Origin of the sequence: Flavobacterium sp. CYK-55, from assembly GCF_018413465.1 — a bacterium.
GTDB lineage: Bacteria > Bacteroidota > Bacteroidia > Flavobacteriales > Flavobacteriaceae > Flavobacterium.
In genome coordinates this window covers 57,672-115,342 of sequence record NZ_JAHCDK010000008.1, presented here as the reverse complement: position 1 = coordinate 115,342, position 57,671 = coordinate 57,672, and the positions used below count along the sequence as shown (strand labels likewise).

Sequence of the window (57,671 nt, the reverse complement as noted above, 5' to 3'; positions counted from 1 at the left end):
TTTTTCGGATCGACTCAAAGATATGCCGTTGACCATTGGTTATTTGAACCGATTTAGAACCGCCAAACAAAAAACCGAAACGCTGCAACAACTTGCCGAAGGCAAACTCGACATCTTGATTGGCACGCATCAAATGGTCAATAAAAATGTACAGTTTAAAGATTTGGGATTGCTCATTGTAGATGAAGAGCAAAAGTTTGGTGTTAATGTCAAAGACAAACTCAAAACCATTGCGGCCAATGTGGATACGTTGACTTTGACGGCCACGCCGATTCCGAGAACGCTACAATTTTCGCTGATGGCTGCGCGTGATTTATCGGTTATTTCAACGCCGCCGCCAAATCGTTACCCAATTGAAACCAGTGTGGTGGGTTTTAATGAAGAGCTGATTCGCGATGCTATATCGTATGAAATTCAACGCAACGGCCAAGTCTTTTTTATCAACAACCGCATTGAAAACATCAAAGAAGTCGCCGGTATGATTCAGCGTTTGGTGCCCGATGCGCGTATAGGCGTGGGCCATGGACAAATGGACGGCAGTAAACTTGAAGAACTCATGCTCGCCTTTATGACCGGAGAATTTGATGTTTTGGTATCCACCACCATTATTGAAAGCGGTCTGGACGTGCCGAATGCCAATACCATTTTTATCAATAACGCCAATAACTTCGGGCTTTCTGATTTGCATCAGATGCGCGGTCGTGTGGGCCGAAGCAACAAAAAGGCCTTCTGCTATTTCATCTGTCCGCCGTTCTCGGTCATGACTGAAGACGCGCGCAAACGTATTCATGCTTTGCAACAATACAGCGAACTTGGCAGTGGTTTTAACATTGCCATGAAAGATCTTGAAATTCGCGGTGCGGGTGATTTACTCGGCGGAGAACAAAGCGGTTTTATCAATGAAATCGGTTTCGAAACCTACCAGAAAATCATGAACGAGGCCATTGAAGAACTCAAAGAAAATGAGTTCAAGGAATTGTATGAGTCTGAACAAACCGCTGAGAAAGACTACGTCAAAGACATGCAAATTGACACTGATTTTGAGTTGCTCTTTCCCGATGAATACATCAACAATATTTCAGAGCGCTTGAATTTGTACAACGAATTAAGTCAGATTAAAAACGAAGACGAGCTCAAAACCTACGAAAACAAACTCATTGACCGCTTCGGACCGCTTCCTAAACCAGCAGTTTCGCTGTTGTCAAGCATCAAAATAAAATGGTTAGCTACTCACTTGGGTATTGAAAAACTCGTGCTCAAGCAAGGTAAAATGATCGGTTATTTTGTTTCGGATCAGCAAAGTGATTACTACACTTCGGCGCAGTTTCACAAAGTATTGCAGTTTGTGCAAAAACAAGGTCAACTGTGTCGCATGAAAGAAAAGCAAACCGCTTCAGGCTTGCGCTTGCTGATTACTTTTGAAAACGTAAAATCCATCCGAAGAGCACTCGAACTCATCGAGCTGATGGCTCAGTAATCAGAAAAAATGGTGGATACTTTCGGCTAAAAAAGCAGCGTCAATTTGTTCAATAGAATGCGGAATATCTTTGAGCACGATGCATTGCGCATGAGGCAAAAGATGACTGATGTGACGCGTTTCATCAATGCTTACCATTTGATCTTTATCACCGATGGTGAGTAAAACCGGCGTCAGAATTTGCTCCATTTGCGATGGATTTAGTGGCGGGTTTTGGCCCATTTCTAACATCATTTGTGCGGTTTTTTGCATCAATTCAGGCCAATTTTCTCCGTGAAGTTCTTTTAAACTTTGCGCCCATTTCGGAACTTTTTCGATGACAATTTCAGGGTTGAGCATTTGAGCTTCGCGCTCAGAACTCTCCGGATTCCAATCCCATTTGGTGCCCAAAGTAAAAATCTTAGCCACTTTTTCAGGATGTTTGTGTGCTAAATAAACAGCCACGTATCCGCCCATGCTATAACCGAAAATATCTATTTTTTCAATGGCCTTTTCTTCTAAAAACGCAAAAACTTCTTGCGCAAAAACTTCAATTGAGAAACCTTTTTGAGAGAACTTTTTTGAGCCATGGCCTGAAAAATCGAGCGTAAGAATATCGTAATGTTCTTCTAAAATAGATGCCAACAGTTTGAAATAAGCCGAACTGCCCAAGGCTCCGTGCAAAAGCAATAATTTTCGTTTCATAAGCATAAAAAAACCACTCCGAAGAGTGGCTGATGTTTAATTTTTGATCACTTTAAAATGAGCCTCGCGGTCGCCGAATTTAAGCGTAAAGAAATAGGTTCCGCGAGCAAATGTGGATAAATCAACTTGCGCATCGGGTTTGTTGATTTGTTTTTGAAACATCAAACGACCTTCAAGGTTGTGTACCATAACTTCACTTAAGTTGAGTCGGGCCGAAATATTCAAATTCCCTTTGACCGGATTGGGCCAATAAGTAAAATCAATATCTGATTCAAAAACATTATTCCCTAAAGCATTCTCACATGCAATATTCGCTTGGTAACCTGCTGCTGTAACACCTCCGTCAGAGTAGAATTTAATCGTCAACGAACCATCAGCTGCTGATGAAACAAATGGCCCAGGAATACTATTGCCGGTGAAACCTCCTCCACTCAAATCATTAGCGCTGGTTGAATTTCCGTCGTAGACATACAAATAATCATAATCTTGCTCGAGATCGAATTCAGTAAATGTCAAGCGGATTTTTTTGTTGGGTAAATTCGGAATAATCGTTCTGATGTAAGATTCTGAATCTTCATAATCATCGTTACTTCCTCCTGTATCAGTGATCGCAACACCACTACAATAATTGGCTCCGGTAATTACAATGGCTTTTTCATCTGGCGCAAACAAACCGCCCGAACATATCGGACGCACGCGCACTTTGTAGTATACATTTGATGACAATCCGGCAGCACTGTATGATGGTGTACTCACGTTATTCCAAATAATATTGGTACTTGTAAAAGGTGTTACAGCTACTTGCCAATTGGTGGTTCCTGAATTGTCAACCCAAGTAATTTGAGCCGTTCCGCTGGTAACATTTGTAGTAGAAATACTTGAAACAGTATTGATGCAAGTGTTAATACAATCAGTACTTAAGCACGTTCCGCCATTAACTTTCCCAAGAATACGCGCTGCAGGTTGTGGACCAAATCCGTTAGAGAAATTAATCCCGACATTGAGTAAATGACAATAACTCATAATGGTTCCTTTAACTGAATTGGATGGAACAGGACCCGTATCACAACTACCTTCGGCATAACTCGAATTGGCCGTTGGGCCACAACCGTCAATAGCTGTATTGTTGCCATTCCAAACGCAGGCATGTGTGTGCGGTGAACCCATCAAATGCCCTAACTCATGGGTAATCACTTCAATGGTCCACGAAAATACGGGCACAGTATTGTAATCAATTGACAAATCTGAATAACTAAAATTGTCTTGCGTGCAAATTCCGTTGATACCCACAGCTACTCCGCCCAATCCTCCGTCATCACGGCCTACCAATTGGCCTAAATCACCATCAAAAACGGGTCTGACTTCATTGAATTTGAACAAATAATCTGAGGATGATGTTCCGATGCCATCATACGGATCGGCAGTTGTCCAAATGTAAATAGACTTAATCGCCGTGGTGATACCGTCATTACTGTATATAGTTTGTACGTTGTTGAACACCGCGGTCATCCAGTTGGTTGTAGTTGTCGAATTGCTGTTGTTGTCTTGGTATAAATCATTGTCGACTTCAAAATAAATAGTCACACATCTTTGACTTAAAGCACTATTCGAACGATCGGCGGTGGTTGTGGTTGTCTCGGTATTATCACGGGTGTGACAATTGAAATTGTGATTGATTTTAAGCTCCGCATCTGAATAAACCAAGTAATTTGAGGTATTGTTTTGCTTGCGAATTTTAGCCACCACGATGTTTCCGATGCCCTCAGCTGAAATCACTCCGTATAATTCATCGTTGAAAAAACTAAAGGCCACCAATGAGTTTTGATCGCCTTTAATGATTCCTCGGTAATACAAACCCGGAGCGTAACCTATATTTCGTTGTGTTGGCGTATCTACGTGAAAACCTTCGGCCAAAACATCTGCTCGATACATTTGCAACGTGATGCTTTTTTGCTGATACGGAACGGTAATTTCAAGTGTGTTTTTGTGATCGGTCATCAACTGATGCAAAACATCCAATTGCAACTCAGCCATACTGGCTTTGTCTACTGTTTTTTTGGCATCTGCCGATAGTGGAAGATTCGATTCTGAAAGTATCGAATACAAAGGGAAAGTTTCATTTCGAGATATAAGTTCTTGCACCTTTTGCGCTACTTTTTTCTGAGCAAACAACGTGGTCGCAAAAACCAAAAGACCCAAAGTCAATAGTTTTTTCATAGTAGATTTTTTTTTCAAATGTAGTAATTAAGTAGTCAGGTTCAAACTGGTTTTATCCTCAAAAATGAAAAAAAGCATCTTCTAAATGCTCCATGATGAACTCATTAGCTTTTTTGTGAATAGAAATGATGTCAAAGCGAACCTCAACGTCCAAATTACCATTGCGAACATAAGCATCGATGGCTTGGGTGAGCAATTTGATTTTTTGCGGTTTGACAAATTCATGCGGTAAACCAAAATCAACACTCGAGCGCGTTTTGACTTCAACTACCGCCAAAGTTGAACCTTTTTGAGCAATAATATCTACTTCAGCCTTTTGGTAATACCAATTGGTTTCAAGAATTTGATACCCCTTTTCTTCGAGATAAGCTGCAGCTCTTTGCTCGCCTTCTTTTCCGAGTTGGTTGTGCTGCGCCATGACATTTACATAAAAGTAACCTCAGCACCAGAATCAGTTGCGTTGACTTGAACCGTTTTGCCCAAAATGAGCGCTCGATTGTCTTTGATATGCCCGGCCGGAAAGTTATAAATCACCGGAATTTTAGTGTCTTTGAGTACATCTTGAATAATCTCGAGTGCGTCTTTGCCCCACGGAATTTCGTTGTCATTCATGCTGGTCATTCCGCCCACAATTACTGCTTTGAGTCCGTCAAAATAACCATTGCGCTTGAGGTTCATCATCATGCGGTCAATATGATAAAGATACTCGTCTAAATCTTCAATGAACAAGATTTTCCCTTTGTAATCAAGCGCTGATTTTGAGCCGATGATGCTGTAAATCACCGATAAGTTTCCGCCCACGAGTTCACCTTTTGCGCTACCTTTGTGGTTAAACGGATGCGCTGGAATTTTATATTTCAAAGGTTCTCCGAACAGTCCTTTTCGCAAACTTTCAAGAGCTTCTGGGCTGGCTTTCTCAAAGCTTTGCGCCATAATCGCATGCAAGGTTTCAATGCCCATTTGGTTGATGTGGCTGTGCAATACGGTCATATCGCTAAAGCCTATGACCCATTTGGGCTTTTGTTTGAAGCGCGAAAAATCAATGCGATCAACCATCCGAACCGTTCCGTAACCGCCTTTCGCACCAAGAATAGCTTTGATTTTCGGGTTATCCATCATTTGCTGAAAATCTTCGGCGCGCAACCAATCCGGCCCAGCCAATTGATGATCTTCTTTGCCGATGGTTTTACCTAAAACCACATGTAATCCCCAGTATTCAAGTATTTTGATGGCCGGCTTCAGGGCTGTTTCGTCTATTTTTCGGGCGGTGGCCAAAATGCCAATGGTATCGCCTTTTTGTAAAAATTCAGGTGTGATCATTTTTCGTTGTGAATATAAATTATGAACCATAAAAAGTCCTACGACAAGTATCAACAAACTTTTATTTTTCTTCATTGCACGTGATTCAAGCATGACAAATGTATACATTATAGCATTTTTGAATAAATAATATTTAGTCGCAAACAGATTGTTCACTAATTAAGACCTTTATCAAAACAATATTTTATTAAATTTCAATTTTAAAATCAATGCCGCTTACATGAAATATATAAACGCCTTTATTTTAGTTTTGATTGTTCCTCTCTTTTGGGAATGTAAATCTGTACCATCCATATGTGAACCATCAGGGTCGCTAGAAACTTGTAATTTACCCGAAAGAAAAGGTTTTGTGAATGACTATTGCAACTTCCTAACTGATGAAGAAAGGAATAATCTTGAAGCAATAGTTTCAAATTATTTTAACAAAACCAACACAAAAATTATTATAATTATTGAAGATAGCCCAAAAGCTCATTCTTTAAAATTCCATAATTATGCTTGTTTAGTACCAAAACTCGGATACAACCTACAGACTTTTGATGATGTTTTAATGGTTGTCTCAAAAAAACGAAAATATGTTGACATCAATTATGGTTTACGAAGCGGCAATCACTTTTCAGCTGATGATCATCGTATCGTTCAACGTAAAAATATTTTGCCTTTATTTGATCAGAAAAAATATTTTGAAGGCTTAAAACGTGGTATTAATTACATTATTGAGCACAGAAAATAGTACTCTTATTCATTCAAAAAAGCTCTTTATTTCAAAAGAAAGCTATTCGTAAAAAATGTAATTTTGCGGACAATTATTCCGACACATGATACAAAATCCAAAACGATACACCATCACAGCCGCTTTGCCTTACACCAACGGGCCCATCCATATTGGACACTTGGCGGGCGTTTATGTTCCATCCGATATATATGCCCGCTACTTGCGTTTGCAAGATAAAGATGTGGCGTTTATCTGCGGAAGCGACGAACACGGCGTGGCCATTTCAATGAAAGCGCGCAAAGAAGGCATTAGCCCACAAGAGGTGATTGACAAATACGACGGAATTATTCGTCAATCGTTTGTTGATTTTGGTATTTCATTTGACAATTACTCGCGCACATCGGCCGAGATTCACCATAAAACGGCTTCTGAATTTTTCAGAAAACTCTACGACGAAGGCAAATTCATCGAAGAAGAAACCGAACAATTATTCGATGCCAAAGCCGGACAATTCTTGGCTGATCGCTTTGTGACCGGCACTTGCCCGAAATGCAGCAACGAAGAAGCCTACGGCGATCAGTGCGAAAAGTGCGGTTCAACGCTTAATGCCACTGATTTGATCAACCCAAAATCAACCATTACCGGCGAAACTCCTATTTTAAAAACCACCAAACACTGGTTTTTGCCGCTAGATCAATACGATGCTTTTTTGCGCGAATGGATTTTGCAAGGACACAAAAACGATTGGAAGCCTAACGTTTATGGTCAAGTAAAATCTTGGTTGGACGATGGTCTCAAACCCAGAGCGGTTACCCGCGATTTAGATTGGGGCATTGATGTTCCGGTAGAAGGCGCCCAGGGCAAAAAGCTCTATGTTTGGTTTGATGCGCCGATTGGTTATATCTCATCAACCAAAGAATGGGCGGCTCGCACCGGCAAAGATTGGGAACCGTATTGGAAAAGCAACGACACCAAACTGGTACACTTTATTGGCAAAGACAATATTGTGTTTCACTGTGTGATTTTTCCGGCTATGCTCAAAGCTGAAGGCAGCTACATTTTGCCCGATAATGTTCCGGCCAACGAGTTTTTGAATTTAGAAGGCAACAAACTTTCAACTTCAAAGAACTGGGCGGTTTGGCTACACGAATATCTTTTGGACTTTCCGGGGCAACAAGATGCTTTGCGCTATGCGCTAACAGCTAATGCGCCCGAAACCAAAGACAATGACTTTACCTGGAAAGATTTTCAAGCGCGCAACAACAATGAATTGGCTGCCATTTACGGAAACTTCATCAACCGCGTGGTGGTTTTAACACATAAATACTTTGAGGGAATTGTTCCGCAACCTAATGCATTTACTGAAACTGACGAGCAAGCCTTGAACGAACTCAAAGCTTATCCGGCGGTGATTGCCAGCTCTGTTGAACGCTACAGATTCAGAGAAGCGCTGGGTGAATTGATGAATGTAGCGCGTTTGGGCAACAAATATCTCGCCGATGAAGAGCCTTGGAAAGTATACAAAACTGATCCGGAGCGTGTAAAAACACAACTTTATGTGGCTTTGCAAATTGCCACTACTCTACGCGTTTTGAGCGAGCCTTTCTTGCCATTTACTGCTGATAAATTGCATCAAATTCTGAATTTATCCATCGTGCCTGCTTGGAATTCAATCAGCGAAAAACCAGAATCTTTAGCAGTTGGTCATCAGCTGGGCGTTGCCGAAATTTTGTTTCCACAAATTGAAGATGCGCAAATTCAGCAACAAATTGACCGACTCGAAGCAACCAAAACTGCCAATCTTAGCCAAAACAAAACCATGACACCTCAAAAAGAACTTGTATCGTTTGACGATTTTGCCAAAATGGACATCCGTGTAGGAACCATTCTCGAAGCAGAAAAAATGCCCAAAGCCAACAAACTTTTGGTCCTGAAAGTAGATACCGGTATTGATGTTCGCACCATTGTTTCGGGCATCGCCGAAAGCTTTTCGCCTGAAGAAGTCGTCGGAAAAAAAGTAACCGTGCTGGTTAATTTAGCACCTAGAAACCTCAGAGGCGTTGATAGCCAAGGAATGATTTTGATGACCTCAGACGCTGTCGGAAAATTGGTTTTTGTGAATCCGGATGCTGAAGTTGACAACGGAGCAACCATCAGCTAGCACTTTAAATGATTTTTTGAAACCTTCAATTAAATAAACGGCCATTTATGGAAATGAAAAATCTAAAAGTTATCGCCTTTGATGCCGACGACACTTTGTTTGTCAATGAACCTTATTTTCAGGAAACAGAACAAAAATTCTGTGCCTTGATGAGTGATTATCTTTCGCAACAAGGTTTGTCACAAGAGCTTTTGAAAACCGAAATCGCCAATTTAAGCTTGTACGGCTACGGAATCAAAGGTTATATTCTTTCAATGATTGAAGCAGCGATGAAAATTTCGAACAATACTATTTCAATTGAAATTGTCGAAAAAATCATAGAGTACGGCAAAGAACTTCTTGAAAAACCAATTGAATTACTGGATGGCGTTGAAGACACTTTGAAAGCACTTGAGGGAAAATACAAACTCATAGTCGCTACCAAAGGTGATCTTAAAGACCAACAGCGCAAACTGCATGATTCAGGTCTAGGGCCATATTTTCACCACATTGAAGTGATGGCTGACAAACAAGAAATTAATTACCAGAAATTACTCAAGCGCCTTGAAATAGAACCTCATGAATTTTTCATGATTGGAAATTCATTAAAATCTGACGTGCTTCCGGTGTTGGCTATTGGTGGATATGCAGTACATATTCCGTTTCATACAACCTGGGAACACGAAAAAATTCATCACAAAGTAGAGCATCCAAACTTCAAAACGCTTGAGAAAATCACCGATGTTCTTGGGCTTATATAACCCAATTTTTTCAAAGCTCAAGTCACCGTAAAAGGGCTTATTTGCCCAACAACAACATATCGGTTAAGACAACTTCTGTGACGTATTTCTTCTCTCCATTTTTATCGTCATAACTGCGATGCGTGAGTTTTCCTTCGACGGCTATTTGCGTGCCTTTTGAGGTGTACTTTTCAATGAGTTCAGCAGGTTTTCCCCAAGCAATCAGATTATGCCATTGGGTTTCGGTGATTTTTTCTCCTTTATCATTTTTGTAGCTTTCGTTCGTGGCCAAGGTAATTCTGGCGCGCTTCTTCCCGGAATCTAAAGTCATAATTTCGGGGTCATTTCCGATGTTGCCAATTAATTGGACTCTGTTTCTTAATGCGTTCATGGCGTGTAAAAATTTAAAGTTATTATAACGTAAATCAGCCCGTGAGAACTGTAAGCCAAAATTGACAATTCGGTTTTGAACGATTCGGTTATTAAGTATTTATTTTCGATTGTAGTCGTTTGTAATTGCTTGTCAAAACAAATTAATTCTTACATTTGGCTGAGCCTAAAACTATTAGAAGCTGTTTTGACTACTGCTTTTTTTCAGCAAAGTCAATCGCCCCGACAGTTTTGAAGAGTTAAATTTTTATACGCCATGAAAACTTGTTTAGAATGCCACGAAAGAGTCATCGGTCGTGAGGACAAAAAATTTTGTAGTGATAGCTGTCGCAATAGCTACAACAACCGAATCAACAAAGACACCAACAATTTAATGCGGAACATCAATCATCAGTTGCGTAAAAATTATCGGTTATTATCTGAGTTGAAACAAAAAGAAAATGACAAAGTCAGTCGAATGCGGCTGGTTGAAAGCGGATTTGACTTTAATTTTTTTACCGGTTGGAGGCTCTCAAAGAAAGGACCTGTTTTTTTTGTCTATGATCAAGGGTATGTGCTCTTGAAAAACGGCTGGTTGAAATTGGTTCAGAAAACCCAATAAACTTAACCGATATGAAAAAAAACCGAGCATCTCTGTGGGCAAGTCTCTGGATAGGCCTTGTCTTGGCTGTTCTTTATTTAACTTTGATGCCCAGGTGGGTTTCGAGTTCTACTAATCTAAACGAATTCTCAACAGCTAAAGCATTAGAACACATTAATGTTATAGCTCAAAAACCTCATTTTGTAGGTTCGCAGAACCATGAAGTAGTAGCTCAATACCTTATCGGCGAACTCAAAAAACTAGGTCTCAAACCAGAAGTTCAGCAAGGAACAACCTTGACTGAGTGGGGCAACTTAGTTCGGTCGAAGAATATACTGGCTAGAATTCCCGGAAAAGATTCTTCAAAAGCGCTCTTGCTTTTATCGCATTATGACAGTGCTCCGCATTCATATTCGCTGGGAGCTTGTGATGACGCATCGGGTGTAGCAACTATACTTGAAGGTCTTCGGGCATTTCTGAATCAAAAGACTTCTCACAAAAATGATATTATTATACTCTTTTCGGATGCAGAAGAACTCGGACTCAACGGAGCTGCTTTGTTTGTTACCCAACATAAATGGGCAAAAGAGGTTGGTTTAGCCATTAATTTTGAAGCACGTGGCAGCAGCGGCCCCAGTTATATGCTGATGGAAGTTAATCGTGGAAACACTGCTCTGGTTGACGGCTTTATTCAAAGTAACCCATCATATCCGGTCACCAATTCGCTGATGTATAGCATTTACAAAATGCTTCCCAACGATACCGACCTAACTGTTTTTCGCGAGCAAGGAAAAATTCAAGGGTTCAATTTTGCGTACATTGACAATCATTTTAATTACCATACGGCACAAGATTCATTTGAAAATGTTTCGCCCGAAACCATAGCACATCAAGGGAGTTACTTAATGCCTTTGCTACATCATCTGTCAAATGCTGATTTAGGAAAATTAAATTCAAATTCTGACTCGGTTTACTTTAATACTCCTGCAGGTTTATTTAGCTATCCTTTTTCTTGGAATGTTCCGTTGGCCATCGGAGGTTTGGTTTTTTTAGCTGTATTGATTTTTATCGGATTAGGAAAACGCATTTTAACTGGAAGAGAAATCGGCAAAGGTTTTTTAAAGTTTACTTTATTGGTTATTTTGGTTGGGCTTATTAATTATTTGGGTTGGCAGTTGTTGCTCAAGGTTTATCCTCAATATCAAGAAATTCAACAAGGATTTCCCTATAATGGTCATTTATACATGGCTGCTTTTAGTTTCTTGAGTTTGGCAGTAGCTTTTTTGATATATTTCAGAACTCAATCAGTAGGCCAACACCTCAACCAAAGTATTGCCCCACTTACTTTTTGGGTTTTCATTAATATGGCATTGGCGCTGTATCTTCCCGGCGCTTCTTTTTTGATTTTTCCAACTTTTTTCGGACTGATCATGTTGGCTTATTTTATAATTTCTCAAAGAACCAACACGATAATCAACGCGCTATTCTCTGTGCCTATTTTGTGGATTTTGGCACCGCTCATTACACAACTTCCAATAGGTCTAGGCTTAAAAATAATGGCCGGAAGTTCTGTTTTACTGATGTTAACTTTTGGTTTATTGCTACCCCTGTTAGCTGTATATCAGAAAAAAGTTGTTTGGTCAGCTATTTTTTTCATATTTGCGATTGGCTTTATGGGTTGGGCCCACACTCAATCTGATTTTCATCGTGGTAAAACCAAACCCAACTCATTGGTTTACTGGCAAGATCATGAAAAACATCAGTCGTTCTGGGGAACTTATGATAAAAATTTAGACCCTTGGACACAAACCTATTTAGGTCAAAACCCTACAAAAGCCAATGAGCTCAACGCCCAACATATGTTCAGTAAATACGATGCTGCGTTTACTTTCTCTGCTCCTGCGCCGAAAAAGAACATCCCGGGTCCGACTATTGAATTTTTAAAAGATTCTACAGCAAATAATCGCCGATACTTGCAGATAAAAATCAGCCCAAACCGAAAGGTGCATCGATACGATATTTTTGCGCCCGAGAAAATTCAAATTCATCATTTGCGCGCAAACGGCGTAAACAGAACCGGAGAAAAAGGCAGTTTTTATGAGCGCAACAGCACCCGCATTTTGAGTTATTATGTAGTCAACAATCAGCCTTTAGAGCTTTCATTTGATGTAGCAGCGCACGAAGTTCTGAACATGAATTTGCTAGAAAGCTCATTTAACTTATTATACCATCCGGATTTCAACTTAAAGAAAAGAGCTGACTGGATGATGCCTAAACCGTTTGTATTGACTGATGCTGTCATTATTCACCAAAAAATCAAGCCAACGGCTCAACAGCCAGCCACAAAAATTACTTTACCTTTACCGCCGAAAACCACACAAGTTTTACTCAAAAATGTGCGTGACACAACAGCAACTTTAAGGTAATTTCATGAAAACAATTAGTGTTCTCGGATGTGGATGGCTCGGAAGACCATTGGCTCATCGTCTTTTGCTCGAAGGATATCACGTGCATGGAGCGACCACTTCTGAAGGAAAACTGACCGCGCTCGAGGCTGAATCAATCATTCCTTTTCTGATCAAGATTGAAGCGCAAAAGATCACCGGTGATTGGGTTGGCTTTACACGAAAAACGGATGTTTTGATGGTCAATATTCCTCCGTCTATGAGACGTCAATTGCCCGCTGAATTTGTTCAATCGATGAAAAACCTTTGTGCTTTGATTGAAAAAAGCACAATAGAACAAGTTATTTTTGTGAGTTCAACCTCGGTATTTCAGGATCAAGCAAAAGTTTTTTCAGAAGAAGATAAGCCTAAGCCCGACACTGAAAATGGTCAAGCTTTGTTGGAGGTTGAAGAAATGTTTTTTAAAATTCCATCTGTTAAAACGACTGTTATAAGATTTGGAGGTCTCATTGGCTCTGATAGGCATCCGGTTAAATTTCTTTCAGGAAGATTAGACGTTCCGGCACCGAAATCTGTAGTAAACTTGATTCATTTAGATGATTGTATCGAGATTATTCTGATGATTATTCAACAAAACATCAGTGGTGAAATTCTGCATGGTGTAGCGCCTTTTCATCCAACACGTGAGCAATATTACACTCAAAAAGCTATCGAACTCCACTTGCCTTTACCCATGTTTAATACAAAAGATTTGTTTGAAGGCAAAACTATTATCAGTGACAAACTAACAACCCAATTGGGCTATCGCTTTTTAAAACCTGAATTGTAATTTGAAACATAAAATCCATAGCGCGATTAACCAAAAAGTCAACCGTATTGGATGGCCAATATTGGCTTTGTGTTGGGTGAGTTTTTTTTGGGGAACCACTTGGATTGCCTCTAAAGAAGGCGTTAAACATATGCCACCAATGCAGCTCGTGGCCATCAGACAATTTTTGGGCGGATTGGCTTATGTATTGTTTTTTGTCCTTAAAAAAGAGCCTTGGCCCAAGACCAAACAATGGAAAACCATTCTCATCTTGGCCTTGTTGAATTTTGTGCTCAGCAACGGACTCAGTACATGGGGTGTTAAATATATCAGTAGTGGTCTTGGAGCAATTTTGGGAGCAATTTTTCCGATTTGGGTAGTTTTGATTAGCTTGTTTCGCGGAGAAAAATTAGCCCGATTATCTATTTTAGGGATGCTGATTTGTTTTGGCGGTGTTTGTATCGTTTTCTCTGAACATCTGAAAGATTTCTTGCGTGCTGATTTTAGATTTGGCATTTTACTATCGCTTACCGCCACATTTACATGGGCTTTTGGCATGTTATATACCAAAAAGAAAGCAGCGAGTTTTAATCCATATTTTAGTTTAGGGTTGCAAATGTTGCTCTCAAGCATATTTTTGTTTTCGGTAATTGGAGCAACCGGAACAACCATTCCGCTAAGCGAGATTCCGGCTATTTCATGGTGGTCAATTGCTTATCTGGTCATTGTGGGTTCATTACTCACTTTTGCCGCTTTTATCTATGCTTTGCAAAACCTTCCGGCTGAACTCAACAGTATTTATGCCTATATCAACCCTATTGTTGCGGTTATTTTAGGCGCTTTGCTATTTGGCGAACCGCTGACTTTTTCAATTATCTTGGGCGGAATCATCATACTAATTGGTTTATACGCCGTAAATTATTCTCTGCGCAAACAAAAGAAAAATGCATAAAAAAACCTCGGTTTGAAAACCGAGGTTAATTCTATTTACCAAATCTTTACGCGTTTATCAGGAGCGATATACATCTTATCTCCGGGTTTGATATTGAATGCATCATAAAAAGCATCAACGTTGATTAACGGCACATAACCTCTGTACTCTTCAGGCGAGTGCGGATCCGTTTTTACCTGACTTTTAATAGCTTCTTCTCTGGATTTTGAGCGCCAAATAGTTGCCCATGACAAGAAAAATCTTTGCTCAGGAGTAAATCCATCAATCAATTCCGGTTTGGTTTTTAACTCTTTAAGATAAAGCTGTAAACCGTCATAAGCGGCATTTACACCTCCTAAATCACCTATATTCTCCCCTAAAGTAAATTTGCCATCAACGTGAACGCCCGGAAGCGGTTCTAATGCACTATATTGATTAGCCAATGCTTCACCTAAAGCGGTAAACTGTTTTAAATCTTGTTCTGTCCACCAGTCAACCAAGTTTCCGTTAGCATCAAATCGAGCTCCTGAATCGTCAAAACCATGTGAGATTTCATGCCCGATAACCGCGCCGATTCCTCCGTAATTAAGTGCTTCATCAACACGATAATCATAAAACGGCGGTTGCAGAATAGCCGCTGGAAAAACAATTTCATTGTAAGAAGGATTGTAGTATGCGTTTACCGATTGCGGTGCCATAAGCCATTCGGTTTTGTCAACGGGTTTTCCTAGTTTATTAACGTCTTTGCGAAATTCCCATTTTGATAAGTTGGTCATATTGTTGAAATAACTTCCTCCTTCATCAGCTGAACCGATACTCAAAGTTGCATAATCTTGCCATTTGTCAGGATAGCCAATTTTGATGGTCATTTTATTGAGTTTTTCAATAGCTTTAACTTTGGTTGCTTGTGACATCCAGGTTAATTTAGCAATTCTTCCCTGGTAAGCTCTGATGATGTTTTTTATCATTCGACCGGCTTTTACTTTGGCCTCGGCTGGAAACATTTGTTGCACATAAAGTTTGCCTAAAGCTTCACCTATAGAACCATTAACGGTTTGTAATGCTCGCTCGTCAAGCGGACGTCTTTGCAACAATCCATTGAGTGTTTTTCCGTAAAAGTCAAAGTTCGCGTTTCCAACATTTTCAGCTAATTGTCCTGCAGTTCTATTGAGCAGTGACCAACGTAAATATGCCTTCCATTGATCAACTTTGTTGTTGGTAAAAATGGTTTGCAAAGCTTGCATATAGCGCGGTTGGGTTACAATAACTTGGTCAACTTTTGTAATGCCCAATTTGGTGAAATAGTTCTTCCAATCAATGGCCGGAGTCATTTTTTGAATTTCATCCAAAGTCATTGGATTGTATTGTTTGCGGGCATCACGACGCTCAACCCTATCCAAACGCGGCTCTGACATAGCGGTTTCAATTTCTAAAATGCCGCGTGCTTCAGCCAAAGTATTTCTATTGGCATCTTTGCTTAAGAATTCGAGCATTTTAGCCACATGTGCTACATATTTGTCGCGTTTTTCTTGTGAATCTTTATCTTGAGCAACATAATAATCTCTGTCCGGAAGCCCGAGTCTTCCCGGCATTAAATTGATTGAATTTTTATTGCTGTCTTTATCGTCAGCTCCTATGGCAATTCCAAAAAAACCGGCGCCACCTTCAGGTTGCATTTCAATAATAAAATTCTGCAAATCTTGTATGTTTTTGATCGCGTCAATTTTATTTAAATAAGGTTTGAGCGGATCTATACCTGCTTTGTTGCGGGCAACAGTATCCATGATTGTTTTGTATAGAGCAATGGCTTTACCTTCGTCTGTATTTGATTTGTATGACGGATTTGAAGAAGCTTCTTTGAGAATTTTAGCTACATCCTTGTTGGTGTTTTCGTATAGTTCTTCAAAAGAACCCCAAGAAGTTTTGTCGCTTGGAATATCCGTTTTATCAAGCCATGTTCCGTTTACATAACGGTAAAAATCATCATTCGGTCTGGTCTTTTTATCAAAATAATCTAAGTTAATGCCCGGTTTACTTTTGGGCGTTTGCTGTGCCGTAGATGCTTGCCAACTCAAAAGTCCGCAAGTAAGCAACAACAAGGTTTTTTGGGTATGCTTTTTCATTATTTAAAGTTTGGTTATGGTTGCAAATCTATTCATTTTTTTAAATGCGCATAGGTCGGGTTTTTATACTTTTGTTACAAATTTTAAAACATGCTTGAATTCTTTAAAAAACTGCGCATTTTCTTTGGGATTATGGCGGTTATATCTATTATATGTATTGCTTTATTTTATCAGGCGCTCAAACCCAAAAAAACACTTCCAATCTACAATCCTGCCGACGTAAATCCAGAAATGGTAGATAGTACGGTTCAATACGTCCAAAAATACCACACCATCTCTGATTTTTCATTCATCAACCAAAACGGCAAAACCATCACCCAAAAAGACTATGAAGGAAAAATTTATGTGGCTGATTTTTTCTTTACTACTTGCGGTTCGATTTGTCCGATTATGACCCGAAATATGGTCGATGTACAAAAAGCTTTTCTGAAGAATCCGAAGGTGATGATTCTCTCGCATACCGTTATGCCGGATGTTGACAGCGTTCCGGTGCTCAAAAAATATGCGCTTGAAAAAGGCGTGGTTGATGCCAAATGGAATCTGGTCACCGGTGACAAAAAAGACATTTACAGTATGGCGCGCAAATCATATTTAGCCGTCAAATTGGGCAAGCCTTCTGAGCTTTATGATATGGTTCATACCGAAAACTTTGTTTTGGTTGATGCCAAACGTCGCGTACGCGGATTTTACGACGGAACCAAAAAAGAAGAAATCCAGCGGCTCATTGACGATATCAACTGGCTTTGCACCGAGGAATAAAATTTTGATAAAACTGATTTTTATCATTTCACTTTTCTATTTAATCGTTACTTTTGCAATCTAAATTTAATCTAAATAAGACTTGCAAACACATCTTTGTCATCTTAAAAAAGGCGAAAAAGCCATCATCAAAGATTTTGATGTTGAAGCTATTCCGCTCAAATTACTCGAGATGGGCTGTTTGCCGGGCAATTTAGTTGAGCTCATTCAAGTGGCGCCTTTTGGGGATCCGCTCTATTTGAATATCAACGGTGCGCATGTAGCTATTCGGTTAGAAACGGCTTGTATTATTGAAATTGATGGCCTTTAATCGGATGTTATGAAAAGTAAACAAACCATCAATGTCGCACTGATTGGCAATCCGAATACCGGAAAAACTTCTGTCTTTAATCAACTCACCGGACTCAACCAACAAGTCGGAAATTATCCGGGCATTACCGTTGAAAAAAAGGTCGGATTTTGCAAACTTCCGGGCAACATCAAAGCCAACATTCTTGATTTACCGGGCACATACAGCCTCAACGCGAGTTCTATGGACGAAAATGTGGTCATTGAACTCTTGCTCAATAAAAATGACCAACTTTTTCCGGATGTAGCAGTAGTGATTGCCGATGTAGAAAATCTCAAGCGCAATTTGTTGCTTTTTACCCAGATTAAAGATTTAGAAATTCCTACTATTCTGGTCATCAACATGGCCGACCGCATGCAATACAAAGGAATTTCATTGGATATTGGGGTTTTAGAAGAAAAACTCAAAACCAAAATCGCACTCATCAGTTCACGCAAAGGCATCGGCATTGAAGCTTTAAAAGAACTCATCGTCAGTTATAAATCACTATCAACCGAACCGTGTGTCAACGCTTCGAGTATTGATCCGGAGTATTTTGATCGCCTGCGAAAAACGTTCCCGAACCAATTGCTCTATAAACTTTGGCTCGTGATTACCCAAGATGTCAACTTTTTAAATTTAGAACGAAAAGAACTCGACAGCAGTTTTACGCGTTCACACGCTGATTTAAAAAGATTACAACAAAAAGAAACCATCAAACGCTATCAGTTCATCAATGAAGTGCTCAAAGAAGGGCAAAAAATTGACACCGCCAACGCCAAAGACTGGCGCAGCAAAATTGACCGCGTGCTCATGCATCAATTTTGGGGTTATGTGATTTTCTTTATGATTTTGGCTGTGATTTTTCAATCTATTTTTGATTGGTCGCAGATTCCAATGGATTTTATCGACAGCTCATTTGCCGCGCTCAGTGCTTCTGCCAACCAACATTTGGCGCCGGGCGTTTTGACCAGTCTGATTTCAGAAGGCATTATTCCGGGCATTGGTGGCATTTTGATTTTTATACCACAGATTGCGTTTTTGTTCATGTTCATTTCAATCCTTGAAGAAAGCGGTTATATGAGCCGTGTGGTTTTTTTGATGGATAAAATCATGCGCCGATTCGGGCTTTCGGGCAAAAGTGTAGTTCCGCTCATCTCGGGCACGGCCTGCGCTATTCCGGCTATTATGGCCACCCGCAACATCGAGAATTGGAAAGAACGACTCATTACCATTTTAGTCACGCCTTTTACCACTTGCTCGGCGCGTTTGCCCGTTTATGCCATCATCATTGCCCTAGTAATTCCTGACGAGTATGTTTTAGGAATTGTGAATTTACAAGGATTAACCTTGATGATTCTGTATTTGGTAGGTTTTGGTATGGCCATTCTCTCGGCGTATATTCTGAATAAGGTACTCAAAATCAAGAGTAAATCATACTTTGTGGTTGAAATGCCCAACTACAAATTACCTATGTTCAAGAATGTTTCTATCAATGTGATCGAAAAAACCAAATCGTTTGTTTTTGGCGCCGGAAAAATCATTTTGGCGCTATCTGTAATCTTATGGTTTTTGGGTTCGCACGGACCGGGCAACGATTTTGAAAATGCAGCATCGATTGTCAAAAATAAGTATGAAAATCAGGGCACTTCCGTAGATGATACGCAGCTTGAGAACCATATTGGCGAATACAAACTCGAACATTCCTACATCGGAATTGCCGGAAAACTCATCGAGCCCGTAATTCAACCTTTGGGTTATGATTGGAAAATCGGTGTGGCCGTGGTGAGTTCTTTTGCCGCGCGCGAAGTTTTTGTCGGAACCTTGGCCACCATCTACAGCGTGGGCAATCAAAGCGATGAAGAAGCCACCATTAAAGAGCAAATGAAACGCGAGGTTCGCCCCGATGGAAAACCAACTTTTACCATGGCTTCGGGCGCATCGCTGCTGTTGTTTTATGCCTTTGCCATGCAATGCATCAGTACCTTGGCTATTGTGAAAAAAGAAACCAACTCTTGGAGATGGCCCATGATTCAGCTTTTGATTATGAGTGGTTTGGCTTATTTAGTGGCGCTATCAGCTTATCAAATTCTACAGTAATAATGCAAGAAATTTTAGCTTATTTGATTTTGGCTTCTGCTGTTTTGTTCTTGGTCAAAAAGTTTTTTTTCAAACCCAAGAAAAAGAAAAACTGCTCAAATGACGATTGCGGTTGTCATTAATTATTGAATATCTACAAAAATAGAATAGCTTTTGGGCGAAGTCTTGACGCCTGATTTTGGTCTGGGAAGCAAGCTTAAACTTTTTATTTTTTCAACCGGAATGGACAGTGTTTCTGCCAACCAAGTTTTATTTTCATCAATATTTTTAGCAGCAAAAGTGATGATTTTTTCATCCGTCCATTTTCCGTTTTTATATACCGAAACCAACACTTCTGCCTCACCTGCCCATATACATTCTGAGCCTTCCGGGCAGCGTGAATCTGATATGACTTCTTTGAGAAAAACCTGCGCGCCTGATTTTTTGAGTGTTGTTTTATACGTAATTGAAAAGTCGCGCAACGAAGTTTTTTTCTTCTTTTTTTGTGCCGATGCTGATAATGCGCACAAACACAGCATCAACAGTGCTAAATTACTTCTCTTGAATAATCTTAACATAGAGATGATGGGCAATTTTGTTAGAAATGACATGAGTTTGTTCATTAATTTTGACTTTTAAAGATAAGTCAAATTCTTCAATCGATAAGATTTTAATCGGTGTGCCCAAGGCAATTTTGTGGTTGTCCAGATATTTCAAAAACGCCGCTGACGAATCTTTCACGCCCACGCATTGACACGCTTGTCCGGGCGCAACTTCTGACAACAACACTTTTTCAATAGCGACGATGTTGCCCTGTCGGTCTGGAATTGCGTCGCCATGCGGATCACGCGTTGGGTTCCCCAAAAAATCATCGAGTTTATTAATCAGTTGTTCCGATTTAATATGTTCGAGTTGTTCGGCTATATCATGTACTTCGTCCCACGCAAAATGCAGTTTATCCACCAAGAAAAACTCCCACAAACGATGCTTGCGCACAATCATTTTAGCCGCTAGTAAACCTTGTTCTGTGAGTGAAACGCCTTGGTATTTTTTGTAGAAAATCCAGTTTTTATCCGCCAGTTTTTTGAGCATATCGGTCACCGATGACGCTTTGGTTTCCATCTTTTCAGCAATAGCATTTGTACTCACTTCGCTTTGGGTTGCTTGGGTAAGATGATAAATGGTTTTGAGGTAATTTTCTTCAGAAAGTGTCATTTTTGTAGGCATTTTTGGCCATTTTAATTCAAAGATAAATCAATCTTGGTGTTTGACAATATACAGCGGAACCGATACTTCATGTCGTACTTTATCAACGGTGGTTCCGAGCAACAAATCTTTAAAAGTATGGTGGCCGTGTGTGCCCATAATGAGCAAATCAAATGCTCCTTGGTTGACAATGGTTGAAATAGCACGCCCAGGCTTGCCGAAGCCAAGTTTGGTATGCACCGAAAAACCTTTGTCTGTAAGCATTTGGTAATATTCGTGCAATAGCTTTTCATCCACCGTGGTTTCGTGGTCAATAATATCATTGCCATACATCATCGCGCCAACGGTTTCAACAATGTGTATGAGCGTATATTCAGCGTCTTTTCCGCCCAAATCAATGGCGTGTTGCAAAGCTCTTGAATCGGCCTGCGAAAAATCAACCGTTATGGCAATTTGCTTGCGCGCATAATTTTTATGAGTATCAATGGTCAAGGACAAATGATGCGGCGAATGGTTGAATGTTTTTTGTTTTGCTTTCGAGAAGAAGGGCTTGAATACGATGTACAACAGCAAAACCAAAAATCCAATGGCAGCCGGAACCACCGTAAAAACAAGCAAAGTCGCGTTTTCTGAAGTCATCAGCCAATTCGAGATTTCGTCATATACCAAACGAACGTTGAGCGAAACTATAATCAAAGCAACTATCCACGAAGCAATTTGCGTGATTTTGCCTATCTGAAAACCCTTCATTTTGACCGGATCGCTCACAAAATGAATCAACGGAATAATGGCAAAACCCAACTGCAAACTCAAAATTACTTGGCTCAAAATGAGTAATTTTCCGGTTACGGACTCGCCAAAAACTACAATGGCCACTACAGCCGGAACAATAGCAATCAAGCGTGTAATAATGCGGCGCACCCAAGGTTGAATGCGCAAATTCAAATAACCTTCCATGATGATTTGCCCTGCGAGTGTACCGGTAATGGTCGAGCTTTGTCCGGCAGCAATCAAAGCAACAGCAAATAATATGGGCGCCCATTCTGAACCCAACATCGGCGCCAATAATTTGTGCGCATCTTGAATTTCGCTTACTTCATAAAGTCCGTTGTTGTAAAAAGCGGCGGCGGCCAAAATTAAAATCGCGGCATTGACAAAAAAGGCCAAGTTGAGCGCGATGGCACTGTCAATAAAATTGTATTTGAGCGCTTGACGGATACCTTCCGGATTGCGATTGAATTTACGGGTTTGCACCAGCGATGAATGCAAGTACAAATTATGGGGCATCACCGTAGCTCCTATGATTCCGATGGCAATATACAATGCGGCTTCATTGGGTAAACTCGGAATCAAGCCCGAAGCCATTTTCCCGAGTTCGGGCTGTGCAAATATCATTTCGGCGATGAACGAAAGGCCAATAATCATGATGAGCGCAATGATAAAAGCTTCCATTTTTCGGATGCCTTTGTGAATCAAGAACAACAGTAAAAAAGTGTCTAAAACGGTAATGATTACACCTTGAATCAGCGGTAACCCGAAAAGTAAATTAATACCGATGGCCATTCCGAGTACTTCGGCCAAATCACAGGCAGCAATGGCAATTTCAGCCAAAAAATACAAGATGTAATTCACAAACGGCGCGTAAGTTTCACGCGAGGCTTGTGCCAAATCGCGCTGGGTAACAATGCCCAATCGCGCACTCAGACTTTGCAGCAAAAGCGCCATGACATTGCTCATCAGCAAAACCCAAATAAGTGTGTATCCAAACTGACTTCCGCCGGCAATATCAGTCGCCCAATTGCCTGGATCCATATAACCTACACTGATCATATACGCCGGGCCTAAAAAAGCGAGGATGCGTCGGAATCCAGATCTTTTCTGATCAGTCATTACTGACTCATTGACTTCTTCTAATGACTTGCTCATAGTAGTTTTTTGACAAATATATAAACTTTAATTTGTCTTGAGTAAATATTTTTTTAGGTTTGTCTAAATTTAATTTTATGAACAAACTAAACATTTTACTATTCTTGATTTCACCGAATCTTTGGAGCCAATCGCCTATTCAATGTGATCGCCCTGACCAGACCGAAACGCCCTTCACGGTTCCGAAAAATCGATTCCAAATAGAGTCGGGTTTTAGCTATAAAAAAGACGTTGATCACCACAACTACAGTATACCATCAACTTTGTCTAAATATGGTTTAACCCAAAAAATGGAATTACGACTCATTACCGAATGGAACATTGAGAATTATCCCGCGGAGCATCTTTCAGGATTACAGCCTATTCAGCTGGGTTTTAAAATCAATTTGTGCGATGAAAAAAACGCACGCCCAAAAACTTCTTTGATTGCGCATGTGGTGATGCCCAAAATAGCTTCGGCTGATTTTAAAGCAAATCATCTCGGCCCGAATTTTCGCTTTACGATGCAACACACACTTTCAGAAAAATTAAGTTTGGGGTATAATCTGGGTGCGCAATGGAGTGCTGATGATTTGCGCAGAACCTGGCTGTACACCGCTACTTTGGGCTACAGCCTGTCAAAAAGTTGGGGTTGTTATGTTGAAGTTTTTGGGTTTGCGCCGCAATTTGAATCGGCCAACCACAGTTTTGACGGCGGATTTACTTATTTGATTTCGGATGATTTTATGTTAGATTTGTCTGCGGGCAAACGCATCGCCGGCGTAACCGCAGAGTATTACACGGCTTTAGGCGTTTCATTTAGAATTTGATGCAGCATTATCACTACATATTTACCGGTTCGGGTTTGGCGGCGCTGATGACCGTTTACGAAATGTTGCAAGATGAATTCTACCTCGACAAGCGCATTTTGCTTTTGGATACCGATGCCAAAAAAACCAACGACCGAACTTGGTGTTTTTGGGACAGCCAAAATGAGTTTGAAAAACTAACGCATCGCGTTTGGCCCAAAGCTTTGTTTGCCGATGAACATTTTAGTCGCACTTTTGACTTGGCGCCTTACCAATATAAAATGTTGCGCGGTGCCGATTTTTATCGGTTTGTTTTTGATGAAATACAGCAGCATCCGAACATTGATTTTGTGCAAGAAACCGTGATTGATTTTGAACAAATGGGGCAACATTGCACGGTAAAAACCCAAAGCAGAAGCTACACTTGCAACTATATTTTCAATTCGATTTTTCGTCCAGAAAGGGTTGTCGCGCAACAAAAATATCCGCTGGTGCAACAGCATTTTGTGGGCTGGCTGGTCAAAACCGAACAACCCGTTTTTACGCCAGATTGCGTGACTTTTATGGATTTTTCGGTGGCGCAAAAAGGCAACACTCGTTTTATGTATGTTTTGCCAATGTCTGAAAATGAAGCGCTGGTAGAATATACTTTGTTCTCGGCTGATTTACTCGAAAAACAAGCCTACGAAACCGAAATAAAAGCTTATTTAGAAAAACTCGGCGCCGCTGAATTTGAAATTCTTGAAACCGAGCAAGGCAACATTCCGATGACGTGTTACCCGTTTTGGAAACACAACCAAGAGCGCATTTTGCACATAGGTTCTGCCGGTGGTTGGACCAAAGCCAGTACCGGTTATACCTTTAAAAACACACTAAAAAAATCAAAGCAACTCGCTCAGTTTTTAAAATCCAAAACGGATATGCGCGCCTTTCACAAAAAGAACCGCTTTTGGTTGTATGATTTGTTGCTGATTGATATTTTGTACCACAAAAACCAAATCGGGAGTCACATTTTTGCGAGTATGTTCCGCCGCGGCCAAGTTGAGCCTATTTTTAAATTTCTCGACGAAGAAAGTTCATTAGCCGAAGATTTGAACATTATTTTGCGCTGCCCGAAACGCTGGTTTATCTTGGCGCTCGTGCATCGGATTTTTAAATAATTTACAGACGATTTATAACAAATCTTTATGGTTTGTGACCCAGGCGCAACTAAAAATGTTTGTATTTTTGCCCAGCATAACTTAAGATTAAAAACTATGTATCCAGAAGAAATGGTAAACCCAATGCGTGCTGAACTTACAGACGCCGGTTTTCAGAATTTATATAGCGCTGCCGATGTTGAAAACGCTTTGAAACAAGCCGGAACTGCTTTGGTGGTTGTGAACTCTGTTTGCGGATGTGCCGCACGCAATGCGCGCCCGGGCGCAAAAATGAGTTTAAACGGAGCTAAAAAACCAGACCAATTGATTACGGTTTTTGCCGGAGTAGATAGAGAAGCGGTTGATGCTGCGCGTCAGCATATGTTTCCGTTTCCGCCGTCGTCGCCAAGCATGGCTTTGTTTAAAGACGGAGAACTCGTGCACATGTTAGAGCGCCATCATATTGAAGGCCGTCCGGCGGAGATGATTGCCGAAAACCTCATGGACGCTTACGCAGAATTCTGCTAAAAAAAGCTTTTTTTGAAAAACCTAACCCCAGCTGTGTGTTGGGGTTTTTTTATGGAACGGATTTGCGTGAGGGATGGCAGCCAGGTGCCGCGCACCGCGAACAGCCCGACCCGCAGGGGCACGCCCAAAACCTTTGGCTCATTGAAATAAAAATGTACCTTTGCCGGCGAATTCCGCCAATGTGAATTCATATATCTCACTTAATACGTTTATAGCATGCAACTGTACAACACATTAAGCGCAGAAGAAAGAGCCCGGCTCATTGACGAGGCTGGGCAACAACGCCTCACGTTATCTTTCTATGCGTATGCCAAAATTGAAGATCCCAAAAAATTTCGTGACGATTTATTTTTAGCTTGGAATGCACTCGATGCGCTGGGCCGAATTTATGTAGCCCATGAAGGCATTAATGCGCAAATGAGCGTTCCGGCCGACCATTTTGAGGCTTTTCGCGAAACCTTAGAAGTTTATGATTTTATGCGCGGCATTCGGTTGAATGTGGCTGTAGAGCAAGATGATCATTCGTTTTTAAAGCTCACCATCAAAGTGCGTCACAAAATTGTGGCCGACGGTTTGAGCGATGAAACTTTTGACGTAACCAACAAAGGCGTGCACCTCAACGCCCGAGAATTCAATGCGATTTTAGACGATCCGAATACGATTGTGGTTGATTTTAGAAATCACTACGAAAGCGAAGTTGGTCATTTTAAAGGCGCGATTACCCCGGATGTTGAAACGTTTCGCGAGTCATTGCCCATCATCAACGAGCAACTCAAAGATTTTAAAGAAAATAAAAACCTCGTGATGTATTGCACAGGCGGTATTCGCTGCGAAAAAGCCAGTGCCTATTACAAACATCAAGGTTTTCAGAATGTATATCAGCTGGAAGGCGGCATTATCAACTATGCCAAGCAAATCAAAGAAGAAGGTTTAGAGAGCAAATTTATCGGGAAGAATTTTGTGTTTGACCACCGTTTGGGCGAGCGCATTACTGATGATATCATAGCGCAATGCCACCAATGCGGTGCGCCTTGTGACAACCATACCAACTGCGCCAATGAAGCTTGTCATTTGTTGTTTATTCAATGCGACAGCTGTATGGCCGCTATGGAAAACTGCTGTTCTACCGAATGCCAAGAGTGGATTCATTTGCCGATGGACGAGCAAATTCGCCGCAGAAAAGGTTTGCAAGTGGGCAATAAAATTTTTAGAAAAGGAAAGTCTGAAAATTTAAAATTCAAACATTCGGGTGAACTTTCGGCTACTCCGTTGGCCAAAGCGCCGAGCGATATTCGTCAAAAAATCAAAGTCAAAAAAATCTTGTTGGGCAAAGTCGAGCATTATTTTGTCAAGGCCGGCGTTGGTTTGATCGAGCTGAAAAATGGTTCGTTGCAAATAGGCGATACGATAATTATATCGGGGCCAACCACCGGAGAACAAACCCTGACGTTGTCTGAATTCAAAGTCAACGGACAAGAAAACACCTCAGCGCATGCCGGAGATAAAGTAACTTTTGAAGTGCCTTTTAGAGTGCGTTTGTCTGATAAAGTTTATAAAATTATTGGCTAATGACAAGCTCAGGAAAAATTGAACTCATGGCGCCCGCCGGGAACTTTGAGTCGTTACAAGCCGCGTTAGACAACGGCTGTGATTCGGTGTATTTTGGGGTAGAACAACTCAATATGCGCGCTCGAGCAACGGTTAACTTTACCTTAGAAGATTTATCTGAAATTGCCCGTCGCTGCAACGAGAAAAACGTACGCACTTACCTTACGCTCAACACGATTATTTACGACCACGATTTATCCATCGTCAAAACGCTTTTGACCCAAGCTAAAGAAGCCGGTATTACTGCGGTGATCGCTTCAGACCAAGCGGTGATTGCCTCGGCGCGTAGTTTGGGCATCGAAGTACACATTTCAACCCAGCTCAACGTCACCAATGTCGAGACGGTTCGGTTTTATAGTTTGTTTGCTGATACGATAGTTTTGTCGCGCGAATTGAGTTTGCGTCAAGTAAAGAAAATCACTGAAACTATTGAAAAAGAACAAATCAAAGGTCCGTCAGGGAACTTGGTTGAAATTGAAATTTTTGGTCACGGCGCCTTGTGCATGGCGGTTTCAGGAAAGTGCTATCTAAGCTTGCATTCGCATAATTCTTCGGCCAATCGCGGAGCTTGCAAGCAAAATTGTCGAAAAAAATATACGGTCATTGATCAAGAAAGCGGTTTTGAAATTGAAATCGACAACGAATATATGATGTCGCCCAAAGATTTGTGTACGATTGATTTTTTAGATCAAATCATCGATGCCGGCGTTCAGGTTTTGAAAATTGAAGGACGCGGACGCGCTGCCGATTATGTAGCCGCTGTAACGCGAACCTATCGCGAAGCTATTGATGCCATTTACGAACAAACCTACACCAAAGAACGCGTCAACACTTGGATGGAAACGCTTTCGACGGTATACAACCGCGGTTTTTGGAGCGGTTATTATTTGGGTCAAAAACTCGGCGAATGGAGCGACAATCCGGGTTCAAGCGCCACGCAGAAAAAAGTATATGTGGGCAAAGGCATGCATTACTTTGCCAAATCGGGTATTGCCGAATTTAAAATTGAAGCGTACGACATCAAAAAAGGCGACCGAATGCTCATTACCGGACCTACTACCGGCGCACAAGAGTTTGAGCTCGACGACTTTTTGGTCAATGATGCCGAGGCCGACAAAGCAGGCAAAGGCGACAGTTGTACGTTTAAAATTCCGTTTCGCATTCGCTTGTCGGACAAACTCTATAAAATGGTTGAAGCCTAATGGTCATTGTTACTTTACAACGCGATAAATGCATTGGTTGTAACTACTGTGTAGAAATGGCACCCGGGCAATTTCAGATGTCGAAAAAAGACGGAAAGTCGGTGCTGTTGAAATCGGTCAACAACAAAGGATTTCACACGCTCAAATCACCCGACCACAGCATTGAAGAAGCTTGTTTTTTGGCTGAAAAAGCTTGTCCAGTGAACATCATATCGGTAAAATCAACCTAAAAATATTTTTTAAAAAAAGTCTGAAACCATGAAAATCAGACTTTTTTTATGCCTTCTTGTCCATTTTTATTTGGCCAGCCTATTACCGAAAAAATACTATCTTTACGCTCGAAACGTTTGTGAAAAGTAGTGGCGCGGCCACGATCAATATATATTCAATTTATGGCATGTAACAGTTGTTCCACCGCTGACGGCTCTGCGCCGAAAGGGTGTAAAAATAATGGGACTTGCGGCACCGATAGCTGCAACAAACTAACGGTTTTTGATTGGCTTTCAAACATGAGTTTGCCGGGCGGTCAAGAACCTTTTGATTGTGTTGAAGTTCGTTTTAAAAACGGACGCAAAGACTTCTACCGAAATACCGAAAAACTCACTTTAAGCATTGGCGATATTGTGGCTACCGAAGCTTCGCCGGGTCATGACATTGGTATTGTTACCCTGACCGGAGAATTGGTACGCGTACAGATGAAGAAAAAAGGCGTTCAGCCCGAAAGCCCTGAAATCAGTAAGGTTTACCGCAAAGCTTCGCAAAAAGACATTGATATTTGGTCGGCTGCCCGCGATCGTGAAGAACCGATGAAAGTGCGTGCCCGCGAATTGGCTATTGCGCACAAACTCGAGATGAAAATTTCGGATATTGAATTTCAAGGCGACGCGTCAAAAGCTACTTTTTATTACACCGCCAATGACCGCGTTGATTTTAGAATGTTGATTAAAGATTTTGCCAAAGAATTCAGTATTCGCATTGAGATGAAACAAGTTGGTTTTAGACAAGAAGCTTCTCGTTTGGGCGGAATTGGTTCGTGCGGACGCGAACTTTGTTGCTCAACTTGGCTTACTGATTTTAGAAGCGTCAATACTTCGGCGGCGCGTTATCAGCAATTATCGCTCAACCCGCAAAAATTGGCCGGACAATGCGGAAAACTCAAATGTTGTTTGAACTACGAACTCGACACGTATTTAGATGCGTTGCAGGATTTTCCAGATTTCGACACCAAATTATACACTGAAAAAGGCGATGCAACTTGCCAAAAATTAGATATTTTTAAAGGGCTGATGTGGTTTTCATATACCGATAGCCCAGCGGCTTGGCATATGCTCAACATAGAGCAAGTCAAAGAAATCATGGCCGAGAATAAGCAGAAAAAGAAAGTAGCTTCGTTGGAGGACTTTGTGGTTGAAGTGGCTAAAGAACCAACTGAAGACTTCAACAACGCCATGGGTCAAGAAAGTTTAACGCGCTTTGACAAACCCAACCGCAAACGCAGCAAACCCAACAAAAAGAAAAAGCCAGCTGGTGAAGCGCGCAGCTCTGAAGCTCAGCCACAAGCGCAACCGCAAGCCAATAATAATAGCGGCGGAAATACTTCAAACCAAAATCAAGGCGGCGGTGGAAATCGCCCTAAAAACAAACACCACAAACACAAAAAGAATCCGAACAGAAATGAGCCTAAAAACTAGTCTTTTTTATCTTTTGACTTTGATTCTTCTTGTCTCTTGTGATAAGAAGCGTGTTTTTGACGAGTATCATTCAGTGGGGAAAAGTTGGAACAAAGACACCATTGTCAGTTTTGATTTACCCAAAGTCGACACCCAAAAAACGTACAATTTGTACCTCAATTTGCGCGACAACAACGATTACCCATACAACAATATTTTCTTGATTGTTTCTTTGCAACAACCCAACAAAAAAACGATTGTTGACACGCTTGAATACCAAATGGCCGACCCTGAAGGCAATTTGCTCGGTGATGGTTTTACCGATGTTAAAGAGAGCAAACTGGTCTACAAAGAAGGTTTTCGCTTCATGCCCGGAGCATACAAAGTACAAATCAAACAAGCCATCAGACAGACTGGTAAAGTAACCGGTGTGGTGCAACTCGATGGTATTACCGAAGTTGGATTTAGAATAGAAAAAACGAACTAAACTTATGGCAACGCATCACAACCCTATGCCCGAGAAAAATCTGGAATACTACAAAAAGAAATTCTGGAAAGTTTACCTGTACACGCTTGGTGGTTTCTTTCTGTTTTTTTTGTTTGCGTCGTGGGGTTTGTTCGGATCGATGCCTTCATTTGAAGATTTAGAAAATCCAGATTCGAATCTCGCTACTGAAATCATTGCTACTGATGGCGCTACGATTGGTAAATTCTACAATGAAAACCGTACGCCGATTAAATATTCCGACCTTCCGAAACATCTTGTTAATGCCTTAGTGGCTACCGAAGACGAGCGTTTTTACGAGCATTCAGGTATTGATGGACGACGCACTTTGGGCGCAGCCGTCAAGCTCGGTTCAGATGGTGGAGCCAGTACGCTGACCCAACAATTGGCCAAATTGTTATTCCACGGTGAAGGCTCACGTTTTTTGCCGCTGCGTATCATTCAAAAAGCCAAAGAATGGATCATAGCCATTAAACTCGAGCGTCAATACACCAAAAATGAAATCATTGCCATGTATTTTAACAAGGCCGATTTTGTCAATACCGCGGTAGGTATTCGCTCGGCAGCCAAAGTATATTTCGGAAAAGAGCCGCGTGATTTAACCGTTGACGAAGGTGCAATGCTTGTGGGTATGCTCACCAATCCGTCGTTGTACAATCCGGTGCGTCGATTAGAAAAAGTACAAAAACGCCGCAATGTGGTTTTGGGCCAAATGGTGCGCAACGGGTTTTTGAGTGAAACCGAAAAGAAAACCCTCGAACAAAAACCCATTGTGTTGCATTTTCAACCCGAAAGTCACACCGACGGAATCGGAACATACTTCCGTGAGTATTTACGCGACTTCATGAAGAATTGGGCCAAAGAAAACAAAAAGCCCGACGGTGGTGAATACGATATTTACAAAGACGGTCTGAAAATTTATACAACCATTGATTCGCGCATGCAAACCTATGCCGAAGAAGCCATGAAAGAGCACTTGCCGAATTTGCAAGCCGAGCTCAGAAGTCAGCAAAAAGAAAACAAAAATGCGCCTTTTGTGAATATCTCTGACGATGAAACCAAAAAGCTCATGACCAAAGCGATGAAGAATTCAAGTCGCTGGAAAATCATGGCCGACCAAGGGAAATCTGAAGACGAAATTGTCAAATCATTCGGCGTAAAAACCAAAATGAAAGTCTTTACCTGGAAAGGTGAACGCGATACCGTCATGACTCCAACCGATTCGATTCGCTACTACAAAAGCTTTTTGCAAACCGGAATTATGGCTATGGAACCACAAACCGGACACATCAAAGTATGGGTGGGCGGCATCAATTATAAATATTTTCAGTATGACCACGTAGGTCAAGGAGCACGTCAAGTAGGCTCAACCTTTAAGCCGTTTGTGTATGCCACGGCCATTGAGCAACTCAATATGTCGCCTTGTGATTCGATTATTGACAGTCCGTTTATGATCCACAAAGGGCGTCACCACGTTACCGAAGATTGGGAACCGCGCAACTCCGACAACCAATACCGCGGCATGGTCACACTCAAAAAAGCTTTGGCGAATTCGATCAATACCGTTTCGGCCAAACTCATTGACAAAGTCGGCCCTGAAGCTGTGGTTGATTTGACCAAGAAATTAGGGGTAAAATCAGATATTCCGGTGCAACCATCCATTGCGCTCGGTGCCGTTGAAATCACGGTGGAAGATATGGTCGCAGCCTACAGTACTTTTGCCAATGAAGGTGTGTACATCAAACCGCAATTCATCACGCGCATCGAAGATAAAAACGGAGTTGTGGTTTATGAACCAACCCCGGAATCGCATGATGTACTCAACAAAGACATTGCTTTTGCGGTGATTAAATTACTCGAAGGAGTTACCGAAGGCGGTTCAGGAGCTCGTCTGCGCACACAAGGCGGAGGCAACGGTTACAACCGCGTTACCGGATATCCGTATGTATTTACCAATCCGATTGCCGGAAAAACCGGAACCACACAAAACCAATCTGACGGCTGGTTTGTGGGTATGGTGCCCAATTTAGCCACCGGCGTTTGGGTAGGTTGCGAAGATCGTTCGGCGCGTTTTAAAGGCATTACCTACGGACAAGGCGCCACAGCCGCACTTCCCATTTGGGCTTTGTTCATGAAAAAATGTTATGCCGATTCATCGCTCAACGTTTCTAAAACTGATTTTGAACGTCCGGCTAATTTATCCATCAAAGTTGATTGTTGGGCGCCGGTCAAAGACACTACAGACACCGAATTTGAACAAGATACCGATGAATTCGGAATATAAATTCGAAAAAACAACCTAAGCATACGCTATGATTAATAAAAAAATACATACAGTTCAAGAAGCTTTAGAAGGCATTCAAGACGGAATGACCTTAATGCTCGGCGGGTTCGGTTTGTGCGGAATTCCCGAAAACAGCATCGCCGAACTCGTGCGCAAAGAAACCACCAACCTCACCTGTATTTCTAACAATGCCGGTGTGGACGACTTTGGATTGGGCTTGCTTTTACAGAAAAAACAAATCAAAAAAATGATTTCGTCTTATGTAGGCGAAAATGGCGAGTTTGAACGTCAGATGCTTTCAGGTGAACTCGAAGTTGAACTCACTCCACAAGGAACTTTGGCCGAAAAATGTCGCGCAGCTCAAGCCGGAATTCCCGCTTTCTATACGCCTGCCGGTTACGGAACCGAAGTAGCCGAAGGCAAAGAAACCCGCGAATTCAACGGAAAAATGCACGTGATGGAACTCGCTTACCAAGCCGATTTTTCAATTGTAAAAGCTTGGAAAGGCGACGAGGCCGGAAATCTTATTTTTAAAGGAACCGCCCGCAACTTCAACGCTGTAATGGCCGGCGCTGCCAAAATCACCATTGCCGAAGTTGAAGAATTGCTACCGGTGGGTGCGCTTGATCCGAACCAAATTCACATTCCGGGCATTATGGTTCAACGCATCTTTCAAGGTGAAAAATTTGAGAAAAGAATCGAACAACGCACCGTCAGACAAAAATAATTATGGCTTTAGATAAAAATCAAATTGCAAAACGCATTGCCCGCGAAGTCAAAGATGGCTTCTATGTCAATTTGGGTATTGGCATTCCGACGCTTGTGGCCAATTATGTGCGTACCGATATTTCGGTTGAATTCCAAAGTGAAAATGGCGTTTTGGGCATGGGTCCGTTTCCGTATGAAGGCGAAGAAGATGCCGACATCATCAATGCCGGAAAACAAACCATCACTACTTTGCCGGGTGCGAGTTTTTTTGATTCGGCTTTTAGCTTTGGCATGATCCGCGCACAAAAAGTTGATTTAACCATCCTCGGCGCTATGGAAGTTTCTGAAAACGGCGATATTGCCAACTGGAAAATTCCCGGAAAAATGGTCAAAGGTATGGGCGGCGCGATGGATTTAGTAGCCTCGGCCGAAAACATCATCGTTGCTATGATGCATGTGAACAAAGCCGGCGAAAGCAAAATCCTCAAAAAATGTACGCTTCCACTCACCGGTGTAGGCTGTGTCAAAAAAGTAGTGACTGAATTGGCCGTCATGGAAATCACTCCGAATGGATTTAAACTTTTAGAGCGTGCTCCGGGTGTTACGGTGGATCACATCATTGCTTCCACCGAAGCCGAACTCATCATTGAAGGTGATATTCCTGAAATGACGATTGATTAAAAAATAAAAATCACTTATATAAGCCACCCATGCATGACCCAGTTGTGCATTTGTGGCTCTTTTTATCCTATGAGTTTTCCAAAAGTCATTCTAAAAGCCGGAAAAGAAAAATCTCTGCTGCGCCGCCATCCGTGGGTGTTTAGCGGAGCTGTTTACGGTGTAAGCCGCGAAATTGAAGACGGCGAAATGGTTGAAGTAGTCGATGCCAAAAACACGCGCTTAGGCCATGGTTATTTTTCAGACAAAGGCAGCATCGTGGTGCGTTTGCTTACGTTTGGCGAAGAGGAATTTACCGCCAACTTCTGGAGGCAAAAACTGCAAGCGGCTTGGGAAATGCGTCATGAAATTCTTGACTTTTCACAAACCAACGCTTTCAGAGTCATTCATGGCGAAGGCGATGGAATTCCGGGATTGATTGTTGATTTTTATAACCAACATTGGGTGCTGCAAGCGCATTCAAGCGGTGTTTTTCAGCAAATGCAAGTCATTGCCCAGGCTATTGAGCAGGCTTTTCCGGAGCATTGCCAAACATTGTATTGTAAGAGCAGTGGCACTTTGCCCAACACCGGAACCGACTTTTTCTTAAAAGGAAACACGCCTGAAACCGTTGCCCAAGAAAACGGCATTTCGTTTCATGTGAATTGGGTCGAAGGGCAAAAAACCGGATTCTTCCTCGATCAGCGCGACAACCGAAAATTGTTGGGTTCGTTCTCAAAAAACAAAAAAGTACTCAACACTTTTTGTTATACCGGCGGCTTCTCGGTCTATGCCATGCAGGCTGGTGCTGAACTCGTAACCTCGGTTGATATTTCGCAAAAAGCGGTTGATTTGGCCACCAAAAATATGGACCTCTATTTTGCCAAAGCCCAACATTCAGCGGTAGCCTCAGATGTTTTTGAGTTCATGCGTACCCACGCCCAACAATACGATGTAATAGTGCTTGATCCGCCGGCTTTTGCCAAAAGCATCAAGAGCAAACACACCGCCACACAAGCCTACAAAAGGCTCAACATGGCCGGCCTCAAAGCCTTGGCGCCCAAAGGAATTCTCTTTACGTTTTCGTGCTCGCAAGTCATTGACGATGTGCTTTTTTATAACACCGTAGCCGCGGCCGCCATTGAAACCGGACGCAACATTCGCGTGCTGCACAAACTCACCCAAGGCCCCGACCACCCAACCAACATTTACCATCCTGAAGGCCATTATTTAAAAGGCTTGGTCTTGTATGTTGAATAATCTTTGTTGATTTTAGAAGCGAAACATCGTCGTTTTCAGAAACTTTTGTCCTGCGCTCGGCTGTCGCTTTTTCGCTGCGCTGCAAGAGCTCCGACAAGGCCTCGCTCAGGGCTAATGAGAAAATTTAGTGTTTCAGTTCATACGTTGCCCGCGTGAGTGATGGCAGCTAGGTGCCGCGCACCGCGAACAGCACGACCCGCAGGGGCACGCCCCAATATAAAAGCCTCTAATGAAAGAGGCTTTTATACTTAACTGAATTTTATTTTAGTGGCTCAAGGCTGCAAAAAAATCGTTGCCTTTGTCATCGGTAATAATGAAGGCCGGGAAATCTTTAACCTCAATTTTGCGCACGGCTTCCATGCCGAGTTCTTCAAAATCAACCACCTCAACCGACAAGATGTTTTCTTTGGCGAGAATGGCCGCCGGGCCGCCAATTGATCCCAAATAGAATCCGCCGTAGGTTTTACAAGCATTCATGACTTCTTTGCCGCGGTTGCCTTTGGCCAACATAATCATGCTGCCGCCGTGCTTTTGGAATTCCTCAACATACACATCCATTCGGCCGGCCGTGGTGGGCCCGAAGCTCCCTGATGGCATTCCGTCCGGAGTTTTGGCCGGGCCTGCGTAATACACCGGATGATTTTTGAAATATTCCGGCATGGGTTTTCCGGCATCGAGTAATTCTTTGATTTTGGCGTGGGCAATATCGCGCGCTACAATGAGCGTTCCGTTGAGTTTGAGTCGGGTTTTAATCGGGTATTGCGACAACTCGGCCAAGACTTCTTTCATCGGTCGGTTGAGATTCACAATGACCGGATCTTCCAGATGAGGCGCCACAGCCGGTAAAAATTGCGCCGGGTTGGTTTCGAGTTGTTCCAAGAAAATGCCCTCAGCGGTAATTTTGCCTTTGATGTTGCGATCGGCCGAACACGAAACGCCCATGCCTACCGGACAAGAAGCGGCGTGGCGCGGCAAACGAATCACGCGTACGTCATGCGTGAGGTATTTTCCGCCAAACTGTGCTCCGATGGAACTTTCTTGACAAATCTGCTGAATGCGCGCTTCCCAATCTAAATCGCGGAAGGCTTGACCGGCCATGTTTCCGTTAGTGGGTAAATGGTCGTAATAACCCGCAGAAGCTTTTTTGACGGCTGCTAAATTAGCTTCGGCAGAAGTGCCTCCAATAACAATGGCTAAGTGATACGGCGGACATGCCGAGGTGCCCAAATCCATGATTTTCTCGCGGATGAATTCGTTTAAAGATTTTTCGTTGAGCAGCGATTTGGTTTTTTGATACAAAAAGGTTTTGTTGGCCGAGCCGCCGCCTTTGGCCAGAAACAAGAATTCGTATGAGCTTCCTTTTTTGGCGTAAATATCAATTTGGGCCGGCAGGTTGGAACCTGAGTTTTTTTCTTCAAACATCGAAATCGGGACAATCTGCGAATAGCGCAAATTTCGGTTCTGATAGGTGTTGAAAATGCCGCGTGAAAGCCACTCAGCATCGTCGGCACCGGTGTATACGTTCTCGCCTTTTTTGGCCATAACAATCGCGGTTCCGGTATCTTGACACGAAGGCAATTCTCCGCCTACCGCGACTACTGCGTTTTGCAGTAAATTATAGGCTACAAATCGGTCGTTGTCGGTGGCTTCAGGATCGTCAATAATGTTGCGCAATTTCTGAAGGTGTGAAGAACGCAGCATGAACGAAACGTCTTTGAGCGCTTCTTCGGCCAAAAGTTCTAATCCTTTCGGATCAATGGTGAGGATTTCTCGGTTGCCTAGTTTTTCAACTTTGACATAATCAGAAGTGAGTTTTTTATACGGGGTATCGTCTTGTAAAATCGGATAAGGATCTTGATAGATAAAGTCCATTTGTGTTGCATTTTAAGTTGCGTAAAGGTATGAAAAAAGCCCTGAAGCAAAAGTATGTTTCAGGGCGTTTGTTGCTTATTTGCTATAGATTTTTAGAAAAACCATCCGGCCACCAAAACCGCCGCCAACACACAAATAAAATCAACCAAAAGCATCGTGCTCAAAGTATATCGCGTGTTTTTGATGTTGACAGATCCGAAATAAACGGCTATCACATAAAACGTAGTTTCGGCGCTGCATTGAAAAATACAGACGAGTCTTCCGGTAAAAGAATCCGGGCCAAAGTTGCGCATGGCATCAATCATAAAACCGCGCGAACCTCCCGAGCTAAACGGACGCAACATGGCTACCGGCAATGAATCAGTGATTTCTTTGGTGACACCGATGTGTGCAAAAACAAACGAAATTCCGTTGCTGATAATTTCAAACAAACCACTGTTGCGGAAAAACGAAATCGCCACCAACATCGCCAAAACATACGGGAAAATCTTCACCCCGGTATGCATCCCGTTTTTAGAACCTTCTACAAAAGTGTCAAAAATGGTGGTGTTTTTTTCGGTAAACTTTCGTTCGTTGGCAAACGAAAAAATGAGCGTTGCGCCTATAATGGCCACGAGCATCAAGCCCGATAAATTTGAGGTAAAAAAGCTTTTCCCAATCAGATCAAGCCCGTTGATGTACAACAACAAACCTACAATCGCAGCCACGACCGTCATGATAGAAACCAACAAAGTCGCACTCAAAAAATGAATGCGCTGACGAATGCCCACAATAATCAGAGCGGCGATGGTTCCGATGAACGAAGTGATGATACACGGCAGCATCACATCGGCCGGATTGGTCGCATTCTCGGCGGCGCGATAGCCAATAATCGAAGTCGGAATCAAGGTCAAACCGGCCGCATGCAAACACATAAACATAATTTGTGCATCGCTGGCTTTGTCTTTATCCGGATTGATTTCTTGCAATGATTCCATCGCTTTGAGCCCAAAAGGTGTTGCGGCCGAATCGAGCCCCAAAAAGTTCGCGGCAAAATTGAGCGTCATATACGAGATAGACTCATGATTTTTGGGCACCGACGGAAACACTTTGGCAAAAATCGGACTGAGTTTTTTGGCCATTTTCTCAGAAGCGCCCGAAACAATCAGCAGTTCCATGAGCCCGCAGAAAAAGGTCAAATAAGCCAACAACGGCAAGATCAAATCAAGGAGCGTGTTTTTGCAAGTCGGCAACAAACCGTCGGCTTTTTGAACACCACTGTATACTTTGACCGTTTGGTTTTTATAAACATAAGTCGTGTCGGCATCTGCCTCGTTTTTATTGATGATGATGGTTTGGTCGGGCGCCTTTTCAATGCTGTCACGCAATAAAACGGGAAGCTGATTTTTGTATTTCTCGGCAATGAGCACCGGATCATCTTTCTTTCCGTTGAGCACATAATCAATGGTATATTGACTTCCGGAAGTCAGGCTGACCACCACAAAAAGAATCGATGAAATAAAAATCACCAACCAAAATCTACTTAAAACCATGTGTTTCTTTTTTGGTAAAAATAACTAAATAGAATTTCAGACGTGCAAAATTTCGTCGTCGATAAGCAAATCTTCACGACGCAAACGCAAAAAAACCTGCGCCACAGCAATGACGTCTTTCTCGCAATAAGTAATGATGCGGTCAATATCGTTTTCAACATAAAAAACCTGCGCCACCTGACTGCCGTCAATATCGCCTTTTGACGACGGAATTCCGAGCACTTTAGTTAGTAATTTGAGCGAAGTAAAATGCTTATAATCCCCGAATTTCCAGAGTTCGAGTGTATCTAAATGCGGAACTTCCCACGGTTTTTTGCCGAATAAATTGAGTTTGTCGGGCAAGGCAATTCCGTGGATGATCATGCGTCGGGCAATAAACGGAATATCAAATTCTTTGGCGTTGTGTCCGCACAAAATATGTTGTGCTTGTCCAAAATGCTGCGTGAGTAATTGGGCGAAATCTTTGAGGATTTTGGTTTCTTCGCCAAAAAATGACGTCACTCTAAAATGACGCACATCGCCTTTGAGCGTAAAATAACCTGCTGAAATACAGATGATTTTTCCGAATTCGGCCCAAATGCCGGCGCGCTCGTAAAAGTCTTCGGCGCTGTATTCGTCGCGGCGTTGGTATTGGGTTTTTTGTTCCCAAAGCGATTTCATTTCCGAGTCAAGTTGCTCGTAGTTTTCTTGCTGCGGAACGGTTTCAATGTCTAGAAACAGAATGTTGCTGAGTAAAATTTTTTGAATCATGGCGTGTAAAATTAAGAGTTAAACGGCTTTTATAGGCTGCAATTTAGCGATTCTTTTTTTCGGTTGCTCAAAACAGAATTGAAAAAATCGGTTGATTTTACTTCTTCGTGCTAACCGTAAGAAATATTTTTCTAATTTTAAACCAATTGTTTTGGTTTGGTTTTCAGCTAATTATCAAACAAAACAAATTAAAAAGAGCTATACTATGAAAAAGAAATTCCTCCTTTGGGCAACTTGCCTGTTGCCTTGGCTTGCCCTATCGCAAATCAATCTGGGCACCACTGTTTTGACCAATACCGTTGTCGCGAGCAATTTGGCTGTTCCGTGGGATATGGTTTACGGGCCTGACGGCTGGATTTGGTTTACCGAACTTTCAGGAAAAATCAAAAGAATGCATCCGGATACTTATGAAGTCCAAACGGTTTTTACATTGCCCGATGTGGCACTTTTTGGCTTTAGCGTGGGTTTGCACTCGATGATTCTGCATCCGGATTTCAACAACAATCACTACTTATACGTGCATTACGCTTACACCAATACAACGAGCAAAATTGTGCGCTATGAATATGATTCGGTCAACAATACTTTGGCCAACGCTACGCTGATTATGGGCAGTATTCCGGCGGGTGTTTCGCACAATGGTTCTCGGATGGTAATTGTAGATGACAAACTGTATATCTGCTTGGGCGATACCTATTCAACGCCGGCAGTGGCGCAAAATCTGAGTTCTATCAACGGAAAAGTTTTGCGTATGAACCTCGACGGAAGCATTCCCGATGACAATCCAACCGCAGGGAGTTATGTTTATTCATTCGGTCACAGAAACCCGCAAGGGCTGTGCTATGCCAACGGAAAATTCTACAGCTCAGAACACGGAACAACCGCCAACGACGAAATCAACATTATTGAGCCCAACCGAAACTATGGTTGGCCAACGGTAGAAGGCGTTTGCAATACCACTGCTGAAATCGCTTTCTGTAACGCCAACAATGTTGCTGAGCCTATTTGGTCTTGGTCACCTTCGATTGCACCGGCGGGTATTGATTATTATCACAACAGCGCGATTCCTGAATGGGATCATTCACTGCTGTTGGTTGTGCTCAAAAACAAAGAACTCATTCAGCTTAAACTCAATGAAGACGACACACAAGTAACGCAACAAAACATCTATTTGGTCAATACCTACGGACGTTTGCGCGATTTGCTGGTGCTGCCCGACGGACGCGTTTTTATCTGTACGTCAAATAAAGATTATGCCGGAACTCCGGGCGCTACCGATGATCGAATTATCGAACTCAAAAATCCCGCAGCCATGAGTACGCATGTTCCTGATGCTGACTTGACCAAGATCTATCCGATTCCGGCCCAAGGCGTTTTGAACATCGATAGCTCGGTAAAAATCAACTCAGTTATGGTTACAGATAACGTTGGAAAAGTGATTTATGCAGAAGCATTTACCCCGCAAATCAACACGAGTTCGTGGGCAACAGGCATGTACTTTATTCAGTTATTAGATGCCGACCAAAAAGTAATTGACCGCAAAAAAGTGCTGATTGAATAAGATTATTTTCGGTGGGCCAACATTTGGTAGCTTTCATCCAACCAAGCATAAAAATCATCGCTGTGCGGATTTCCGGTGCTGCTTTTTTGGGTGCGATGGCCCAGTCTGACAATGATCAGATCATCTTGCGGAACCACAATCACATATTGACCTAAGTGACCGCGCATATAAAACACTTTTTTGTCGTGGTAGGTACACAACCACCAGCCATAACCATATTGAGGTGAATCTTCAAACCGAGGTTGGGTAGAACACGCTATAAAAGTGCTGTCGAGCAAAACCGCGCCGTTCCATTTTCCGGATTGTTTGTAGAGTTTTCCAAAACGGGCAAAATCGCGCGCATTACTGGCAAAACAACAATAAGCTTTAACGATTCCATCTTGGTGGTCTGTTTGCCAAAGAGCAGAATTTTCAGCCCCCATCGGGTTCCAAAAGTTTTGGGCTACATAATCGGCCAAGCTCATGCCGGTGGCTTTTTCGATACACATGCCCAAAAGTTGGGTGTTTCCGCTGAGATATTTATAAGATTTTCCGGGTGTTTCGATTCCTTTGAGGCCTAAAATAACTGAAGTCAAATCGGTATCAAAATACGCGCGGGTGGTAATTGAAAAAGGACTGTAATACGATTCATCCCAATCAAGTCCTGAAGCCATCGATGACAAATCGCCAACGGTCATGGTTGCTGATTTTCCTTGGGCAAACTGCGGAAAGAAATCTGAAACTTTTTGATCTAAACTCTTGATTTTTCCTTGCATTATGGCCTTGCCGAGTGACGCTGACACAATACTTTTGGCCATAGAGAATGAATTCGAAGGTGTGTCTTTGGTATAATCGTCGTAGTAACTTTCGCTCCAAAGACTGTCGTTTTTGATGATCAGAAACGCTACCGAGCCTACTTTTTTGTGCCATTGTTCTAAAGTTTGCGTAGGCTTGATCGAATTGTAATCTTTGGCATAAGCCCACGGTTGCGGATGCTCACTGGCCGGAAGGGTCCGGTTGTCAAACTTTTTGTAATCGTCTAAATAAGCCGTGGTATGCCCGGTGAGATAAACCGTTCGAACAGCGGTGAGTAAATAATCGAGGTTAAAAGCATACAACAAACCAACGGTCAGCGCGCAAAACAGGAGCAAACCCACGAGTATTTTTTTCAAGCGTTTCATAAAATCAGGTTTAAAGACCTCGCTCGAAGATAGGAAAACTAAAACAAACTTTGTTGTTTGACCGGATTTTCGTGTTCGAGCAACCATTGCTTGCGCCAAAGTCCGCCGGCATAACCCGTAAGCGAACCGTCTGAACCAATCACACGATGACACGGAACCACAATCCAAAGCGGATTTTTACCATTGGCTGATGCGACGGCGCGAATGGCTTTGACATCGCCGAGTTTTTTTGAAAGCTCTAAATAACTGGTGGTTTTTCCGAAGGGAATCTCAAGCAAAGCACGCCAAACTTTTTGCTGAAAATCGGTGCCTTGTGGGTTCATCATAAAGCTAAAATCAGTGCGTTTTCCGGCAAAATATTCTTGCAGTTGTGTGACGGCTTCTTTGAGTTGTGGTGGAATTTTTTTAGAAACCGCGCCTTCTTTTAAAATAGAAATTTTAGAAATACCTTGCTCATCACCTATTAAATAGGCAACTCCGAGCGGCGTTTGAATGTAAACTTCTTGCGACATAACACAAATAAAAGTCTACGAATATAGCAAATTAACCGCTGGCTATTTTGCAAAACTCATGATGTAGGCCTCGATATTTTGGCGCTCTTCGGGTGTCATCATTTTGGTGATGGCAAAATTGGCTTTCATGGTTTCATACAGCGCCGGATCAACTACCGGTTTTGATTCTTCGTTGATAAAAGCAGCCACACTCAGACCTTTTTGCTTGTAGATCGTTGCAATGTCTTTGAGGCTGGGGCCAACTACTTTTTCGTCGGGTTTATGACAAGTAGTGCATGTACCTTTGCCTTCAAAAATTTCTTGGCCTTTCTCAGCGGGCGTTTGTGCAGTAGCGGCAGCTTCGGGTTGTTTTTTTCCGAAATCTTGCTCTTCTTTTTTGGTATTACATGCGACTAAAAAAACGATAGCCGCTGTTAAACTGATATAAATGGCAGTACGCATCATGATTATTTTTTGACAAAGATAAAGCGGGCAACCTACCCGCTTCATGACTTTTATCACTAATGAATGGTTTTATGATTGAATCAATCGAACAACATCTTTGGCAAAATAACTTGCAATCAGATCGGCACCGGCGCGTTTAATGGCCGTTACTTGCTCTATCATAACAGCGTCGTGATCGAGCCAACCGCGCTCAGAGGCGGCTTTGATCATGGCATATTCGCCTGAAACTTGATAGACCGCCACCGGAACATCCACGGCGTTTTTTACCTCACGAACAATATCCAAATAAGCAATACCGGGTTTGACCATGACAATATCAGCGCCTTCATCAATATCCATTTGGGTTTCACGAATAGCTTCAATGCGGTTGTGATAATCCATTTGGTAGGTTTTTTTGTCTTTGGGAATGTTTTGCAAATCTACCGGCGCACTATCCAACGCATCGCGAAACGGGCCATAATGGGCCGAAGCATATTTAGCGCTGTACGACATGATTCCGGTATTGATAAAACCGGCGTCTTCCAATGCCTCGCGAATGCTGAGAATACGTCCGTCCATCATATCACTTGGTGCCACAAAATCAGCTCCGGCTTGGGCATGCGACACACTCATTTCGGCCAAAACGGCGGAAGTGATATCATTGGCAATTTGTCCGTTTTCAATAATGCCATCATGACCGTAAGACGAGAACGGATCTAAGGCCACATCGGTCATGACCAGCATTCCGGGCTCAGCGTTTTTGACAGTTTTAATCGCGCGCTGCATCAGTCCGTTGGGGTTGAGCGCTTCGGTGCCTTTGTTGTCTTTGAGGCTGTCGGGCACTTTGACAAATAGCAAAACCGACTTGAGCCCGAGCTTCCAAAGTTCTTTGATTTCTAGGCCGAGTTGGTCTAAACTAAGTCTGAAATAATTGGGCATCGAAGGAATTTCTTCGCGAATATTTTGGCCTTCGGTTACAAAAAGCGGCACGATAAAATCATGCGGACTCACAATGGTTTCGCGCACCAAAGAACGAACGGCTTCGGTGCTGCGCAAACGGCGATTTCTGCGTAATGGAAACATATTTATTTTTTATTTAGATGATCAAAAAAAGTTTTGAGTTTTTCAGGCGGATCAAATCGATAGCCCAGAGCAAATTTCACCGTGGATACTTGATCGTTCAAACGGACATTTGCTTGTTCATTTTGAATAAAATTGATGGAATTACCCGTAAGATAGGTAAAAAACCGATCCGTATTGTACCCTATTTTGAGGTTGCTGCTGAATTCATAAAGCGGATAACAATCGCGGTCAATCCAAGTTAAACCAGCGCCGGCGGCCAAACCCAGTCCGATTAAAAATCGTTGACTGATGGCCAAGTTATGATAATATGACGGCGCCAAAGATAAAGTATAGATATCGCTGTGCGGATTGTTGCTGTCATCGTTTAAATCGAGATTGGTATAATAAAACGATATCGACGGAATAAAACTGCCGGCGCTTTTGGTTTGCCATTGCTTTTGGTTGGCCAACGTTCTAATTGAAAATTTATCGTTAAATACATACGAAGTCGAGCCACCTATTTTGGTCGAAGCCAACTCAGGAAAGCCAATTTCACGATCCGTATAACTGACATAAAAGCCCCTTTGATAGATGTATAAAAAAGATTGCATCCATTTTTGGACGTAGAGTCGGGTATTGATACTAAAGAATTTTGAACCGCTGTTGTCTTTGTTTACTTCAAAGAATTTAGGCGAAATACCACCGCTGATGTCAACAAATCGATAACTGAGTTGCGCGCCCAATTGGGTTCTTCGGTTTGGGTTTAAGTTTAATCGAACCGGTGTTCCGCTTGATTGATCAATGATTTCAAAACTATTCGAAGTATCTATTAAATAAGTACTCAGAATGATTTGGTCGTTATACGATTTAAAATACGGCGATGCCTGCGTTGGGTTTTGTGCCCAAGTGCTGATCGATATACAACATAAAACGCAGAACTTTTTCACAGCCAATCAATCGGTTTTTTGAGCATGTCCAACAATTTTTCTTCTTCGCTTCCGGCTTCGGGATGATGGTCATAAACCCACTGCACATGTGGCGGTAGGCTCATCAAAATCGATTCGATACGGCCATTGGTTTTGAGTCCGAACAAGGTGCCTTTGTCGTGCACCAAATTGAATTCAACATAGCGCCCGCGACGAATTTCTTGCCAGGTTCTTTGCGCTTCAGTGTATGGTAAATCTTTTCTTTTTTGCACAATCGGCACATAAGCCTGAAGAAAACTATTGCCGACTTCGGTGACAAAATCATACCAATTTTGCATCGACATTGGCTCATGGGCTTTGCAATAATCAAAGAACAAACCGCCTATGCCGCGGGCTTCTTTTCGGTGTGTGTTCCAAAAATAGGCGTCGCATTGTTGTTTGTATTTAGGGTAAAATTCGGGATTATGTTTATCGCAAGCTGTTTTACAGGTTTGGTGAAAATGACGCGCATCTTCTTCAAACAAATAATACGGCGTTAAATCTTGGCCGCCGCCAAACCAACTTTGCATGATGTTGCCTTGTTCATCGTACATTTCAAAATAGCGCCAATTGGCATGCACGGTTGGCACCATCGGGTTTTTGGGGTGAATCACCAAGCTCAAACCGCAAGCAAAAAAATCAGCCTCGCCCACACCAAACATTTTTTGCATGGTATCGGGCAATTTTCCGTGGACGGCTGAGATGTTGACACCGCCTTTTTCAAAAACGGCTCCGTTCTCAATCACACGGGTTCTTCCGCCACCGCCTTCGGAGCGATTCCAAAGATCTTCGCGAAACTTGGTGCTGCCGTCAACGGCTTCAAGGCCTTGACAAATTTGGTCTTGAAGGTTTTGAATGTAGGCGTAAAATTGATCTTTCATTGGTTGTTATTTTTTTAAACCTACAAGGTTTTGAAAACCTTGCAGGATGTTCTGACGCTGCGAGTTGTTTCTGGAAACGACACCCGCGTGAGGGATGGCAGCTGGGTGCCGTGCACCGCGAACAGCCCGACCCGCAGGGGCACGCCCTATTTTTGATATTCTTTGACCGCGTCAATAAAAGCCTTGGCGTGATCTACCGGAATGTTGGGCAAAATGCCGTGTCCGAGGTTGACGATGTATTTGTCTTTGCCGAATTCATCGATCATTTGATGCACCATTTTTTTGATGGTCGGAATCGGCGACAGCAATCGGCTCGGGTCAAAATTACCCTGCAAAGTGATTTGGCCTCCGGTTAGGTAACGAGCGTTGCGCGCTGAACACGTCCAATCAACTCCGAGCGCTGAGGCTTTGGATTTGGCCATATCGTTGAGCGCAAACCAACAGCCTTTGCCAAAGACAATGACTTGGGTTTCGGGCGCTAAGGCTTCAACAATTTGGTTGATGTATGGCCAAGAGAATTCTTGATAATCAACCGGCGAAAGCATGCCGCCCCAGCTGTCAAAAATCTGAACGGCATTGACGCCGGCTTTGATTTTTTCTTTGAGATATAAAATGGTGGTATCGGTGATTTTTTGCAGTAAAGCATGCGCCGCTTCGGGTTGCGAGAAGCAGAAACCTTTGGCGGTATCGTAACTTTTAGAACCTTTTCCTTCAACGGCATAACAGAAAATCGTCCAAGGTGAACCGGCAAAACCAATCAGGGGAACCTCATCGTTGAGCATTTCTTTGGTGAGTTTAATGGCGTCCATGACATAGCCTAAACTTTCGTGGATGTCTGGAATATACACTTGCTCAACGGCTTGCATAGAACGAATCGGGTTGGGAATAATGGGCCCGATGTTGTCTTTGAGTTCTACCTCAATGCCCATGGCCTGCGGAACTACCAAAATGTCTGAGAACAAAATGGCGGCATCGGGTTGTACGATGCGAATGGGTTGCACGGTGATTTCGGCAGCGAGTTCAGGCGTTTTGCAACGCGTAAAAAAATCGTATTTGTCGCGCAAGGCACGGAATTCTGGTAAATATCGGCCGGCTTGACGCATCATCCACACCGGTGGACGCTCGACGCTCTCGCCATTGAGGGCTCTAAGAAATAAATCGTTTTTGATCATGCTTGTGGATTTCTGTAATACTGTAAAACTTGTATAATGGTGTTTTCTATGGTGGGCTTTGTTGCGGTAATAATCGGGTTTGTGTGGTTATTTAACGCGGCGGCGGTGGTACTTCCGATGCAAAAGCAAACGGCCTCTGTGAGCGGATTGTTTTGCAAATAACTTTCAACAGCCGATGGACTAAAAAAAAGCAGAGCGTTGGGCTCACTCGTTATTTTGTGTGGTGTAAGACGCGTGCGGTATACTTGAATTTCATCGAGTGAAATTTGATGTTCGCTGAGCAAATTCGGGAGTTCATCGCGACGCAAATCGCCACAAAAAAAAGCAAACCGATGCGCGCGGAAATCAGCGGTGATTTTCTGGGCCAACGCAGCAGCATTAACGGCAACAGCAACCACTTGGGCTTGATTTTTTTCGAGCAAGCTTTGGGTTTTTTCACCGACGCAAAAACACGGTAACTCGGTTAATAAAGATGTGTAAGAACTTTGCAACAAACTTTCAACGGCTTTTTGACTCGTAAAAATAAGTGCGTTATAGGGGGCGTTGAGGCTGAAATGAACCGGCTCTGTTTGGATGAAATCAGCTTCAGAAACCGAAAATCCGGCGTTGAGCAAATATTGTCTTTGTCCGGCAGACAGCTTTTTGGTGGACAATATGCGCACGGCAGCGGTCATCGACCTATGATTTTGTATTGAGTTGCTGACGCAAAACTTCCATGATGGCTGCTCCTCCGTTTTCAAGCACTTCTTGAGCGGCATAAAATCCGAGTTTTTTCCAGTCTTCAATAGGAACTCGTTTTTCAACACTGACTTTTTTGGTACCATCAGCCAGTAAAAGCGCACCGGTAAAAATGATGGTTTCATCGTTTTCAATGCGGGCGTAAGCTCCGATGGGCGCTGTACATCCGCCTTCGAGCGTTTTGAGAAACTGACGCTCAATGTGCGTGCAAACTTGGGTTTCGACATCGTTGAGTTCTGAAACGGCATCCATGGTAAAACTGTTTTCGGCCATGGCCATGACCACCATCGCGCCTTGTGCCGGAGCTGGAGTCATCCAATCAAGCACTTGGTGGTTTTCGGGTTTGAGGTTGATGCGTTCTAAGCCGGCAGCAGCGAAAATAGCTCCATCCCAAGGGTTATCTTGTAATTTTTGTAAACGCGTATTGACATTGCCGCGCAAATCAGTCACCGTGTGGTTCGGGAATTTATGGAGCCACATGGCTTTTCGGCGCAAACTTCCGGTAGCAATCGTAGCCGGACGATTCTTAAAATCTGAATTGCCTTTAAAAAGCAACAAATCATGTACACGTGCGCGCTCTAAAACGGCTCCTTGAGCAATGCCTTGCGGAAGCGCCGTAGGCACATCTTTCATAGAATGCACCGCAATGTCTACCTCGCCTTTAATCATCGCTACATCAAGCGTTTTGGTAAAAATACCGGTAATGCCGAGTTCGTATAAAGGTTTGTCGAGGATCAGATCGCCTTGTGATTTTACAGCGATGATTTGTGTTTTGTAACCCAAATCGTTGAGTTTTTTCTGAACGGTGTGCGCCTGCCACAACGCCAATTCGCTATCGCGGGTGCCTATGCGGATGATTTGACTCATGAGCGGGCAGCAGTTTCTAATTGGAATACTTTTTCAATCCACTCGATGCTTTCGTCAACGAGTGTGTTCTCATCTTTGAGGTGACTGGCAAAGTGATTGGTGATTTTTTGTATGATGCGGTTGGTAATGAGCTCTGCTTGTTCTTGGTCAAAATTGGCCATTTTCTTGCGTTGAATATTGAGCTCGCCTTCTTTGATAGAATGTAATTTTTCTTTGAGCGCTAAAATGGTTGGCACGAACTTTCGGTCTTTGGTCCAAGCGATGAATTCTTCTTTGATTTCTTCAATGATCGCCTCGGCTGCCGGAATGTGTTGTTTGCGTTTTTCGAGCGTTTCATCGGTCATTTGCGATAAGTGATCCATATGCACCAAGGTAACACCCGGCAAATCTTTGACGTTTTCGTTCACGTTTTTCGGAATCGACAAATCTAAAATCAACACCGGTTTTTTGAGGTTCAAAATGGCTTTGTCAATGGTTGGATTTTGAGCGCCTGTGGCCACAACCACAACATCGGCTTTTTGCAATTCAAGTTGTAATTCTGAATAATCTTTAACAATCAAATTGAGTTTTCCGGCCAATTTCTCAGCTTTGTCTTTGGTTCGATTGATGAGGGTAATGTGCTCATTTTTGGTGTGTTTGACCAAATTTTCACAAGTATTTCTTCCGATTTTTCCGGTGCCGAACAACAAGATGTTTTTCTGACCGATATCGGGCACATTTTTGATGATATATTGAACCGATGCAAAGGATACCGAAGTGGCTCCGGTACTGATTTCGGTTTCATTCTTGATTTTTTTACTCGCTTGAATGACCGCATTGATGAGTCGGTCCATATACGTATTGACCAATTTCATCGCTTTTGATTCATTGAATCCGGCTTTAATTTGGCTGATGATTTCAAAATCGCCCAAAATTTGACTGTCCAAACCGGTTCCTACGCGAAACAAATGGTTGACCGCTTCTTGGTTTTTGTATACATAACCTACTTTTTGGAAATCTTCAACGGTTCCGTTACTAAACTGACAAATCAATTTGATGAGTTGAAACGGATGCTCGGCAAAACCATAGATTTCAGTACGGTTACAGGTTGAAGTGACAATTAGGCTTTCAATGCCTTCACGTTGTGCTTGCTCCAACACCTGAGTTTTAGCTTTTGTGTCGAGGCTAAATGAACCTCTGATCTCAGCATCGGCTTTTTTGTAACTCAAGCCAACGGCATAAAAGTATTGGTGTTTTGGGGTCATTTGGTTTTCCATAGTTTTTTTACGCAACAACGTGAGACAAAATTACTGTGGTTGTTTTTATAAAAATAACGCTAAAAGTTCTTTTTGTGTCGCTGTGGGATATTTTGTTCTAAAATGTACCTTAATTCGTTATTTCTTTTAAATTTGCTCTAAAATCAAGCCTTTTGAGTGTTGTTATGTAGAATAATTCTAAATAAAAACATCGCTTGATGTAAAAACCGATTTTGAAAAAGTATCGCTATGGGTTCTCAGGAAATAATAACAATCGAAGAAGATTTTACCCTAATTCGATTTCAAAACGATTCACTAGATACGTATAAAATACAGCGTCCGGTTCGTTTGGGACTGATTCAGTTTCACTTTGGCATTAAAGGCAAGGCGCGTTTTGTATTCAATCAAGGTTCATATACTCTAGATTTAATAGAAGAAAAAGCGCTGCTGCTCTACAATCCGCAAAAAGAATTGCCGCTTGATTTAGAAATGGAGCCTAATTCTTGGGTAATTTCGGTGATTGTTTCGATTCAAAAATTTCACTCATTATTCTCGGAACAAGCCAGTCATATTCCGTTTTTAAGCGTAGAAAATCGCGATAAAAAATACTATTCTGAAAACGACATTAGCCCGTCGATGGCCATCGTGCTCAATCAATTGTTTCATTACAATTTGCATCCGTCCATTAAAAACATGTACTACAAAGGCAAAGGTTATGAGCTTTTGAGTTTATTTTTTAATCGTTCTGAAGATCCCGATGCCGAGCAATGTCCGTTTTTGGTTGATGAAGAAAACGTCATGAAAATTCGTCGCGCCAAAGACATCATCATCGCGCAAATGGCCGAGCCACCAGGTTTGCAAGAATTGGCTGATCAGGTAGGCCTGAATTTGAAAAAACTCAAAATGGGATTCAAACAAATATACGGCGACACGGTTTATGGCTTTTTGTTCGATTACAAAATGAACTATGCGCGCAAATTGCTTGACAGCGGTTCGTATAACGTCAATGAAGTCGGGCTCAAAATCGGCTACAGCACGGGCAGTCATTTTATTGCTGCTTTTAAAAAGAAATTCGGAACTACCCCGAAAAAATATCTGATGTCTATTAACATAAGTGTATAAAAACCAATCAAATTGAAAAAAGGAGTCCTACTTGTCAACTTGGGTTCGCCCGATAGTCCACAACCGAAAGATGTAAAAAAATACCTCGATGAATTTTTGATGGATGAGCGCGTGATTGATCTTCCGTATCTGCTGCGCGCCTTCTTGGTCAAAGGCATCATCTTGAATACGCGTCCGAAAAAATCCGCAGCTGCGTATCAAAAAATTTGGTGGGAAGACGGTTCGCCGCTCATCGTACTCTCCAAAAAATTACAACAAAGAGTACAACCCAAAGTATCGGTTCCGGTGGCTTTGGGTATGCGCTACGGAAACCCGTCTATTGAAGCAGGTTTGACTGAATTACACCACCAAGGCGTTACTGATGTATTGCTGATTCCGCTGTATCCGCAATTTGCGATGGCTACCACAGAGACCATTTTGGTCTTGGCTGAAGAGATTCGTCAAAAGAAATTTCCGCAGATGAATATTACTTCGGTTCCGGCTTTTTACAACAAAAAAGAATATGTAGATGCTTTAGCGCATTCAGTCAATGCCGAACTCAAAGCGTTTGAACCTGAATATTTGCTGTTTTCGTACCACGGAGTTCCCGAGCGACACATCCGCAAGTCTGACATCACTAAATCGCATTGCAAAATTGACGGTCAATGCTGCGTAACTGACTCGCCGGCTCATGAGTTTTGCTATCGTCATCAATGCTACGAAACCACACGCCAAGTAGCCGAGCTTTTACAACTCAAGGAAGGAACCTACAGCACTTCGTTTCAATCGCGTTTGGGCCGCGACCCTTGGCTACAACCCTACACCGACGCCACCATTGACGGATTGGCACAAAAAGGCATCAAAAAACTCGCGGTGGTCACCCCGGCTTTTGTGTCGGATTGTTTAGAAACACTCGAAGAAATTGGCATGGAAGCCGCGCATAGTTTTAAAGAAAACGGCGGAGAAAACTTCAAAGCCATTGCTTGTTTGAATGATGATGAGCAGTGGTGCGATGCGCTCGCAGGATGGATTAACCAATGGTCAAAATAATATGTATAACTACGTCAAAGCGCTGCATCTGATTTTTGTGATTACTTGGTTTGCCGGGCTATTTTATATTGTGCGGTTGTTTGTGTATCAAATTGAAGCCAAAGACAAGCCATCGCCTGAGCGAGAAATTTTAAGCGCGCAATACAAAATCATGACCTATCGTTTGTGGTACATCATCACTTGGCCGAGCGCTGTTTTGGCGACTTTATTTGCCTTGATGTTGCTGCATCTCAATCCGGGTTGGCTATCCATGTCGTGGATGCAAGTCAAACTCGTGTTTGTGGTATTGCTGTTTACGTATCATTTTAAATGTCATCAAATTTATCAAGAACTTCAAAAAGACGTGGTCAAATACAGTTCAAATTTTATGCGGTTGTGGAACGAAGGCGCCACAATTATTCTATTTGCCGTGGTGTTTTTGGTGATTCTTAAAAACGCCATTGATTGGGTCTACGGTGTATTGGGCATTGTTGCTTTTTCGATTTTAATCATGCTTGGCTTTAGATTTTACAAAAGAATTCGCGAGAAAAACAACTCATAATTATGCTCAAAGGCTTCAAAATGTCGATGCTTTCATTGCGTATCAGGATTTTCCTGTCGATGATTGTATTGATTTTGATTGCCTCGATTTTAATGGCTTCGATTTCGATTATTCAATTTAAAAACGAAGCCCGCGATTATCACCAAGAAAGGCTCGAGCGCAAAGAAACCGCCATCAAAGAGCACATCAATTACGTTTTATCAACGACCACTTATCCGCTCACGCCGCGCAATTTGGGTGTGATTTTCAAAGATAAGATTCATGAACTCGCACAAATTCACAGCCTTGAAATCAATATTTACAGTTTAAACGGCAAGTTGCTCAAATCATCGAAGGCCAAATTTTCAGTCGATAGCGTTTCGCCACCGATTCCCAAATATATTCTCAAACTCGTTCAATCATCGATTGAAAAACGATACGTTGACATCAAAAACATCAATGGAGTCAAAAACCGCTCATCATACAGCCAAATCAAAGACGAGAAATTCAAGCCGCTCGGAATTTTAAACATTCCGTATGTTGAAGACGATGGTTTTTATGAAAAAGAATTGCAAAATTTCTTGATCAGACTCGGGCAAGTTTATGCCTTTATGCTCGTGATTGCCTTTGCGCTGGCTTATTTCTTGGCGAGTTATATTACCCAATCGCTCAAAACCATTTCTGACCGTTTGAGCGAAACGAGTTTGAACCAAAAAAACCAAAAAATCGTGCTCGAGGCCAACAGCAAAGAAATCAATTTGCTCATCAATGCCTACAACGACATGGTGGATGAACTCGAAAAAAGTGCCGTGAAATTGGCGCAAAGCGAACGCGAAGAAGCTTGGCGAGAAATGGCCAAACAAGTAGCGCACGAGATTAAAAATCCGCTCACACCGATGCGTTTGACGGTGCAGAGTTTTCAGCGAAAATTTGACGCCAATGACCCTGAACTCAAACAAAAACTAAAAGATTATTCAGATACGCTTATACAACAAATTGATACGATGAGCGCTGTGGCTTCGGCCTTTTCGAACTTTGCCTCGATGCCGGCCCAGCAAAATGAAACCCTCAATGTGGTGGAAGTGGTTGAACTTGCGCTGGATATTTTTAACGAAGATTATCTGGTTTTTGAATCAGACGAAAAAGAAATCATCACCAAAATGGACCGCACCCAACTAATTCGCATCATCACCAATTTGGTCAAAAATGCCATTCAAGCGATTCCGGAACAACAAGCTGAAAAGAAAGTTCTGGTTTCTGTTCGCCGACATCCGAGTGAAGTAATTATTATGGTGCGCGACAACGGAAGCGGCATTGAAAACCAATTTCAAGACAAAATATTTGAACCCAAGTTTACCACCAAAAACAGCGGAATGGGGCTTGGTTTGGGAATTATAAAAAATATCATCGAAAATTATAAAGGAACCATTACTTTTGAAACACAAACCGGTCAGGGCACTACTTTTATGGTGGCGCTTCCGCTGACCTCAGCTTAATAAAACCTTATGAATTACGAAAATATCCTCGTGAGTGCCGAACAAGGCATCGCTACCATTACCATCAATCGCCCCAGCAAACTCAACGCGCTCAACAAAGCCACCATTGCCGAATTGCACCACGCGCTCAACACTTTAGACTTGGACGCTTCGGTGCGTGTGATCATTATGACCGGAAGCGGCGAAAAAGCTTTTGTAGCCGGTGCTGACATTGCTGAGTTTGCCGATTTTTCGGTTGAAGAAGGCGCACAATTGGCTGCTCAAGGTCAAGAACTTTTATTTGATTTTGTAGAAAACCTCAGAACGCCAGTGATTGGTGCCGTCAATGGTTTTGCGCTCGGCGGCGGATTAGAACTCGCTATGTCGTGCCATTTTAGAGTGGCTTCGGACAATGCCAAAATGGGCTTGCCGGAAGTTTCACTAGGCGTTATTCCGGGTTATGGCGGAACCCAACGTTTACCGCAACTCATCGGAAAAGGCCGCGCCCTAGAAATGATCATGACCGCCGGAATGATTTCGGCTGAAGATGCCTACCGCGCCGGACTCGTGAACCACGTTGTTGCGCAAGCTGAACTTTTAGATTTTTGTAAAGGGATTGCCGCGCGCATCATGAAAAATTCTCCGATGGCCATTGGTCAAGCCATCAAAGCGGTTAATGCCAATTTTAAAGAGGGTGTCAACGGTTTTGAAACCGAAATCAAAGCGTTTGGCAAATGCTTCGGAACCGAAGATTTCAAAGAAGGAACTACCGCTTTTTTAGAGAAGAGAAAAGCTGAGTTTACGGGTAAATAATATGGTGAATAAAACCGCATTGCTCCTATTTCTTTTGTGTTTTTCATGGCTTGGAAATGCGCAAAACACTCCTTTTTCGGTTGAAAAAAGCGCTCTTTTTAAAGACGAGTATAAGCAGTCTGTGTTTGTTTTGGCTGAAAAAGACACATCGGGTGATTTGATTTTTGCTCGTTATTATGAAAGCGGTGGACTCACGCCCGGAGATGGTCTGTACATTGAAAAATATGGTTCTGATCTGAAGTTGAAAAAAGAATTTGATTTCAAAACCGACCATCCAAATTCTGAAAAATACAATATGATTGTGGGTGTTTTCTCGGCAAGCAACATCATTCACATCATTGAAATTTACTACGATCTTGACCAAAAAGCGGTTGTTTGTCGATCAAATAACATCGATGCAAATTTCAAGGCTTCGCGCAAGGAGCTGTTTAGTTTATCTGTAAAAGAGCTTCAAGATTTGGGTTCTTTTTCTATGCAGCAAATTTTCTTTGATCGCAGTAAAGAAATGTGGTCCAACAATCTTTCAGGCGAGATTAAATCTGAAACTGATTTATCAAGACCTGAGAGCACTTTTCCGAGAATTCCCTTCAATATTTCAATGGTGGTCAACGAATCTAAGACGGCTTTTGCAGTGGCTTTAGACATCAAACAAACCAAATCAAAAATGCTCAAAATGTATTTGTTTGACAGCAACTTAAAGCTAAAATTTGATGCCGATTTGACTCGTGAACAAAAAGATGAAAAGTATATTTTTCAGAATATTCAGGTGGCTGGTGACGGAAACTCATTGTGTTTTTTAGGCAAATCTTATGATGAATCTTTGCGCAAAAAAGAAACCGGAGGTAAATACTTTTTTGAGTTGATACAAATAACCGCATCAAATCAGAAGATTTTAAAAATAGATCCTGAAAGTCATTTTATTGGCTATTTAAAACCGATTATTCGCGGGCAAGAAATATATTGCTTGGGGTTCTTTTCTGATTTAAATGATTCAAATTATACCGGAATCTGTTACTTCAAAACCAATATTGGTTTGAACGCTGTTGAGAAAACCAAATTCAATCCATTTTCAAAAAGATTAATCAGCGATAAATACGGCGCGATAAAAGAAGGAAAAAAATACAAAGCCTTGACCAATTTGGTTTTTAGAAATGTGTCTTTTACAGAAAATCAGGATTTGTACTTGAGCGCAGAAGAAGAAGAAATCACCACATCTTCAAGCGGCGTAGGTGTGGGCGTAGGATCTAAAACCAAACTGACTTATGAGTATGACGACATCATCAGCGCCAAGCTCAATGCTGATGGCGAGGTTCTTTGGGATAGATGCATCAACAAAAATCAACATCGGTCTGATGAAGATAATTTTTACATTTCATATACCTCCATGGTCAAAAATAATGCTTTGTACTTTTTTATCAATGCCGATGAAAAAGTCAAAACCTTGAATGATGGAAGAATTGAATTCGGACAAGTAAGTAAAGACAAATCAAATCTAAATGTTCTACGAATTGATGCCTCAGGAGATTTTGATCATCAAGAAATACTCAATAATATAGACAACCCTATTCCGTTGATGGTTTCTAAAGGAATTGTGATAGACAACGTAGTCTATTTTCTGGGCAGAAAAGGTAAAGAAAAACAGTTGCTTAAAATAACTTTGTAAAAAACTTCGGTTACTTCTCGCCTTCCCACTCGGCATAAAACTGCGCTAAAAATTGCTCCATAAAATGATGTCGTTCCTGAGCGATTTGCTTCCCGGATGCTGTATTCATTTGGTCTTTAAGCAACAAAAGTTTTTCGTAAAAATGGTTGAGCGTAGGCGCGGTACTGGCCTTGTATTCTTCTTTGCTCATGTGCAAATTGGGCGCAATCGCCGGATTGTACAAAGGTCGGTTTTTGAATCCGCCGTAATTAAAACAACGCGCGATTCCGATGGCGCCAATGGCATCTAATCGGTCGGCGTCTTGCACAATTTGAAGCTCTTTACTGGTTTGGGTACGCTCAAAATTACCGCCTTTAAACGAGATGTGCTCGATGATAAAAAGCACCTGAGCGATGAGTTCTTGCGGAGCATCTTGCGTAAGCAGAAATTCTTGGGCTACTCTAGGCCCGACGGTTTCGTCGCCGTTGTGAAACTTGCTGTCGGCGATATCATGCAAAAGCGCTCCGAGTTTGACTACCGTGAGATCACAACTTTCAGCTTGCGCGATGAGCAACGCATTTTTGTATACGCGCTCAATATGAAACCAATCGTGTCCGCCTTCGGCATTTTGCAGCTGCTGACGCACAAAAGTAATGGTGTTGTCAATGATAGATGGGTGCATAGGATGATAGGATTTGCGTGAGTGATGGGAGCGGTTATCCTTTTGCAGGCCGCGAGGCGCAAAAGATAAGAGCGTACAGCACGACAGCGCCGCAGCGCAGCGAAGGCGGTGGCACGCCCCAAAAACAGGAACGAACTATTTGATCAAAGCCGGAGTTACCCACTTGAAGGCATACGATTCTTGAGGAACCACCAAACGCTCGGACACTTTGGCCATACGCGCCGGAAGTTTCATGAGATAATCACGGGCTTTTTCGGCTTCGTCGGTCAGACCAGAGATTTTATCAATTTCCCAACGGTCAATGAGTTTTTGCATGATTTCAACGTAATCATTAGCCGTGTATACGCCGATTCGTTGGGCACAATCTGAGAAATGCTCGAAGGCCATTCCGATTTTGTCACCCGATTCGCGCAAGAAATGGGCCGGCATGGTGATTTTGAGTTTCATCATGTGTAAGAATGCAAGCATCATTTCGCTCGGA

54 protein-coding genes (2 of these 54 cut by a window edge) are annotated in these 57,671 nt (G+C 42.3%); 30 read left to right on the top strand and 24 right to left on the bottom strand.

Translation table 11 applies throughout. The features are described 5' to 3' along the window. A protein-coding gene (mfd, locus tag KIH23_RS09930; RefSeq protein WP_213213331.1) for a transcription-repair coupling factor crosses the window boundary here: on the top strand, positions 1 to 1,477 show its 3' portion. Its footprint begins 1,883 nt before the window's first position; the window shows 1,477 of its 3,360 coding nt (coding positions 1,884-3,360); its start codon lies beyond the left edge, outside the window; the stop codon is at positions 1,475 to 1,477. On the opposite strand, the gene KIH23_RS09925 is transcribed toward mfd, so the two are convergent. From KIH23_RS09925 to KIH23_RS09910, 4 genes are read right to left on the bottom strand one after another with little or no spacing between them, the layout of a single operon-like run. Continuing rightward, positions 1,478 to 2,161, bottom strand: a complete 684-nt coding sequence (locus tag KIH23_RS09925) for an alpha/beta fold hydrolase (RefSeq protein ID WP_213213330.1) — start codon at positions 2,159 to 2,161, stop codon at positions 1,478 to 1,480. It lies immediately after the preceding gene. Positions 2,162 to 2,197: 36 nt separating this feature from the next. Beyond that, positions 2,198 to 4,378, bottom strand: a complete 2,181-nt coding sequence (locus KIH23_RS09920) for a M12 family metallo-peptidase (RefSeq protein WP_213213329.1) — start codon at positions 4,376 to 4,378, stop codon at positions 2,198 to 2,200. A gap of 58 nt (positions 4,379 to 4,436) precedes the next feature. Beyond that, positions 4,437 to 4,796 carry a YraN family protein gene (locus KIH23_RS09915; protein WP_213213328.1) on the bottom strand — a complete coding sequence of 120 codons (360 nt, stop codon included), beginning with the start codon at positions 4,794 to 4,796 and terminating at the stop codon, positions 4,437 to 4,439. A gap of 5 nt (positions 4,797 to 4,801) precedes the next feature. Beyond that, complete coding sequence (locus tag KIH23_RS09910) at positions 4,802 to 5,806, bottom strand: LD-carboxypeptidase (protein ID WP_317197035.1); 1,005 nt, start codon at positions 5,804 to 5,806, stop codon at positions 4,802 to 4,804. A gap of 112 nt (positions 5,807 to 5,918) precedes the next feature. Between KIH23_RS09910 and KIH23_RS09905 the strand changes: the two genes are divergently transcribed. From KIH23_RS09905 to KIH23_RS09895, 3 genes are all read left to right on the top strand, one after another. Next, positions 5,919 to 6,431, top strand: a complete 513-nt coding sequence (locus tag KIH23_RS09905) for a TPM domain-containing protein (RefSeq protein WP_213213327.1) — start codon at positions 5,919 to 5,921, stop codon at positions 6,429 to 6,431. Between the two features lie 85 nt (positions 6,432 to 6,516). After that, positions 6,517 to 8,574, top strand: a complete 2,058-nt coding sequence (gene metG / locus KIH23_RS09900; protein ID WP_213213326.1) for a methionine--tRNA ligase — start codon at positions 6,517 to 6,519, stop codon at positions 8,572 to 8,574. A gap of 53 nt (positions 8,575 to 8,627) precedes the next feature. Further along, the gene (locus KIH23_RS09895) at positions 8,628 to 9,314 is read left to right on the top strand and encodes an HAD family hydrolase (RefSeq protein WP_213213325.1); all 687 of its coding nucleotides are present in this window, start codon (positions 8,628 to 8,630) and stop codon (positions 9,312 to 9,314) included. Positions 9,315 to 9,351: 37 nt separating this feature from the next. On the opposite strand, the gene KIH23_RS09890 is transcribed toward KIH23_RS09895, so the two are convergent. Further along, complete coding sequence (locus tag KIH23_RS09890) at positions 9,352 to 9,684, bottom strand: single-stranded DNA-binding protein (protein WP_213213324.1); 333 nt, start codon at positions 9,682 to 9,684, stop codon at positions 9,352 to 9,354. Positions 9,685 to 9,939: 255 nt separating this feature from the next. Here KIH23_RS09890 and KIH23_RS09885 point away from each other — a divergent pair, with 255 nt between their 5' ends. The 4 genes from KIH23_RS09885 to KIH23_RS09870 are packed head-to-tail and all read left to right on the top strand — an operon-like array spanning position 9,940 to position 14,428. Next, positions 9,940 to 10,284 (top strand): hypothetical protein, encoded by a 345-nt coding sequence (locus KIH23_RS09885; protein WP_213213323.1) that lies wholly within the window; start codon positions 9,940 to 9,942, stop codon positions 10,282 to 10,284. 11 nt (positions 10,285 to 10,295) lie between these two features. After that, positions 10,296 to 12,689 (top strand): M20/M25/M40 family metallo-hydrolase, encoded by a 2,394-nt coding sequence (locus KIH23_RS09880; RefSeq protein ID WP_213213322.1) that lies wholly within the window; start codon positions 10,296 to 10,298, stop codon positions 12,687 to 12,689. A gap of 4 nt (positions 12,690 to 12,693) precedes the next feature. Next, on the top strand, positions 12,694 to 13,497 hold the full coding sequence (locus KIH23_RS09875; RefSeq protein ID WP_213213321.1) for an SDR family oxidoreductase: 804 nt from the start codon (positions 12,694 to 12,696) through the stop codon (positions 13,495 to 13,497). Between the two features lies 1 nt (position 13,498). Next, on the top strand, positions 13,499 to 14,428 hold the full coding sequence (locus KIH23_RS09870; protein ID WP_213213320.1) for a DMT family transporter: 930 nt from the start codon (positions 13,499 to 13,501) through the stop codon (positions 14,426 to 14,428). Between the two features lie 35 nt (positions 14,429 to 14,463). Here the strand turns inward: KIH23_RS09870 and KIH23_RS09865 are convergent, their stop codons facing one another. Next, on the bottom strand, positions 14,464 to 16,530 hold the full coding sequence (locus tag KIH23_RS09865) for a M13 family metallopeptidase (RefSeq protein ID WP_213213319.1): 2,067 nt from the start codon (positions 16,528 to 16,530) through the stop codon (positions 14,464 to 14,466). Positions 16,531 to 16,620: 90 nt separating this feature from the next. Here KIH23_RS09865 and KIH23_RS09860 point away from each other — a divergent pair, with 90 nt between their 5' ends. The 3 genes from KIH23_RS09860 (at position 16,621) to feoB (ending at position 19,717) form a co-directional block, all read left to right on the top strand. Then, the gene (locus tag KIH23_RS09860; RefSeq protein WP_213213318.1) at positions 16,621 to 17,289 is read left to right on the top strand and encodes an SCO family protein; all 669 of its coding nucleotides are present in this window, start codon (positions 16,621 to 16,623) and stop codon (positions 17,287 to 17,289) included. A gap of 82 nt (positions 17,290 to 17,371) precedes the next feature. Next, on the top strand, positions 17,372 to 17,599 hold the full coding sequence (locus KIH23_RS09855) for a ferrous iron transport protein A (protein ID WP_213213317.1): 228 nt from the start codon (positions 17,372 to 17,374) through the stop codon (positions 17,597 to 17,599). A 9-nt stretch (positions 17,600 to 17,608) separates the two neighbouring features. Next, entirely contained in the window at positions 17,609 to 19,717 is a 2,109-nt protein-coding gene (gene feoB, locus KIH23_RS09850) for a ferrous iron transport protein B (RefSeq protein ID WP_213213316.1), read from the top strand. Positions 19,718 to 19,839: 122 nt separating this feature from the next. Here the strand turns inward: feoB and KIH23_RS09845 are convergent, their stop codons facing one another. Genes KIH23_RS09845 through KIH23_RS09835 form a run of 3 tightly spaced genes read right to left on the bottom strand, consistent with a single transcriptional unit; the run spans position 19,840 to position 22,828 of the window. Next, the gene (locus tag KIH23_RS09845) at positions 19,840 to 20,274 is read right to left on the bottom strand and encodes a hypothetical protein (protein ID WP_213213315.1); all 435 of its coding nucleotides are present in this window, start codon (positions 20,272 to 20,274) and stop codon (positions 19,840 to 19,842) included. Next, positions 20,249 to 20,911: a metal-dependent transcriptional regulator gene (locus KIH23_RS09840; protein ID WP_213213353.1), complete on the bottom strand. Its 663-nt coding sequence runs from the start codon at positions 20,909 to 20,911 to the stop codon at positions 20,249 to 20,251. The genes KIH23_RS09845 and KIH23_RS09840 overlap by 26 nt, the downstream gene beginning before the upstream one ends. A 39-nt stretch (positions 20,912 to 20,950) precedes the next feature. After that, positions 20,951 to 22,828, bottom strand: a complete 1,878-nt coding sequence (locus KIH23_RS09835; RefSeq protein WP_213213314.1) for an Nramp family divalent metal transporter — start codon at positions 22,826 to 22,828, stop codon at positions 20,951 to 20,953. A gap of 77 nt (positions 22,829 to 22,905) precedes the next feature. Here KIH23_RS09835 and KIH23_RS09830 point away from each other — a divergent pair, with 77 nt between their 5' ends. From KIH23_RS09830 to KIH23_RS09775, 12 genes are all read left to right on the top strand, one after another. Continuing rightward, positions 22,906 to 23,637 carry a transporter gene (locus tag KIH23_RS09830; protein ID WP_213213313.1) on the top strand — a complete coding sequence of 244 codons (732 nt, stop codon included), beginning with the start codon at positions 22,906 to 22,908 and terminating at the stop codon, positions 23,635 to 23,637. Then, positions 23,637 to 24,776 carry a lycopene cyclase family protein gene (locus KIH23_RS09825; RefSeq protein ID WP_213213312.1) on the top strand — a complete coding sequence of 380 codons (1,140 nt, stop codon included), beginning with the start codon at positions 23,637 to 23,639 and terminating at the stop codon, positions 24,774 to 24,776. The genes KIH23_RS09830 and KIH23_RS09825 overlap by 1 nt, the downstream gene beginning before the upstream one ends. A 96-nt stretch (positions 24,777 to 24,872) precedes the next feature. Beyond that, positions 24,873 to 25,283 (top strand): BrxA/BrxB family bacilliredoxin, encoded by a 411-nt coding sequence (locus KIH23_RS09820; RefSeq protein WP_213213311.1) that lies wholly within the window; start codon positions 24,873 to 24,875, stop codon positions 25,281 to 25,283. Positions 25,284 to 25,499: 216 nt separating this feature from the next. Beyond that, positions 25,500 to 26,852, top strand: a complete 1,353-nt coding sequence (locus KIH23_RS09815) for a rhodanese-related sulfurtransferase (protein ID WP_213213310.1) — start codon at positions 25,500 to 25,502, stop codon at positions 26,850 to 26,852. Next, positions 26,852 to 28,093: a peptidase U32 family protein gene (locus KIH23_RS09810; protein WP_213213309.1), complete on the top strand. Its 1,242-nt coding sequence runs from the start codon at positions 26,852 to 26,854 to the stop codon at positions 28,091 to 28,093. Before KIH23_RS09815 ends, KIH23_RS09810 begins: the two co-directional genes overlap by 1 nt. After that, positions 28,093 to 28,323 (top strand): ferredoxin, encoded by a 231-nt coding sequence (locus KIH23_RS09805; protein WP_213213308.1) that lies wholly within the window; start codon positions 28,093 to 28,095, stop codon positions 28,321 to 28,323. Before KIH23_RS09810 ends, KIH23_RS09805 begins: the two co-directional genes overlap by 1 nt. Positions 28,324 to 28,485: 162 nt before the next feature. Continuing rightward, positions 28,486 to 29,784 carry a stage 0 sporulation family protein gene (locus KIH23_RS09800; RefSeq protein WP_213213307.1) on the top strand — a complete coding sequence of 433 codons (1,299 nt, stop codon included), beginning with the start codon at positions 28,486 to 28,488 and terminating at the stop codon, positions 29,782 to 29,784. Beyond that, positions 29,768 to 30,250 carry a gliding motility lipoprotein GldH gene (locus tag KIH23_RS09795; RefSeq protein WP_213213306.1) on the top strand — a complete coding sequence of 161 codons (483 nt, stop codon included), beginning with the start codon at positions 29,768 to 29,770 and terminating at the stop codon, positions 30,248 to 30,250. Before KIH23_RS09800 ends, KIH23_RS09795 begins: the two co-directional genes overlap by 17 nt. 4 nt (positions 30,251 to 30,254) lie before the next feature. Further along, positions 30,255 to 32,552, top strand: coding sequence for a transglycosylase domain-containing protein (locus KIH23_RS09790; protein ID WP_213213305.1), 2,298 nt, complete (start codon positions 30,255 to 30,257; stop codon positions 32,550 to 32,552). 28 nt (positions 32,553 to 32,580) lie between these two features. Continuing rightward, positions 32,581 to 33,279 carry a CoA transferase subunit A gene (locus KIH23_RS09785; RefSeq protein WP_213213304.1) on the top strand — a complete coding sequence of 233 codons (699 nt, stop codon included), beginning with the start codon at positions 32,581 to 32,583 and terminating at the stop codon, positions 33,277 to 33,279. A gap of 2 nt (positions 33,280 to 33,281) precedes the next feature. Next, positions 33,282 to 33,941 (top strand): CoA transferase subunit B, encoded by a 660-nt coding sequence (locus KIH23_RS09780; RefSeq protein WP_213213303.1) that lies wholly within the window; start codon positions 33,282 to 33,284, stop codon positions 33,939 to 33,941. A 33-nt stretch (positions 33,942 to 33,974) separates the two neighbouring features. Next, positions 33,975 to 35,177 (top strand): class I SAM-dependent rRNA methyltransferase, encoded by a 1,203-nt coding sequence (locus KIH23_RS09775; RefSeq protein ID WP_249684885.1) that lies wholly within the window; start codon positions 33,975 to 33,977, stop codon positions 35,175 to 35,177. A 264-nt stretch (positions 35,178 to 35,441) separates the two neighbouring features. On the opposite strand, the gene KIH23_RS09770 is transcribed toward KIH23_RS09775, so the two are convergent. The 3 genes from KIH23_RS09770 to KIH23_RS09760 form a co-directional block, all read right to left on the bottom strand. Further along, positions 35,442 to 37,049 carry a fumarate hydratase gene (locus KIH23_RS09770; RefSeq protein ID WP_213213302.1) on the bottom strand — a complete coding sequence of 536 codons (1,608 nt, stop codon included), beginning with the start codon at positions 37,047 to 37,049 and terminating at the stop codon, positions 35,442 to 35,444. Between the two features lie 92 nt (positions 37,050 to 37,141). After that, the gene (locus tag KIH23_RS09765; RefSeq protein WP_213213301.1) at positions 37,142 to 38,581 is read right to left on the bottom strand and encodes a nucleoside recognition domain-containing protein; all 1,440 of its coding nucleotides are present in this window, start codon (positions 38,579 to 38,581) and stop codon (positions 37,142 to 37,144) included. Positions 38,582 to 38,617: 36 nt separating this feature from the next. Beyond that, positions 38,618 to 39,331: a 3'-5' exonuclease gene (locus tag KIH23_RS09760; RefSeq protein ID WP_213213300.1), complete on the bottom strand. Its 714-nt coding sequence runs from the start codon at positions 39,329 to 39,331 to the stop codon at positions 38,618 to 38,620. 205 nt (positions 39,332 to 39,536) lie between these two features. On the opposite strand from KIH23_RS09760, the gene KIH23_RS09755 reads away from it, so the two are divergent. After that, entirely contained in the window at positions 39,537 to 40,892 is a 1,356-nt protein-coding gene (locus tag KIH23_RS09755; protein WP_213213299.1) for a PQQ-dependent sugar dehydrogenase, read from the top strand. A gap of 2 nt (positions 40,893 to 40,894) precedes the next feature. On the opposite strand, the gene KIH23_RS09750 is transcribed toward KIH23_RS09755, so the two are convergent. The 10 genes from KIH23_RS09750 to hemA form a co-directional block, all read right to left on the bottom strand. Then, positions 40,895 to 42,052 carry a serine hydrolase domain-containing protein gene (locus tag KIH23_RS09750; protein ID WP_213213298.1) on the bottom strand — a complete coding sequence of 386 codons (1,158 nt, stop codon included), beginning with the start codon at positions 42,050 to 42,052 and terminating at the stop codon, positions 40,895 to 40,897. Between the two features lie 38 nt (positions 42,053 to 42,090). Further along, a complete protein-coding gene (locus KIH23_RS09745; protein ID WP_213213297.1) occupies positions 42,091 to 42,564 on the bottom strand; it encodes a methylated-DNA--[protein]-cysteine S-methyltransferase in 474 nt (157 codons plus the stop codon). 42 nt (positions 42,565 to 42,606) lie between these two features. Next, positions 42,607 to 43,008: a c-type cytochrome gene (locus tag KIH23_RS09740; protein ID WP_249684884.1), complete on the bottom strand. Its 402-nt coding sequence runs from the start codon at positions 43,006 to 43,008 to the stop codon at positions 42,607 to 42,609. Between the two features lie 69 nt (positions 43,009 to 43,077). After that, complete coding sequence (gene hemB, locus KIH23_RS09735; protein ID WP_213213296.1) at positions 43,078 to 44,070, bottom strand: porphobilinogen synthase; 993 nt, start codon at positions 44,068 to 44,070, stop codon at positions 43,078 to 43,080. A gap of 2 nt (positions 44,071 to 44,072) precedes the next feature. Continuing rightward, a complete protein-coding gene (locus KIH23_RS09730) occupies positions 44,073 to 44,996 on the bottom strand; it encodes a DUF4421 family protein (protein WP_317197034.1) in 924 nt (307 codons plus the stop codon). Beyond that, a complete protein-coding gene (gene hemF, locus KIH23_RS09725; protein ID WP_213213294.1) occupies positions 44,993 to 45,895 on the bottom strand; it encodes an oxygen-dependent coproporphyrinogen oxidase in 903 nt (300 codons plus the stop codon). Before hemF ends, KIH23_RS09730 begins: the two co-directional genes overlap by 4 nt. Positions 45,896 to 46,041: 146 nt before the next feature. After that, on the bottom strand, positions 46,042 to 47,067 hold the full coding sequence (hemE, locus tag KIH23_RS09720) for a uroporphyrinogen decarboxylase (protein WP_213213293.1): 1,026 nt from the start codon (positions 47,065 to 47,067) through the stop codon (positions 46,042 to 46,044). Next, the gene (locus KIH23_RS09715; RefSeq protein ID WP_213213292.1) at positions 47,064 to 47,741 is read right to left on the bottom strand and encodes a uroporphyrinogen-III synthase; all 678 of its coding nucleotides are present in this window, start codon (positions 47,739 to 47,741) and stop codon (positions 47,064 to 47,066) included. The genes hemE and KIH23_RS09715 overlap by 4 nt, the downstream gene beginning before the upstream one ends. A gap of 4 nt (positions 47,742 to 47,745) precedes the next feature. Further along, the gene (hemC, locus tag KIH23_RS09710; RefSeq protein ID WP_213213291.1) at positions 47,746 to 48,672 is read right to left on the bottom strand and encodes a hydroxymethylbilane synthase; all 927 of its coding nucleotides are present in this window, start codon (positions 48,670 to 48,672) and stop codon (positions 47,746 to 47,748) included. Then, positions 48,669 to 49,928, bottom strand: a complete 1,260-nt coding sequence (hemA, locus tag KIH23_RS09705) for a glutamyl-tRNA reductase (RefSeq protein WP_213213290.1) — start codon at positions 49,926 to 49,928, stop codon at positions 48,669 to 48,671. The genes hemC and hemA overlap by 4 nt, the downstream gene beginning before the upstream one ends. Positions 49,929 to 50,156: 228 nt before the next feature. Here hemA and KIH23_RS09700 point away from each other — a divergent pair, with 228 nt between their 5' ends. From KIH23_RS09700 to KIH23_RS09675, 6 genes are read left to right on the top strand one after another with little or no spacing between them, the layout of a single operon-like run. Beyond that, the gene (locus KIH23_RS09700) at positions 50,157 to 51,029 is read left to right on the top strand and encodes an AraC family transcriptional regulator (protein WP_213213289.1); all 873 of its coding nucleotides are present in this window, start codon (positions 50,157 to 50,159) and stop codon (positions 51,027 to 51,029) included. A gap of 12 nt (positions 51,030 to 51,041) precedes the next feature. Continuing rightward, a complete protein-coding gene (gene hemH, locus KIH23_RS09695; protein ID WP_213213288.1) occupies positions 51,042 to 52,058 on the top strand; it encodes a ferrochelatase in 1,017 nt (338 codons plus the stop codon). Between the two features lies 1 nt (position 52,059). Further along, complete coding sequence (locus KIH23_RS09690) at positions 52,060 to 52,599, top strand: CopD family protein (protein ID WP_213213287.1); 540 nt, start codon at positions 52,060 to 52,062, stop codon at positions 52,597 to 52,599. Positions 52,600 to 52,601: 2 nt separating this feature from the next. Next, a complete protein-coding gene (locus tag KIH23_RS09685; protein WP_410505139.1) occupies positions 52,602 to 54,074 on the top strand; it encodes a sensor histidine kinase in 1,473 nt (490 codons plus the stop codon). A gap of 9 nt (positions 54,075 to 54,083) precedes the next feature. Then, on the top strand, positions 54,084 to 54,866 hold the full coding sequence (locus KIH23_RS09680) for an enoyl-CoA hydratase/isomerase family protein (RefSeq protein ID WP_213213286.1): 783 nt from the start codon (positions 54,084 to 54,086) through the stop codon (positions 54,864 to 54,866). Position 54,867: 1 nt separating this feature from the next. Then, positions 54,868 to 56,529, top strand: coding sequence for a hypothetical protein (locus KIH23_RS09675; RefSeq protein WP_213213285.1), 1,662 nt, complete (start codon positions 54,868 to 54,870; stop codon positions 56,527 to 56,529). Positions 56,530 to 56,539: 10 nt separating this feature from the next. Here KIH23_RS09675 and KIH23_RS09670 read toward each other — a convergent pair whose 3' ends face one another. Together KIH23_RS09670 and KIH23_RS09665 are read right to left on the bottom strand one after the other, a co-directional pair. Beyond that, positions 56,540 to 57,190, bottom strand: coding sequence for an HD domain-containing protein (locus KIH23_RS09670; RefSeq protein ID WP_213213284.1), 651 nt, complete (start codon positions 57,188 to 57,190; stop codon positions 56,540 to 56,542). A 135-nt stretch (positions 57,191 to 57,325) separates the two neighbouring features. Beyond that, positions 57,326 to 57,671: the final stretch of an acyl-ACP desaturase gene (locus KIH23_RS09665; protein ID WP_213213283.1), read on the bottom strand. It continues 644 nt past the right edge of the window; only the last 346 of its 990 coding nucleotides appear in the window; the start codon falls outside the window, past its right edge; the stop codon is at positions 57,326 to 57,328.

What these genes read in the sequence shown, in the direction of transcription:
- KIH23_RS09800 (WP_213213307.1), top strand. Translation starts at nt 28,486, where the DNA reads ATGGCATGTAACAGTTGTTCCACCGCTGACGGCTCTGCGCCGAAAGGG.
- KIH23_RS09780 (WP_213213303.1), top strand. Translation starts at nt 33,282, where the DNA reads ATGGCTTTAGATAAAAATCAAATTGCAAAACGCATTGCCCGCGAAGTC.
- KIH23_RS09895 (WP_213213325.1), top strand. Translation starts at nt 8,628, where the DNA reads ATGAAAAATCTAAAAGTTATCGCCTTTGATGCCGACGACACTTTGTTT.
- KIH23_RS09925 (WP_213213330.1), bottom strand. Translation starts at nt 2,161, where the DNA reads ATGAAACGAAAATTATTGCTTTTGCACGGAGCCTTGGGCAGTTCGGCT.
- KIH23_RS09845 (WP_213213315.1), bottom strand. Translation starts at nt 20,274, where the DNA reads ATGTTAAGATTATTCAAGAGAAGTAATTTAGCACTGTTGATGCTGTGT.
- KIH23_RS09785 (WP_213213304.1), top strand. Translation starts at nt 32,581, where the DNA reads ATGATTAATAAAAAAATACATACAGTTCAAGAAGCTTTAGAAGGCATT.
- KIH23_RS09700 (WP_213213289.1), top strand. Translation starts at nt 50,157, where the DNA reads ATGGGTTCTCAGGAAATAATAACAATCGAAGAAGATTTTACCCTAATT.
- KIH23_RS09765 (WP_213213301.1), bottom strand. Translation starts at nt 38,581, where the DNA reads ATGGTTTTAAGTAGATTTTGGTTGGTGATTTTTATTTCATCGATTCTT.
- KIH23_RS09860 (WP_213213318.1), top strand. Translation starts at nt 16,621, where the DNA reads ATGCTTGAATTCTTTAAAAAACTGCGCATTTTCTTTGGGATTATGGCG.
- KIH23_RS09805 (WP_213213308.1), top strand. Translation starts at nt 28,093, where the DNA reads ATGGTCATTGTTACTTTACAACGCGATAAATGCATTGGTTGTAACTAC.
- KIH23_RS09795 (WP_213213306.1), top strand. Translation starts at nt 29,768, where the DNA reads ATGAGCCTAAAAACTAGTCTTTTTTATCTTTTGACTTTGATTCTTCTT.
- KIH23_RS09770 (WP_213213302.1), bottom strand. Translation starts at nt 37,049, where the DNA reads ATGGACTTTATCTATCAAGATCCTTATCCGATTTTACAAGACGATACC.
- KIH23_RS09790 (WP_213213305.1), top strand. Translation starts at nt 30,255, where the DNA reads ATGGCAACGCATCACAACCCTATGCCCGAGAAAAATCTGGAATACTAC.
- metG (WP_213213326.1), top strand. Translation starts at nt 6,517, where the DNA reads ATGATACAAAATCCAAAACGATACACCATCACAGCCGCTTTGCCTTAC.
- KIH23_RS09840 (WP_213213353.1), bottom strand. Translation starts at nt 20,911, where the DNA reads ATGACACTTTCTGAAGAAAATTACCTCAAAACCATTTATCATCTTACC.
- KIH23_RS09715 (WP_213213292.1), bottom strand. Translation starts at nt 47,741, where the DNA reads ATGACCGCTGCCGTGCGCATATTGTCCACCAAAAAGCTGTCTGCCGGA.
- hemA (WP_213213290.1), bottom strand. Translation starts at nt 49,928, where the DNA reads ATGGAAAACCAAATGACCCCAAAACACCAATACTTTTATGCCGTTGGC.
- feoB (WP_213213316.1), top strand. Translation starts at nt 17,609, where the DNA reads ATGAAAAGTAAACAAACCATCAATGTCGCACTGATTGGCAATCCGAAT.
- KIH23_RS09745 (WP_213213297.1), bottom strand. Translation starts at nt 42,564, where the DNA reads ATGTCGCAAGAAGTTTACATTCAAACGCCGCTCGGAGTTGCCTATTTA.
- KIH23_RS09775 (WP_249684885.1), top strand. Translation starts at nt 33,975, where the DNA reads ATGACCCAGTTGTGCATTTGTGGCTCTTTTTATCCTATGAGTTTTCCA.
- KIH23_RS09740 (WP_249684884.1), bottom strand. Translation starts at nt 43,008, where the DNA reads ATGATGCGTACTGCCATTTATATCAGTTTAACAGCGGCTATCGTTTTT.
- KIH23_RS09865 (WP_213213319.1), bottom strand. Translation starts at nt 16,530, where the DNA reads ATGAAAAAGCATACCCAAAAAACCTTGTTGTTGCTTACTTGCGGACTT.
- KIH23_RS09875 (WP_213213321.1), top strand. Translation starts at nt 12,694, where the DNA reads ATGAAAACAATTAGTGTTCTCGGATGTGGATGGCTCGGAAGACCATTG.
- KIH23_RS09905 (WP_213213327.1), top strand. Translation starts at nt 5,919, where the DNA reads ATGAAATATATAAACGCCTTTATTTTAGTTTTGATTGTTCCTCTCTTT.
- KIH23_RS09760 (WP_213213300.1), bottom strand. Translation starts at nt 39,331, where the DNA reads ATGATTCAAAAAATTTTACTCAGCAACATTCTGTTTCTAGACATTGAA.
- KIH23_RS09915 (WP_213213328.1), bottom strand. Translation starts at nt 4,796, where the DNA reads ATGGCGCAGCACAACCAACTCGGAAAAGAAGGCGAGCAAAGAGCTGCA.
- KIH23_RS09815 (WP_213213310.1), top strand. Translation starts at nt 25,500, where the DNA reads ATGCAACTGTACAACACATTAAGCGCAGAAGAAAGAGCCCGGCTCATT.
- KIH23_RS09675 (WP_213213285.1), top strand. Translation starts at nt 54,868, where the DNA reads ATGGTGAATAAAACCGCATTGCTCCTATTTCTTTTGTGTTTTTCATGG.
- KIH23_RS09885 (WP_213213323.1), top strand. Translation starts at nt 9,940, where the DNA reads ATGAAAACTTGTTTAGAATGCCACGAAAGAGTCATCGGTCGTGAGGAC.
- KIH23_RS09680 (WP_213213286.1), top strand. Translation starts at nt 54,084, where the DNA reads ATGAATTACGAAAATATCCTCGTGAGTGCCGAACAAGGCATCGCTACC.
- KIH23_RS09750 (WP_213213298.1), bottom strand. Translation starts at nt 42,052, where the DNA reads ATGAAACGCTTGAAAAAAATACTCGTGGGTTTGCTCCTGTTTTGCGCG.
- hemC (WP_213213291.1), bottom strand. Translation starts at nt 48,672, where the DNA reads ATGAGTCAAATCATCCGCATAGGCACCCGCGATAGCGAATTGGCGTTG.
- KIH23_RS09810 (WP_213213309.1), top strand. Translation starts at nt 26,852, where the DNA reads ATGACAAGCTCAGGAAAAATTGAACTCATGGCGCCCGCCGGGAACTTT.
- hemB (WP_213213296.1), bottom strand. Translation starts at nt 44,070, where the DNA reads ATGTTTCCATTACGCAGAAATCGCCGTTTGCGCAGCACCGAAGCCGTT.
- KIH23_RS09820 (WP_213213311.1), top strand. Translation starts at nt 24,873, where the DNA reads ATGTATCCAGAAGAAATGGTAAACCCAATGCGTGCTGAACTTACAGAC.
- KIH23_RS09825 (WP_213213312.1), top strand. Translation starts at nt 23,637, where the DNA reads ATGCAGCATTATCACTACATATTTACCGGTTCGGGTTTGGCGGCGCTG.
- hemF (WP_213213294.1), bottom strand. Translation starts at nt 45,895, where the DNA reads ATGAAAGATCAATTTTACGCCTACATTCAAAACCTTCAAGACCAAATT.
- KIH23_RS09835 (WP_213213314.1), bottom strand. Translation starts at nt 22,828, where the DNA reads ATGAGCAAGTCATTAGAAGAAGTCAATGAGTCAGTAATGACTGATCAG.
- KIH23_RS09690 (WP_213213287.1), top strand. Translation starts at nt 52,060, where the DNA reads ATGTATAACTACGTCAAAGCGCTGCATCTGATTTTTGTGATTACTTGG.
- KIH23_RS09910 (WP_317197035.1), bottom strand. Translation starts at nt 5,806, where the DNA reads ATGTATACATTTGTCATGCTTGAATCACGTGCAATGAAGAAAAATAAA.
- hemE (WP_213213293.1), bottom strand. Translation starts at nt 47,067, where the DNA reads ATGATCAAAAACGATTTATTTCTTAGAGCCCTCAATGGCGAGAGCGTC.
- KIH23_RS09670 (WP_213213284.1), bottom strand. Translation starts at nt 57,190, where the DNA reads ATGCACCCATCTATCATTGACAACACCATTACTTTTGTGCGTCAGCAG.
- KIH23_RS09920 (WP_213213329.1), bottom strand. Translation starts at nt 4,378, where the DNA reads ATGAAAAAACTATTGACTTTGGGTCTTTTGGTTTTTGCGACCACGTTG.
- KIH23_RS09880 (WP_213213322.1), top strand. Translation starts at nt 10,296, where the DNA reads ATGAAAAAAAACCGAGCATCTCTGTGGGCAAGTCTCTGGATAGGCCTT.
- KIH23_RS09830 (WP_213213313.1), top strand. Translation starts at nt 22,906, where the DNA reads ATGAACAAACTAAACATTTTACTATTCTTGATTTCACCGAATCTTTGG.
- KIH23_RS09685 (WP_410505139.1), top strand. Translation starts at nt 52,602, where the DNA reads ATGCTCAAAGGCTTCAAAATGTCGATGCTTTCATTGCGTATCAGGATT.
- KIH23_RS09755 (WP_213213299.1), top strand. Translation starts at nt 39,537, where the DNA reads ATGAAAAAGAAATTCCTCCTTTGGGCAACTTGCCTGTTGCCTTGGCTT.
- KIH23_RS09890 (WP_213213324.1), bottom strand. Translation starts at nt 9,684, where the DNA reads ATGAACGCATTAAGAAACAGAGTCCAATTAATTGGCAACATCGGAAAT.